Below are 57,671 nucleotides of genomic sequence, written 5' to 3' on the forward strand. Positions count from 1 at the left end.
TCGTGCTCTTGAATAGCCTTGACAATCTGTGTTTCGGTGAAGTTTGATTTTTTCATATTTACTCATTTAAAATTAAGCGCCTTTGCTAACTTTCAAATGAGCGAATTATAGGGAAGCCGACATACTCTTGCTTTGAAAATGTGATTTTGATGAATACAATTATCTATCTCATTATTCCAAATTGCATTGCGGCCTAACTTATCCCTATCACCACCTTCTGTAAATAGAATGTCACCTGCCTCTAATTTAAACTTTTCGAACTCATCTGGCAATATCTCAATCGATTTTACTTCATCTAAATCGAGAAATCCATCTTGAACATTGGCTACCCTTAGATATGGAACTCTGATTAAACGTTTGCCCTTCAAATTTCTTCCTTTGGTAACGCCACTTGAAATTTCAGCAATATCTAAGAGGCGGGTCCAATGCCATGTTTTTGGAATTTTTTCGTTTTGCTGGATTATCTCGTCTACCTCGAAGTTTAAAACACCATTGGCAGTTCTTCTTTTCTGAACTATGAGTTTAAACAATTGTAAACCAGTTCCGTTTTTGTTGTTCTTTCTCCAATCATTGGTTAAGGCTCCGCTCACAGCATCATCTATGACCTTTTGTTTTGCAGCTTTAAGCATTTCTGGTATCTTGTTTAAAACCGTTTGTGCTTGTTGAAGCTTTCCTAGCAGATCTTCGAGCTCATCTACTATCAAATGTTGTATCTCTGGTGATGGAAGAGGAATAGGATAATCATTTATTATACCTAGGCTGATATTTTGTTGGGCATCTCCCTTTCCAAGAGACATGAGCTTGTCTCTTTCACTTAATAGATAATAAAAAATATACTTGGAAGGTATTCCGCCGAAGATTTTTCTTGTAAAGGCAATTGCCTGATTTGTTGTACATGGCATTTTATTGATGCCTAATTTGCCGATACTGTTGCCATACATAGCAAGAAGAACAGAATTCGCTGGTACCCATTTCGCGCTGCTATTCTCCAAACCAAGTTGAGTAATAGTCTTCTGTGATCTGCTTATTTCACCGTCATTTAAGTCACCGATGACAACCCAAGGTATATCGCCATTATAATATCGTTTGACGGATGCGCTAGGAGTACCTCCAGAACTCCAAATAGCTATTTCACCCAAACTGCGTAATGCCCAACCATTAGGTATTTTTCTGCTTACCAGAAAATTTGAATCTTTTTTACTCTTCACTTTTATATTGATTTCCCAAGCAAGGAAAGTACATCCTTGAGATCATTTAATACTTCTTGAACTTCATCGATTGAGTCTTTGATAATATTATGTGCAGTTAGACCGTCGTAGTCATTCTCATTTGTTTCATCTTTTAGCCAACTTATATCCAGTTTGAAATTTCGGTTTTTAATAAAGTTTATATCGAATTCTCGGAATCGTCCTTGCATACCCTGGTCTATCCGACGACTTTTGCCATTTGGATCTTCCCCGAAACATAATTCGAATTCTTCAAAATGACTTTTGTGTAATGGCCTGTCTTTTTTGGTTATTGCTTGTACATTACTCCTTCCGTCGTAGATCCAAACAGAACTTGTTGGCAAACCTTTTTGAAGGAATACCACGTTTGCTTTAACACCTTGCGCATATGGTGTAAAAGTGCCTGACGGCAATTTAAGGATAGTATGAACATTACACAATTGCATCAAATACTTCCATAATTCGGCAGCTTTTTCTTCGAAAAGAACGCTATCAGGAAGTACTAAAGCTGCACGGCCATTATCTTCCAAGCAGCTAAAAACATGTTGTATAAAGTTTAATTGTTTATTGCTTGTTTTTATTTTAAAGTCCTTCCGATCTGGAACCTGGTTCGCTCCTTTGTTTCCAAATGGAGGATTGGTAAGTATGCAGGAAAATCTATCGCTACTCAAGGGATCATAGATCGTGTCACCCCAAACAATATTAGGTATGATGCCGTGAAGGTATAAGTTCATTTGTGCCATACGTCGCGGCCGGATAACAAGCTCTTGTCCGAAATATGTTCTTTCGAATATTTTTTTTCTTTGAGTAGGAGTTAATCTTTTTAGTTCAACCTTTGATTTCAGCCATTCGAAGCTCGAAATGATAAAACCCGCAGTACCACAAGCAACGTCTGAAATTTTAAAGTTTTTTGACTCCAATGGGTCTGGCTTCATGACTCTAACTATCGTCTCAATCAGAGGCCTGGGTGTAAAATATTGCCCTGCTCCTTTTTTACTCTCGTTTGCAGCTTTTTCTAACAATCCTTCGAACATTGCGCCAAGAACATCTTCATTGTACTCAGACCATTTCTCTTCGTCAATTAGAGTTAAAAGTTTTTTTAACGTTGAAGAGTTCCTTATTTTAGCAATAGGCTGCGTGAATATGTCTCCTAATATGTTTTTTTCTTTACTTAGTATATTTAGTACCTCATTGTATTTTTGTAATAGGTTTTGATTTTCAGGGTCGATTAAGTCACTCCATGCACAACCCGGAGGTGTTGAGATATTTCTTTCTTCGGCAATTTTCAAAAAAAGCAAATATGTAAGCTCCTCGATATAATCGGAGTAATCAACACCTTCATGCCTTAAAGTATGACAGAAATTCCAAAATTTAGCTACAAGATCCATTCTTAAGTGGTGGCTTTGGAATAAGAATAATGATTTTACACGAAATAGACAAAAAATCTAAATCTGGTGCAAACTTAGGGCGTTAAAAACGAAATGAGTAGAGATTAAGTATTTGCTACTTAAGATAATTTGAAAGACTTGGCTATTGAAAGCTTAAATGCAACATTGTTGATTTTAACCTCGCATCCTAGTGATGATTTTATTGACAGCTTGGTTTCTTATACAATAATCGTAATATTTCTAGTCAAGTAGGGATTCTTTTAGCTGATAATCTACTATGTTTTTCCAGGGAAATTTATGGCTTCCTATGTCAGAGATACCAACATAATATCATGCAAATGGTTTTTGACGAAAGATCAAAGATTAGTTTTAATCAAGAGCTTGATTTTTATTCTGGATTTTCTTTAGTTCTTGCTGTACGAGCTTTTTAATTTCAATTTTTATTTGATAGAATGTGTCTCCTACACTTTGGGCATCTGAGCTTGAAACAATTGGGATATTTATGTATGTACTATTTTCTTTTTTTGGTTTATGATAATTATTAAGCACCTCCGAGTGAAATATTTTTAAACTAATTTTTTCATACGGGTTATCCGCGACCATCCCCACAAATTCACCTGAAGAAAGTGAGGCAATTTTGGATGCCGGGAGAGCACTATCTAATTGCTTCGAGTGGCTAATAGAGGTGTCTGTTCTGTTGATCGAAACGCTCTGCCGATCCTGCATTATTTTCCCAAACCGTTCGGACAATACTTTGGCTGTTTCTCCCATCACCTGGCCACTGATAATGTTGCCTGCAATGTTAACAATCACATCCGCCTGTTCACGGCCATAATCTTTCTTTAACTGGCTGAAATCCTGCATGGCTAAGGTGGTCGCCACTTTGTTGCTCCGGGCGGTGGCAATCAGGCTATCAATGCCTCCAAAATAAATGGTCGGAAATTCATCAAACACCAGGCTGCATTTCAGCCGGTCTTTTTTGTTCACCTGCCGAACTAAACGGGAGATGTAAAGCGAGAGCACAGCCCCATAAATCTGCTGCTTTTCCGGGTTGTTAGCCATGCACACAATCTTAGGTGCTTCCGGGTTGTTGATGTCAAGGGTAAAATCATTGCCAGAGAGTACCCAGTAAAGCTGCGGCGAAGCCAGTCGGGCCATGCCAATTTTAGCAGAGGCAACCTGTCCTTCCAACTGCTCCATGGCATCGTTCTGATAAGCCGTAATAAACGGGTTCACCAGCACTTCAATTTCCGGCTCGGTATTGAGCACCGGAAAGAGTTCCTCGTAGTCCGTTTGCATAAGCTCAATCACGTGCGGCAGGGTGCAGTATTTTCCGTCTTCGTACTTGCGCAAAAACCAGATCACTGCTGTTAGAAAGTTTATAGGTGACTCCACAAAAAAATCACCCTGCTTGTTTACCCACTCCCGGTTTAGCCCCAATAGGATGGTTCGTGCAGACTCGGTGGCATCGGTAATATCGTTCATGCTTTGCGGGTCCAGAGGATTGCAGCGGTGCGATTGCGAAAGGTTGTCGAAATTGATAACATAGAAGGAGGGAGGCACGGCGTATTTGTCCTTGTGTCTTTGTAGCCAGTTGTAGGCAATCTTGGATAGGTCGTCGTACTTAAAGTCGTACACAAACATGGCAAAGCCTTTTTCTATGTGCTGCTTGATGACATGCTGAATCACAAACCAGCTTTTTCCGGCACCCGGAGAGCCAATCACCAGGAGCCCACGAAAGGGGTTGATGATGTTGATCCAGCTTTTACGCTGCTTTCCTTTGAGGTTGTAGCGTGCCGACAGGTTGATGGAGTATTCATTGCCCAAAAACCGCTCCTCCTGCGGAAAGGTTTCGTTCAGGTGATTAAAGACATCATTTTGCAGGCTATTCCGCACCAGCCGGCTTAAGAGACTACCTCCAGCAAGTATGAGTAAGAAACCGGTGACAGTGGTAACCATGTAGGCACTCGCAATTGTGGACATTGGAAGTGCAAGATGAAGCAGGACGTCACTGCCAACGAAAAGAACAAGACCGCTCAGCAAATAAACGGCAATCAAACGCCGCCTGATTTGCTCGTCTTTTCTGCCTTGCCAGCCAAGCAGGGAAACCACCAGCAAACCAACGGATAGCGCCTTTGAATTCAAGGCTGAAGAAAAGAGGCCCGTATTGGCAATGTTTTGTAACAGCCGGTCCGAAATTTCTGAGCGCAATCCCCACTGGACAAAAGCACCATAGCAGTAAAAGTAAATATGCAGCAGCAAAACAAAAATGCTGGCAAACCGTGTCAGGTCTATTATCTTCCGTAGCCCCTGTTCATTTTCTCCTGTAACAGACATACTTGATCATTTTAAAGTGATGAATTTGGATTTCTTCCTTTTTTCTTTTTGCGTTTTTTGGGTAGCAAGCTTCCGGAAACACTATCGTATTGTTCTTTTGAGGAAAGCAGTTGGTTGAGGGTTTTTTCGATGTCCCGGCTGAGTCCCTCATTTCTACCGGTTAGAAGTTGTTTCCTAACACCAGCGCCTTGCCATTGCGAAAAGTCTTTTTCATTTGCTGGTGTTTTTTTGGCAGGTATTGCTTCCGTTTTAGACAACCGGCTTTGCAACGCGGCGGCACTGTAGGCCGTGCCTATGTCACTGCCGTTGAAAACACATTTGGTTCGGTTATCAACGAAGGTGATGCCGTAGACTTTCCCATCACCGTTTTGCGGGGGAAGCAGGTACACGTTTTGCGCTGCCAATCGTTCACTGAATTGAGTTAAACTGCCGGCTGTTAGTAAGCTGTCATCTAGAAGGGTTTTTAGGCGGAGTTTTGCGCTCCATTTTAATGGCTCGTTTTGGCTAAATTTCTGCTCCAATGTCTTGAGTGTAGGAGAGCAGGGGATCGAGCTTGCTTTGATGGGAACACCCACTTTGTTTCCGCTTTCATCCAGAAGCCGGTAAACCAGCCCACCGTTGCGATAAATTCGTCCACCTTCTTTTCCCCGGTCAGCTACGACGTTAAACTGCCGGAGTGCCGCATTGTATTCTGCAAGGGAGTTAAACCTGTACGATTGAAAAACGGCCATCACAATGCCGGCAATTGCCCGTTTCGTTTCAGTATTTCCGTAAACTGCTTTTTCTACAGCAGCCGGCTTAAGCGTTGCTTCACTTTTTTGCTGAAGTGCTTCTGCTCTTTTCAAGCCAAACCGAAGTTCAATTTCCTTCCGGGCTTTTTCAGATGCATTGCGACCGATATTGTGCGTGTTAATGCGGCTGCCATCGTGTTTGATAGTGGTGCTGACAATGTGAATGTGCGGGTGGCCGGCGTCCTGGTGCCGGTAAACAAGGTAAGGCTGCTCACCAAATCCAATCTTTTCCATGTAACAACTGGCGATCTGGAGTAACCTTTCGTCAATCAGTTTTTCCGAGGTGTCGAAATTGAGCGATACATGTAGGGTCTTGGTGGTAGCTCTGTCGTTGAGTGAGTTGAAGCGTTCCAGCCCTTCCAATTTCTGATAGAAGGTCAGTTCACCTGGTTCTCTCAAGTAACCGCTGGCGGAAAGACAAGCTGCCTTTCCTTTGTCCACCTTGTTTTCGTTGTAGTTCAGTGCTGCTTCCACCCGTTTCGGGAATGTTATTTTAGCAACCATTGTTCGTAGAGTTGATTCATACGTAGGCGTATCTCTTCCACTTTGCTCACCAACGCCTTTTGAAGGCTGTCATTCTGCAGGATCCAGATTCTGAATTCTGGTATCTTGTCGAGGATGTGCAGCTTGTTTACAGCCTGATTGAAATTGCTGCCGATCACATTTAGCTCTTTTCGGAGTTGCAGCATTTCTTTCAGAAAATCATCGGCTGATTGGTTGCGGTAGGTGACTGTGACCGGCTTTTGAAGGGCGATTTTTCGCAAGTAACTGCTAACGTCTTTTTCGGTAGTTTGCCGCTGAAACCTGACCACTGTCTGGAGTTCAGCATCGTTCATGCGGGTCTTGACAAAATGCCGGCGTACTTCTTTCTCCTCTTTTTTCATTCTTCACAATTTTGGCTTTACCAATTCTAATGGCTGATAGCTCACCCCAAAGCGAGTTCCGAGCGTAGGGGCATTTTCCCAAACGTGGCACGTTTGTACATCTTGCCGTGGGCAAAATCCGGCACACTGATCTACCGGATGTCTGTTTGAAGCGTGTCTGTGAACGAATAGAAATTCGGATTAAATCTTAGTTTGGGAATGTTGACCATCAGCTTTTTCCATTATCTGAAATTAGCGTAAAGAATGTGCCTTTTCGTTGACTTACCTGACTAATCTTTGGTCAGGTAGTCTAATGCTGGCGTGATTTAGTTGGTGTCAGTGGCTGCACAAACCAGAATTGCATTTTATTAAGGGGAAGAATTTAGCTGCAAATTGGTTTGAATTCGCTGGCTTGTACGGCGGATTTGTTTGCTTAGTTGATATAGTTTTTCACACAATAACTGACAAAACTCTGTGGTTTTGTTTGCGAATTTTTAGTTGATTACGGCGAGGAAAAAATGATCAAAAACTTGCTCTTTTTTAGATGAAAAAGGATGGTGGCTTTTTGTTACAGATGAAAGTAAAAAGTCTTATGGTTGGAACAAAAAAAGGGCTCATAAGAGCCCTTCATCTGCAAAAGAGTAATACCCTTCCGAAGAAAGGATGACGTGGTCAAGAACTTTGATGTCAAGGAAAGCGCCGGCACTTTTGATTTTTTGTGTCAACTCCTCGTCTTGCCGTGACGGCTTCAGGGCACCAGAGGGATGATTGTGAGAGAGGACAAGCGAGACTGCGTTAACCTTCAGGGCTGCCGTGTATATAATGCGGGGATCGGCGACTGTTCCTGTGATGCCACCAGAAGAAACATTAAAGAGACATAGCACTCGGTTGGCCCTATTCAGGAACAAGACTTTGAATTGCTCTACCAGGTCAATTTTGCCTTCTTCCCAGAGTTCCTTTAGGACATTGTATGCGTCCAAAGAAGAAGAAATCAATGGGCGTTCGGATGCTTTTACTTTTGACTTGTAAATCAGTTCCACTTCGGCAACTTGAGACATCATTTCCAGAAGGGCTTTCTTTTCCATAATCTATCGTTTTTGAGGTTTAAAAAATTGATTATGGAACATGCTCCGGTGCTCCCTTTCAACAGGCGCAAGGAGGAACGGAATAAATCACATCTAACTCCTTATGTGAAAGCTTTTGTTTATGCCGTAGTTCCTTGCCAGCCTTTGAATGGGAGCGCCGAATTTTGTTGAATAATCAGTGAAAACCAACCGTCTTTATCATTCCTAAATCTGTAACAACAGGAGCCCGCCCGCAGGGCGGCAATTTTTTTGATTTGGACATTGCGGAATAAATGAAAGGAGGCTTTCGCCTCCCTTTTAATTGGTGGTTAATTAAGATGTAATGCGCTGCGTCCAAGTCGCATAAATTCCGTACAAAGCCGAAAAGCTTTTGTGCCTCTTTGCTGTGCGGTACCGCCCAATACAATCGACTTGAGCTTTGCTTCGCCGTCCTTGTAGTTCCTTACGTTTTGATAGTAGCCGGTAACAGCGTTGTAAGCACCGAAAAGAGTACCTCTCGTGGTTTCCATTTGCTGGGTGGAGTTGCTCAAAGCACAAGCGAAAGCCGCCTCGCAGGTGTTTTGAAACTGTTTGGATAAGGCTTCCCTTTTGTCTGCTGCCAAATGGTGCAACGACTCTTTCCCTGGGGCCAGCGCAAGTTGAATGAGTCTCTTTACCTCTGTATCTGTGATTGGTATTTTTACCCACTGGTTAAATAGTTCTTCCAGTTCGGTAGAAAGCTTGTTGGAAATTCCCATTAGCCTGTGTGCCTGCTGCAGCCTTTCTTTTGCATTGGCGGTGTGACGAATTTTGATACTGTTGGTGTGGTTGTGCATGGCTGCATTAAGGGTGTTTGCACAAACAATCCGGACCGGCGTAAAGGCAGCGGTAATGGCTCCAAAGCCATCGTGTGAGGTAGTCAGAAAGAGGTACTTTTCCACTAAATCTTCGCCACCTACACGAATGTAGTTTGGCAGTTTGGCCGTGATAAAAATACGTTCCCCTTTCCCCAACGCTCCTGCGGTTTCATACCGGATACCTTCGCCTTCCACAATGCTGTCAAAAAATGAAAATGCGTCCGTATTCTGCACGACCTGATAATCTTTGCCGACCACCCCTAAAATTGCGTCGTTGTCGGTTCTTACCGTAGCAAAGTAGGATGGGACTTCAATAGACGGTTGAATAGTATCTGCATTGCCAAAACTGTTGCGACTGTCGAAAGTGAAAAGCCGGCGTTTTTCTACCCGGTAGTCCAATCCTGCAAACTGGATTGCTTCGGTACTGGTGGGGTATTCTGAAACGATTTGACCAAGGCCGTGCCATGCTATTTGGTTAACGGAAAAGAAACTGTGTTTGCCTGTTTGCTCATTAAAATTAATGTTGTGTGCCATAATTGCTACCCAGCTTTAATCTTTATACTGCAGGCGGTACTTCTGCAGATTTGTTTAATAAATCGTAACGAAAAGCACTGGCAGGCAGTCTGCCAGTGCAGGAAAGATTTAGAACGGAACATCATCGCTTTCGGCTTCTGTTGCGGATGTGTTTTGGGCCGCACTACCTATCACCTCAACTTCCCTGGGCCATGCGTGGATTTTAATAGTAGAAACATGGCAGTTGAGAGACGCTTTTGCGGTTCCGTCCGTGCCTACATAGGCAGAAACATAAATGCGACCAATGACTTCCAAAAGGGTTCCTTTCTTTAGCTGTTCCGCTATCTTTTCGCTTAACCAATAAGAGCAGTTACAATAAGTTGTAACCTTTACCCGTTCGCCACCTTTGGGCTTGTAGCTTTCGTTGATAGCGATAGAAAAATTGACCACTTTGCGGTCGTCTTTCAGTGTGTTAACTGCGGCGTCTTTCGTGATCCTTCCAATGATTGTCATAACTGTTTATTTAAAGTGAAAAAATGCTTTGAAGTTTACAGGTGTCCGCCACAAAGAGGGCAGAAGCAACGGGCTTTCTTGTAGTTCTTGAGTTTCCGCTCAAATGACCTGTCGGCACCCCGCCAGATTCGCACCACATGCCAGTCAATTCCTACCTCGTTCACAGCGGCTAACAGCTTGGCTCCTCTGCTCATTTTGTGCAAGGCAATGCGCTGTCCCAAATCACCTTCCACAAAACCGATGTAGTGCTGTGCATGATGCAGTTTGCTTTCGAAGTGGATCAGATGAACCATAAAAAACTTTTAAAAGAAAAAGGACAAAAAGAAAGCTGTCCGGAAGCGGGCTGCCGTGGATTGGCCAAAAGGAAACGGAATAAATCGTGTCTAACGGAATAGTGGAGCCGCTTTGTTTTATGCCGTAGTCTTTTGGCACTTTGCAGCATTCTTCCCTTGGCAGCCCATAGCTTCGCTGCCCTTTTTGTCCTGATCTTTTAAAAGACTTTATAAAACCTGTTTTCTTCTTTTTGGTGGATCTATCTTCAATCGTTACGGAAGGATATTCTATATAGGACAATCTTTTCCAGACATCTTGCCGGAAACAAGATTTTCATTTGTTTCAAATTCTTGCGGGACTTACTTGTATAATTGAAGGGGAAGTCACTTCTTTGCAGCACTAACTGACTATGAAAGAGTACAAACTATCAAAAGGGTGGGCTTGGTTTATTTACATTATGGCGCCCTTGCTTGCCGCTGTTTTTATTTATCTGCTCGTGATGCCTTTTTTGCCGGATACAAAATCCTCCGGCACAGACCAACTGAAGTGGTTTTTAGTACCCATCTCACTTTTAATGATTGGCGTTTGTGTAGCTGGTGTCATTGATGCAGTAAAGGGCCGCTTTGTCATTACGCAGGACAGCGTGTATGCAAAAGGCGTGTTTACCAACCGGGAATTGCTCTTGCACGAAATTGAAGGCTATCGTACCGATGATCGGTACATCTACATTGTGCCTTTTGATAAAAGTTTGAAGCAAATAAAGGTTAGTACCTACTTCAGCGGCACCGGTGATATTCTGGCCTGGCTCTCGGAACGTTTTCCAGACCTTGATGAGCAGAAGGCTGCTGCGGAAGAAGCCGAAATTCTTTCGGATGAAACGCTTGGCATGGGTGTGGAGGAAAGGGAAGAACAGCTAAGAAAAGCCCGTTTAAAAGCAAAAGCCTTGAACTGGGCCGGCGGATTGGTTGCGGCTTGGACCTGGTTTTTACCGCAGCCTTACGAGGTAGTCATTTTTCTATGCATTTTGCTACCCATCATTTGTCTTCTTTTGGTGAAAAGCTCCAAAGGACTTATTCGCATGGAAGAAAAAAAGAAGAGCGCTTATCCCAGTGTTTTTTCCGGTGTGCTTTTCCCGAGCCTTGCACTTTGCATCAGGGCACTGATGGATTTTAACCTTCTTCAATACGGTAATGTTTGGAAAGGAACGCTGATGTTGGCAGGGCTGTTCATGACCGTTTTGCTGGTGCGAAGCAAAGAATTCACCTTTCGTTCGGCAAAGGACTATGGTTTGGCGTTCGGCATCACTATTCTGGTGCTCGCCTATAGCTTTGGTGCCGTTGTAACGGCCAACTGCACATGGGATAATTCCACCACGTCAGTTTACCATGCACAGGTTACCGGGAAACACATTAGCTCGGGCAAAACAACCACGTACTATGTGTCGCTTACGCCTTGGGGACCTCAAACGAAGGAGGATGACGTGTCGGTTTCAAAAGCATTGTACAACCGGCTTCAGGCGAAAGATGACGTTAGCGTTTATTTTCGACAGGGATGGTTTGGTATTTCCTGGTTCTTTATTACGCCTTGAAAGACCAACTAACTCTGGAAAGAGCGATGAAACGTTCCATTCTGTAAATTTACCCTCACGCATAACCTCCAAAACAACTGAACTTGTGAGTACAATCGCTGCCGCATCATCCCCAATTGAAAGCTTTATTTCCCGCTGGAAAGCCTCCGGAGCCTCAGAGCGGGCCAATTTTCAACCGTTCCTAACAGAACTCTGCGAATTACTTGGTGTAGAAAAGCCAAAGCCTGCAACTGATAAAGTGTATGAGGCATCCTACACCTTTGAGCGTCCCGTAATTTTTGACGATGGTGAGGGCAAAACAACGACCAATTTTATTGACCTCTATAAACAGCACTGCTTTGTTATGGAAGCCAAGCAAGGCGCCGATAAGGCAACTGTTAGCGAGGCAGAAATGCTTGGAGCGGCAAAAGTCAAAACCAAGGCTGGTACAGCTACCCGTGAAACCCGCCTTTGGGAACGAGAAATGAAAAAGGCAAAAGAGCAGGCCTTGCGCTATGCCCGATCTCTGCCAACAGAGGAAGGCTGGCCACCATTCCTAGTAGTCGTGGACGTAGGATACTGCATTGACCTTTACGCCGACTTTGCCCGCCAGGGCAAAACATATGTTCCGTTCCCGGACCCGCAGCGGTACCGCATCTTCCTCTCTGAATTGCACAACGATAAGGTTCAGGAACGGCTACGGCTCTTGTTCACGGCACCTCTGGAATTAGACCAAAGCAAAAGGGCCGCAAGGGTGACACGGGAGTTGGCCGAGCGGCTGGCAAAGCTAGCCGCCTTGTTCGAAACGGCAGGCCATGCGCCGGAGAAGGTAGCTGGTTTCCTGATGCGCTGCCTCTTTACCATGTTTGCTGAAGATGTGGGCCTTCTGCCTGAAGGTTCTTTTACCCAACTTCTGAAAGACTACCGCAACAACCTTCAATACTTGCCAAATGCCTTGCAAGCTCTTTGGACAACCATGGACAAGGGAGGCTTTGACCCAGCCTTGCGAATGGCAATACCGCAATTCAACGGCTTTCTTTTCAAAAACCAGGAAGCGTTGCCGTTAACCGAAGCTCAATTGGATTTGTTGATAGATGCCGCTTCTGCTACGTGGGCTGATGTGGAACCGGCAATTTTTGGTACACTACTCGAACGTGCCTTACAGCCAAAGGAGCGTCATAAGCTGGGAGCGCATTTTACCCCTCGTGCTTATGTTGAGCGACTAGTGATGCCTACCGTTATTGAACCGCTACGGGAAGAATGGGAGGCGGCTCGAACTGCATCGGCCATACTCGAGAATAGTGGGGATGAGACAGGAGCCTTAAAAGAAATTGAAAAGTTTCACCGGCGGCTCTGCTCTGTACGCATACTTGATCCGGCATGTGGCAGTGGAAATTTCTTGTATGTGACTTTGGAGCATCTTAAACGGCTTGAGGGGGAAGTAGCGGAATACCTGAAACATTTTCCCAGGCAGTTAGGCTTGGACATGACGGGCGGCTACACCGTGACCCCTGCGCAATTCCTTGGGCTGGAAGTAAACCCGAGAGCCGCCGCCATTGCGGATGTGGTGCTTTGGATTGGTTACCTGCAATGGCACTTCCGCACACATGGTAATGCAAAGCGCCTCGAAGACCCAATCTTGCGGCAGTACGGAAACATCAAGCAACAGGATGCAGTGCTTAGTTATAGTAGCCGAAAGCCAAGGCTTGACAGCAACGGAAATCCTATTACCCGTTGGGATGGGCACACCACCAAACAGCATCCGGTAACCGGTTTGGAAGTACCGGATGAAACAGCACGAACATCGTTGTATGATTATGTTGAACCGAAACCTGCGGAATGGCCAGAAGCGGACTTTGTTGTGGGTAACCCGCCTTTTGTTGGAAACAAAAGAATGCGGGAAGCTTTAGGCGATGGATATACAGAAGCATTGAGGTTAGCATACAAAGGTTCAGTTCCAGATAGCGCCGATTTTGTAATGTATTGGTGGTACAGGGCTGGACAACTACTTTCGTTGAAGAAGATTGAACGTTTTGGATTCATTACAACAAATAGCATTACACAATCTTTTAACCGGAGAGTTCTCCAAGACTTTTTAGAAGATGTAAATAAGATTGCAATAGTTTATGCTATACCTGACCATCCTTGGGTTGATAGCAACGATGGTGCAGACGTTCGAATTGCTATGACAGTTGTAAAACATGGATTTTCTAATGGCAGGCTGGATTTAGTTGTTGGAGAAAAAGAGTCAGGAGACTTTTATATTGAAGTCAAATTCGTTACAAAAACAGGTGTAATTCACTCCGATTTAAAGACAGGCGTCGATTTATCATCGGCAATACCACTAAAAGCTAATCAAGATGTAAGCGCTAGAGGTATAATTCCTCACGGAGAAGGTTTTATTGTTAGTGAAGAAGTCAAAGCAAAACTTTTAGATGCTAAGAATAATAAATCAATCATTAAGCCTTACCGGAATGGAAGAGATATAAACCAAAGTTCAAGGAACGTTTACGTAATCGATACTTACGGATTTTCTGACATCGGATTAAGAAATGAATACCCTGCAATATACCAATGGCTTTTTGAACGAGTTAAACCAGAACGTGACGAGAACAAGGACAAAGTTAGACGTGAGAACTGGTGGCTACATGCACGTTCTAACGAAAAGCTACGGAGTGCCATCAGTGGTTTGACACGATATATCGTAACGGTACAAACATCAAAGTTTAGAAATTTTCTTTTTCTCAATGGCGAAATCATGCCCGATGATAAGCTGATTGCTATTGGTTCTGGAGATGCATACATTTTAGGAATTTTGGCTTCAAATATTCACTCTAGCTGGTCCGCTGCAACTGGAAGTCGTTTGGGAGTAGGGAACGATTTAGTTTATGATAAAACTCGTTGCTTCGAGACTTTCCCTTTTCCTGACGCTACAGAATTTCAGAAGCAACAAATCCGGACCATTGCTGAACGCCTCGATGCTCATCGCAAGCAACGCCAGGCCTTGCATCCTACACTTACCATCACTGACATGTACAACGTGCTGGAAAAACTCCGAAACGGTGAAACATTGAATGCTAAAGAGCAAAAAATTAACGAACAGGGTCTCGTCAGCATTCTCCTGCAAATGCATAATGAACTTGATGTGGCAACGGCCGCTGCTTATAGTTGGCCAGCAAATCTTTCAGAAGAAGAAATCCTCGAAAAACTGATGGCGCTTAACGGGGAAAGGGCTGCGGAAGAAGCCCGTGGCTTGGTGCGCTGGATTCGCCCTGAACACCAGAACCCTGGCGGCGTACAGCAATCAGGCATCAACGTTGAAGCAATTGACACCAAAGCTGCAAAAGCAAGCGAGGAAGCAGCCGAATGGCCGAAAACATTGGCCGAGCAGGCACAAGTTGTTCAGCGTCTTCTACAACAATATCAGCAGCCTGTTTCTGCTGGTGATTTAAACAAGCAATTCAAACAAGCAAAGAAACCTGCTCGGGAAGCCCGGCAACAGCAAATTGAAAGTATATTAGAGATGTTCAGCACTTTGGGTTCGCTGCGTAAAACAGAGAAGGGCTTATATGTAAAATAAATAGTACTAGCTACCAGCGCCAAAGCTTTCATCTGCAACAAATTGCAATCACATGGCAAACATAATTGACCATACGTCAATGCTGCAATGGGGAGAACGGGAAGGCGTTCTTTACTTTGTTGATGATGTAGAAAATGGCGATGCCTGTAAATGTGTTTGTTGCCGCTGCGGCCGACCACTTATTGCTAAAAATAAAGGGTTGATTAAAACACACCATTTCGCCCATTGGTCCGATATGGCCTGTGAAGGTGCCGTTGAATCAGCCGTTCATAAATTAGCAAAGCAAGTGCTGGCAAATACACGTAAGCTGATGTTGCCACCCTGCGAAGGCAATGGACCGCATGGGCCGAAGGATTACGTTTTAGAAGCGCTGATCGAGTTCGAACGTGTGGAAACTGAAGTCAATATCGAAGTAGAAGGAGAAATCATACGTCCGGATGCCATCGGCTATGCCGGAGGAAAGAAGATATTCATTGAGTTTTGTTTCACACATCAGGTATCGGACCTAAAGGGAGAATTAATAAGGAAGTCAAATACATCGTGCATTGAGATCTTCTTGGATCTTACTCTCCAGGAGCCGGGGAAAATGGAAGCACTTTTGCATGATTCGCTTGACTCAAAACAGTGGATTTTTCACAGGGCACTTGAAAGAATGGTTTTGGCTGATTGGGAGCAGGAGAGGGAAAGGCTGAAAGCACGAGAGAAGAAACTTGCCGAGCAGGATAGGCTGCGCCGGATAAGAGAAGAACAAAGAAAGAAAGCAGAATTAGAAAGGCAACGGCGAGAACAAGACTTGCGGAATTGGCGGGAGGCGAAACGACAGGCGAAATTGGAGGAGGAGCGTCGAAAAAAAGAACATGAGCTTACAGAAGCTAAGAAGAAAGGTTATTTATATAAGCATTGTCCTATTGTGGGGCAGTTCTTAGAAAAGTTTTACCACACCTCGTGGGCCCGAAATGAGGTAATCAATGCATTACGAAGTGGCGTCTGGTTTCAACGGAAAATATTCTATAACTGGCCGGAGGGGCCAATTGATATTTTCGTGGACAATAAACAATACATCTTGGTTCCCAGGAAAGAAGAGTACGACCAATTACCTGAGGAGCAACAGCGATACCATTATTACCTCATGGAGTCGGTAGAGAAGTATGATAAACTTTACCATCGTTCAGTAAATCATTGTACATATTGCAACATGTTCGCCGGCAACGTTTACGACTTCATTATTTGTAAATTCAATCATAGCAATAACACTGAAAGTTGTTTTGACTATGATAAGTTGTGAATGTTGCACTAATCATTAAAGGCAAATCGGACGTGCAAGAGTGCGAGGTAACAGACATTGAATAGGAATTCTGTTGCTTGTTTAAGTAAATCAATCTTCCATTTCATGGGCTTAATTAACCGGTAAAATCTCAATGAAGGGATTTGATGCATTTAATAATACGAATACTGCCTTTGCTGCAAAAAAAACGTTGGCTAAAAGAGAATGCCGTAAGGAACGAAATGACTCTTGCTGCGGGAAGCCGAAGGCCGCTAATGTGTTGCTCTGTGCGTTGGCTTAGCGACTGCAGGCCAATGAAAAAACGTTTGCCACTAAGAGATAGGCATAAAGAGGTTTTATTATTTTCAATTACCTTACTGATTGAAATAGTTGAAGTTCCAATCTATCTTCAAATGATGGTTCTTTTTAAACTCTGGTATCTTATCCATTATTTTCCTCCTGTGCTCTACACCAACGAGAAACAAACCCTTTTCATACCTATTATTCTCAACATACTGATAAATATTCTTAATCATTTCATTCTCTCGAACGTCGAGTTCATTTGACCAGTCTTTAGCCCGTTGGTACAATTTCTCATTATTAGTCTTTTTTATTACCTCCTGTTCTAAGACATCCATACGTTCCGACAACATTGTCCACTCTTTGCTATTCAGGAAAGGGAAACCATTATTGTCCGCCAAAAGTTGCCGTTGATTGTATAAGGTTTTGTATTTAGGGCAATAATTCACAAATATGTAAGACATAGTATTGAAATCGCTCCTGGAAAAAAAACCATCCACTTCATCTATGTCTAAATCTACCGGAAAATGTGGAATGGGGTGGCTTTGCAAGTATCTTTTGATTGTGAGTACTTCTAAAGAAGGGTGACGCAATCCTTTATAAACTGCATCAAATTTACCCGGGGAATTTCCTCAAAAATTACATCCGGAGCAATTCGTTCGATAATTTGATACAACTCAATTGAATTGCATTGACCATTTTCTTTGTGCCTGGTAGCAATTAATGTTATACTACATCGTTGCATTGTCGTTCCGTTGGTTCAATCAAATATAAAAAGGAAGTCCTCGTGAAAACGAAGGCTGTAAGCAAGACTACTGCTTGTAAAGCACAATAGAATTGTATCTGTTTATAGTAAAACCCAGTGCGTTGGCAAAAAAGGTAAAAGCGCCTGCGGCAAAAAGAAGGGTCGGCCGTGCCGGGAAGTAACCGGCACTGGAGCCTGGCAGCATAGCGAGCCGTTAAAGACGCCGGAGAGGAACGCAGGCGGCTGCGAGTGCCTGCACCTGTGCTGACTGAAAAAGCAGCGAAGCGGCGTCAGACAGCAACAGTGAGACGCAAGGGTTTGGCGTGTGTTTTTGTTTTATCCGGTCGCTCTGTGTGGTCGAACAAAAACCATGACAAACCCGTAGCCGGGGCAGGCGGCAAGGCGAGCAAAATTATTGGCAGCGGGTGGACTGAATGCGACTGAAATGAATGTAGGATGTAGTGGAGCGGAATGGAACCCAGTGAGTATTGTAGCGTGGGTTTGCGAAAAGGTATGTGCATCACTTGTGCTTTGCTTTGTGTGTTTGATAGTGCGCCATGCCTTGCAGCAAATGGTCGGGCTACGAACGTGGTGTAATGGAGCGAAACGAAGGACGAAATGAACGAGGTGGCATGAAGGACACAGGAGCTGCCGTGACGAATGCCGTATGAGCTGCAAGCAGTGTGCTTAAACTGCGTAGCGCAGCGGAGCACCCGAAGGGCATTGTCAGCTTTGCCAATACCATACAAGTTTCATAAATCGCTTTATTGGCTATGCTGCAATGGTTTGGCGCATCTGCTTGCCGAATAGGCATGAGGAACACCGCTTTACCTTGCAGCGTGGGCTTCACCTTTATAACTTCAATCCCAAAGAGACGTAAAAGCTGCGGCCATCACCGGGCAGTATGCCGGGACCGGGATACATGTTGATGCGACGGGTAAAGTATTTTGCGTTGGCAATGTTGTTTATGCCACCGGAAAGGGAATAATTTTTCAGGAAACGCCAGTTCACGCTAAGGTCCCAAAGATGATAGGCCGGCACGATGCCAGTTGCACCATTGGGATTGAAAACCGTGTTGTTGGCATCGCTGTAGCTCTTTCCCACGTAGGTAAAGGTTAGCTGGGTAACAAAGGTTTTCTGCTGCCATGCAAGGCCGGTGCGGTTGGTCCACTCCGGTGTGCCTTCTACCCAGTTTCCTTTGAGTGGTGTGTTGATACCGCCTTTGTTGATAGAACCATTCAGGTATCTTGCATGCGTATAGGAAAGGGCATTAAATAAACGCAACCTGTACAAACGGCTGGCACTGTATTCCGGTAATATCAGACGTGCAAAAGAGAAGGAAATATAGGCTTCCACACCTTTGCTAACTGCATCGCCAATGTTGGTTGTGTAGAGATAAGTTTTGTCGTTTTGGCCTTTAAGCGTTAGCTGCCCGACACGATTGCCATAGAAAAGATAAAAACCGTTCACATCAAACTTCAGGATGTCCTTCACCTGTCCCCGATAGCCCAAATCAATGTCGTAGCCTTTGCTGTCCTTCAGGTTTGGGTCAACCACGTCAATACGGTCAGCCGGTGTAACATTAGCATACAGAAAAGGACGGTAGGCTTGTGAAGCGTTGCCGTATAGTTCTGTTGCTTTGGTGAGGCTGTATTGTAGCCCTGTTCCAAAAAGCGGAAAAGAACGATTGCTCTTGTAGCTTACAGGCACCGAAGCGTTGTTGATAACACCTTCCATTTTCGTGTCAATCATCTCGTAGCGGACGCCTGGTGTAATGGAAAAAACTTTCGTCAATTGGAAAATATTCTCTGCAAAAGCGGCATAGTTGGTCGAGTGTAGCCGAAGGTCTGTTCCGTAGGGCTTTACCAGGCTTAAATCAAAGTCGCTGCCCGTTGTACCCACTCCTTTCTGCCTGCGCTTGGTTGTCTGGTCGAAAAAGCGAACCCCCGTTGAAAGGGTGTTCGAGAGGCCTTTTAACCGGTACTGATGTAGCAGCCTTGCTTCGGTGGTAAAGCCACTGTAGTAATCCCTGTCCACCTGACGAGGGTTATAGGTGCCAAGCTGCGTATTCACCGTGTCGGGGATGTTGGGCGGGTTGAGAAACTGTACACTGTTTCGCTCTCCACCCAGGTAATGCGACGTTACTTGCAGTTTTGTAGCCGTCGAGAATTGGTGGTGAAACAGAAGTGCTGGAATGTTGATAAAGGGAGAAAAGAAGTTGCGGCTCCGCCCTGATGCTCTTGGGTCCTGATGGAACTGTTCATCGGTCAGGCCACCGGCTATTTGCTCCCGGTAGTCCATGCGGGAAAACTGAAGGGCCAGCGAACTTTTGTTGGAGAAAGCATAACGAACATTGACATAGTAAGCATGATAGCTGAAAGCGGCGTTTTTGCGCCAGCCATCGCCGTGTCTTTTGTCGTAATAGGCGTAGTAGCTCCATTTGCCGCTTCTGCCACCAATAGACGTAAAAGAGTTGAAGAAATTAAACGAGCCAGCAGTTTGCTCTGTCTCAAGCGAAAAAGGTTTTGTGCTGTCGCCTTCTTTCATCTGGTAATTGAGCATCCCACCAAACTGCGGCCCAAACTGAAGGGCGGCAGAACCACGCACCAGCTCGACCTTTTGTACGCCTTGCATGGGTGGCGTATAGTGAGCTTCCGGGTAGCCAAACACGTCGGAATTGATATTGTAACCGTTCTGCCGCATGTTCATTTCAATAGAACGATGTGCATCAGTGCCTCTTGTTCCAAGGTTGATTTGTGTTCCGCTGCCGCTCATGTCCCAAAGGGTAAGACCTGGAATTTGGGAGAACAACTGGCGGGAAACGTTGGCTGCAAGATTGGCTTTGGCCGGGTCTAAAATGACACTGTTGGTCTTTTTGCCGGCATAGACGTTCATACCCTCCACGGCTTTCAGGTAGGGTGTATGGTTTAACCGCATAGAAGAACTGACAATAATGCTGTCCAGGTCCCTTCCATTCACGGTATCGGCAGCAGATTGTCTATTTTGGGCATGGATAAAAGAAACGGTTAGCACAAAAGCAGCACAAAACAATCGTCTCATCAAGTCAACATTTTGCAACGAAAGTAAGAAGTTCAAAAAATTATCGTTGGTCTTGCATAATCAGCTTCCTAATAGGGTATTCCGCTGCAATTTGCGGGAAGCATTAGATTGCCAACGACGGACCTTGTGTTTTAGCTTCGTTATCGAAGGACAAAGCCAAATTGCTAAATAAAATTACCGAACGTACAAGTGAGTGACACAACGAATGTGCAAGCAGGGTACTGATGCTGGCCACATAAGAAAACAAAAGCTACCGAAGTAGCTTCTACTTTACTTTGTTCGATAAGGGTTTAAAAAAATAAGGTGAAACTTGCCCTTGCAAAAAATGGCGTGCCCGCCGTGAAATGAATTTCTGAAACAGGGGCAGGCTCGTTCTGCAACCTGCTTTCTGTGTCAAACTGTGTTTCTTTCCATTTGACGTTGAAAAGATTTTGAATAGCTATTCCAGCTTCCCAATTTCTTTTCGTATAGTTAATGGCCGCATCGGTAACAAAGTAACCTTTTGCGATGACTGAATTGTCTTCGTTGGCTGGCCTGTCTGCCATATACCGGTAACGCAAGCTACCGTTCCAGCCCAATTCTTTTCTGTACGTTAAGCCGCCAACACTTGTAAAGCGAGGAGCCAATGGCAGGTAACTATTTGCTTTGTCAACTTCTAATGCTCTCGGGTTAGCAAGGCTTATGTCAGCATCTGCATAAAGATTGTTTAGCACCTCATATCTCGCTGAAAAATCAAAGCCATATCTTCTTGTTTTTCCACCTGGTTCCACCACCCCTTCATCACCGACATAAATAAATTCCTGGTCAAGCCACAAGTACCAGAGTGCCGATTGCAATACTAAATTCCTGCCTACTTTGAAGATGCCGCCCAAATCAGTTCCATAAGCGGGTGGCAGCACTTTCTTTCCGTCTTGCCGTACAGCTACTCTTGTGTCGTTGCTGTGAAAGCCCCTGCCATTGTACAAGTATAATTGCACTTTATCATTCAGCTTGTAGTTTACGTTTAGCTTTGGGCTTACGATTGCAGAATTGGTTGATAAGACTTGTGCCGTTAATTTATCATTGTATTGATTGGTAAAATAATCAGCTCGTAATCCGCCGGTAACATCCAACTTTTTAGACAAGGAAAATCGTTGTGACCAATACGCACCTGCATTCAATTCGTGAATGTCGCCCCGCATAATTTCAGCCGTGTTGACAACCCTGTCTTTTGTCCTTGTGAGTTCTATGTTATTGATGTCACCATAGCGTAATTGAACACCGGCATTGGTTTCTGTTTTGATATTGCCGAAGAAATACTCCTTGCGATATGAGCCATTATACCCGTAAATGTTTCGATCCTCTTTCTGCCTTATCTGGTCACCGTTGACCGGGTCTTCCTTGTAGAATGTAAAGTTGGAATAGAGTTCAAATTTGTACCGGGTGTAATAGACTTGATTGCGGATTGCACCACCGTTGTGCAGGTTTGTCAGGAGCTCCACATTTGCATTGTACCGGGATGTTTTTCCGCCTTCGGTGCTGTCGATGGCACCATAAAAATCAATCATACCGCTTTCAACAGCCCTATCCGGTATTTGTCCTGATGCATTCCATTTGCTGGTAAAACCCGTTATACTTGCACTGATCGTGCTGGTGGGGCTGACGCTGCCATGATATTTTAGTATTCCATTAAAGCGACTAAAGTTCTGTGGATGGTCGAAATAGCCATCAGAGTAGGAGGCTTCACCGGCAAAGTACAAACTTTGGTTTCGTCTGTCACCTGTTGATTTTAGCAGGTTGATGCCTGTGATGCCTCTGAATGTGTTGAACTGACCCCCTTCCAGTTTTACGAAATTGTTCTCCAGGTAATCTTTTGTTTTGAACTCCACAAAACCTGCTGTTGTAAAATTGCCTTTGTCGGCAAAGTAGGGTCCTTTATTGAAATTTACTTTGTCTATCAGTTCAGGAATAACAAAATGCAAGTCGGCATATCCCTGGCCGTGTGCATGGCTTACCATGTTTACTGGTATGCCATCCACTGAAATGTTGATGTCCGTGCCGTGGTCCAGGTCAAAGCCCCGTAAAAAGATTTGCTCCGCTTTGCCGCCACCGGCATGTTGACCGATGAACAGGCCTGGAACCATCCGCAATACTTCCTGTGAATTGTTGATGGGCCGTAAATGAATGTCAAGGTCGCTGATGGTTTTAAAAATACCGCCATTGGCAGTTGCTTTGACCTGTACTTCCTGAAGGCTTGAAACTTTCGAATTGAGATAGATAATAGCCGTATTATTGGTGCCCGTAAGTGTGTCTACAGCCACTCTTTTGACTTCAAACCCGATGCGGCTAATCAACAATTGTAAAGAGGATACTGGCAGATTTCTGAAACTCACAAAGCCGTTTTCGTCTGCGGATGCATTGAAGCTGGCATCTTCATTTTGAACAAAGGCATCCTGGACAGGCACTTTGGTGTCGGCATTGACAATGTAAATGCCTTTAAGCTGTGACTGGCAAAAAACCCGGCCCGAAAGGCCAAGAAAAAGTAAAAAGAAGACTGCTCTCAGAAGTGATGCACAATGTCCCATACAGTGGGTTTTGAGTTGCGGTTTCTGTATCTACGAAAAAACCAATGCAGTGGATGTTCCGCCGCATGGCAGGACAATGTTTTCCGATAAATACATTTCAAAAATACAGAAACCGAAAAAATCTACCGTTTTACCGTAAATGGCTGCGAGTCGATTCAAAATCAGGGTAACAGCGCCCGTTTTACCAGCACATAATCCTTGCTATTGTTGTTTGCTGTATAAGCAATTAGAGCCTTTTTGGCGTCAACAGGATAAACGACTGGAAATGACGCATCGCCATCGTGGGTGATATATTCTTTCACGGTTCGCTTACCCGATAGATCCCGCTGCTCCAATCCAATCCGGCTACTGACATTACTGCCATTCACAAAATTTTCATTCCAAACAATCAAGATGTTGTCGTTTGGAAGCGTGGTGATCTGGCAGTGCTTGGATGCTTTACCACTTACACTGTCACGTGCTGTAAACGACTTGCCATTATCTAAAGAATGGTTGTAATAAATGCCTGAACCCTTGCCACCAGTGAACCAGGTAAACTGCAGGCCATTTTTGTTTTCTGTCATGGCAGGGCCGGTATGGGGGCAGCCGCTGATCACCCAATCATCCTGACTTATTCGCTGGGGTTGGGAGAAGGTGCTCCCACCATCTGTTGAAACGATGTGCACCATGTCCCGGATGCTGTGATCCAAAATTGCTCTGTACAGCACATGAATGTTTTTTGCTTTGTCAATAAACAAATCGGTACGGCAACACTGGCAGCAAGGACCACTAATCAGCTTTTCATTCTGAAAGCCATTCCTGCCGCTGGTGACAGCATAATACAACCCTGAACCTTCTTTTTTCCATGTCTTGCGATTGTCCAACCAGGTGATACCTGCTTCACCGTTTGGCAGCAGGGCCATGTCAAAATACCGCTGGTCGAAGCTGGTGGTATCGGTAGTCAGGCTTCTTGGTTTAGTCCACGTTTTTCCATTATCAAAGGACTGGCTGTAAAACACCAGGCCGGAGTATTTGTTTCTTGGGTCAGGGTTTGCCGCACCCCAGGCGGCGACGATTTCACCCGAAGGCTTGAAAAGGATTTTCGGCATGTTTTCACCATGCGGATGCACATTGGTGCTGCCGGGTATTGCAATGGGTTTATCAAAGGTCGCGCCTTCGTCAGTTGAAACAGCATAACAAACAATGGAACTGTCTGCACCTGATTGTTTAATCCAGCTTAGCACCACGTTGTTCTTGTTGTCTTTTGTCAGGTAGGGACAGGAGCCGGGGCTATTGTCTACCTGGATAGCATCGGTAGTCGAGACGAGTGGCTTTGGCTCTTGATTTTTACAAGCTATCAAACAAATAGAGAGAATTGCTATCGAAAGAAATCGTTTCATTGGTTCTTTTTAAAAAGGTTTGCAAAATCATAGGATACTCCCACATTGAAATTCCTGGGTTCGGCCAGTTGATAGCTCCAGCCGAAAGAGCTTTTCGTCGTGATGTAGGAGTAATAGTTGTTGGTGGCGTTGAGCACATTCACCCACACATCAAAGCCTTTGAACTGATAACCGGCTCTTAGATTAAAGGCATTGTATCCATCGTATGTAGCCGTGTTCTGCGGGTCCACAAAGTAGCTGCCAACATGCTGTAGCTCTGCCCCTATGCGAAAGCCTTTTACAAAAGAGGGCTTGTACCAAACCTCCGCGTTGTAAATCCAGTGTGGCGCATTGGCCATCTCGTTTCCGTTGTAGGAAACGCCTTTCTCTACATAATCCACAAACTCGTGCTTGCTGTAGGCACCGCTAAGGCGGAAAGAGACATCTTTTATCGGTGTAGCATTCAAGCCAGCCTCAATGCCCCTGTGCAAGGTGCGTCCGGCGTTTTGATTGGCAAAAGAGCCATCATCGAGTTTCACGGAAATAATTTCATTGGTTCCCTCCAGGCGGTAAGCACTGACATCAATAGAGAGTTTGTTTTTCACCAGTTCTACCCAGCCACCTACTTCGTAATTGTAAAAGATAGACGGATTTAAGTTCGGCACTTTAACACCCGTGTAAAGCTCTGTGACCTGTGGTGGCACAAAGCCCTCGGAATAGTTGGCATAGATGCCGGTCCGTGCAGAGAAGTTGTACGTAAAGCCCACTTTGGGACTGACCCGGTGAAAGTTGCTGACGGTGTCGGGTGAGCCACTAAAGGCCGAGGGGGTCAGGTGGTTATCGAACCCGTAATGGAAATAGTCATAACGCAATGATGCCACCACACGCAGCTTTTCAATCGGATTAAACTCAACGTTCAGGAACGCTGCATAGTTGTTCAGTTTTGTGGCATAATCGGTCAGTGTGCTGTCGGTATTCTGATAGCTGACATACTTTTTACTAATCGTATCTTTTTTAATGCGGATGTAATTCGCATTATACGTGGAGGGGCTTATGTCAACGTTCAACCCTCCGATGACAACGGCTTTTTTCCAATTTAGGTTTTGCCTGTGTTGCGCTATCAGGGAATAAGAATGGAAGCGGTTTTCGTTGATCTCGCCATGTGCCAGATCTTTTTTGCCCACATTCACACCGTTTACTTTGCGGTAATCATCTTTTACCCGGTAAGCAGGGTTTTGCCCGATGGTATTGTCACGGTACAAAGCGGCTACTGTTGTCTTGCTGTTATCATTCCATACATGCGTTAGCGTGGAATGATAACGGAGTGCATCCACTTTCCGGTAGGTAAAGGTTTGCGGATTGGAGAAGGCTTTGCTCGCAAACATGGTGCTGTCAATACCCCCGGCCATGTCGCTGTAATAGTTTAGGTACGTGAGGCTGTTTGATAAAGTGGTCTTATCTGAAAAATGATAGTCTGCTCTTGCGGTGAAGGTGCCCTTGTGAAAATCGCTGTACTCCAAATAGCCGTTACGCTTGTCGGCATAATAGCCGCTTAGCACAAAGCCCCATTTACCTGTCGAAACGCTACTCATGAGGTCGGCCCGTTTGTAACCCACGTTATTGCCCTGTGCCGATAGTTTCAGCACCGGAACGGCAGTTGGTGCAGCGGTGATAAAGTTCACCACACCGCCAATGGCTTCGCTGCCGTAAAGCGAGGAAGAAGGGCCTTTGATGACCTCAATGCTTTTGGTAGCCGCCAGGTTCATTTCCAGTAAAGCGTTGTGGTTGTAAAGTCCCGATGTGCGAATAGGAATGCCATCTTCCAGATACAGGAAGAGGCTACGGGTGGTCATGGGCTGGCGGATGCTCATCTCGTGTTGCTCGTTGCCGAGGTTTACCATATTCACACCGCTCACTTTGTTCAGCACCTGGTCGGCCATTGTGGGCTTGGCATCCTGAATGGTCTTGCTTGTGATGGTGGTGATGGCAATGGGTGCTTCGGAACGTTTGGCGCCTTCGCCCCGGTTGGCAGTGAGTACCACTTCCTGAAGCTGGGAAGCAGCAGGATTTAAGGAAACAATGTAGGCTTTGTTGGATACGGCAAATTGTTGGGGCGTGTACCCGATGTAGCTAACCGCAAGTGTCCGGCAATCGGTGCATCGCATTTCAAACTCCCCTGAGGCATTGGTGGTACAGCCGCAATGACAGTTTTCGTCTGTACAGTGAATGGTGGCGCCGGCTACCGGTTCTTTGGTGGTGGCATCAATGATTTTTCCTTTCACATTGGTTTGTGCATAGGTGGCCCTGGCAGCAAGGAATAAGACTGCCAACAGCACGGCTTTATAGAAACGTGACATGTGGTTGAAGTTGTGTGTAAACAATGGTGTGCAAACAGCATCCGTAGTTTCTCTTTTAAAAAAACAAAGAAGGATGAAGAGGCTGTTTTTCTAAAGGTTTGCTCACACCAGGGCCGGTGGATGGAAAATGTCGGCGTAGATGCCTTTGGGGAAAGAAGTGTCGGCGTAAAGAGAATAGGAAACGGGAAGGTTCAGTTGATGAAAGGCCAAGGTGGCAAAGGAGGATTTTGCGTAAACCACCTCGTTCCTGTTCCCGCCTTTCCGTTCAGGGTTTTGCTCCTCTTTCTTTTCCTGCTCTTTGAGCTTTTTCATCATCTGGCACTTGCCGTTGCAGTGCAGCATGGGCCGGGCCTTATTCTCACAATTTTTGGCAAAGGAAGCCGTGTTTGCATAGTAATCCAGCACAATAACAGCCTGGCTGAAGCTATAGGCTGCAAAGGCAAGAATAAGCAATATGGCTGCAATTTGCCGGTACATAAAGCGACACAAAGGTATTTTAAGATTGAGTGCCGCAACTGACTGAAATCAGCCGGGTTGCTGATTTATGCAAAATAACCATGCCCACCGAACGTTCTAATGGGTGAGTATGTCCCGGAATTTCCTTTGTAACTTTAAATGAATGAAAACTGCTTTTTTTCTGTTACTGACCTTTGTTTCGCTGCGGGGCCTCGGTCAGCTCAAAGCTGTCGAGGTGCAGGTCGGTGGATTATCCTGTGCCCTTTGTTCGAAAACCGTTCAAAAAAGCCTGGAGAAAATTTCCTTTATTGGGGCGGTAAAACCGGACTTAAACAGCCAAGAATTTCGTCTGGTCTTTCGGGAAAACAGCTTTGTGGATTTGGAACAAATCAAAAAACAGGTTGAGGATGCCGGCTTTTCGGTGGCCCGTTTGCAGGTAGTGGCTGATTTTGGGGATGTTCCTGTAGAAAGCAACAGTCCCGTAAAAATTGGCTCCCTTCAGTTTCAGTTAATGGACGCAGGAGCGAACGTTTTAAAAGGCGAACACACCCTGACACTGACGGAAAAGGATTTTCTCTCGGCAAAAGCCTTTAAAAAATACTGTGGTAACTCTTTGCAAAAATGCAGTGCCAAAACCCTTTCCCCGGATGGCAGTCGAATTTACAAGGTGGTAATATGATGGCTGTCTCTTTCCTTTACTGTCAGGCAGTCTTTGGTTGATTATGTACAAGTATTTTCTCTTGCTTTTCGTTGGCATCGTCCAGAAAACAGCGGCACAAGAACTATTTGTGTTTACAGATCCGGCTTCGGGACTGGCGGCCCGTTCGTTAAACCTAAAACTTTCTGACCATTATATGCCGTATGACAGGGTGTACAGCCGGCCGGCTCATCGCCTGATGCTGGATGCGGAGGTAGGCATTTCCAGAAAACTGACAGCAATGGCAGGGGTCAGCGTTTCCAACATGCACACTTATCAGGTAAAGCAGGAAGCCTTGTTTGTGGAAGCAAAATACCGTTGTCTTTCTCTTGATGAAGTGCACCGGCATTTTCGCATGGCGGCTTTCGTCCAGGCTTCACATACCAAGGCACCTTTTCACTACGATGAAACGAATTTGACGGGTGACAAAAGTGGCGTAAGGCTTGGAATGATTGCAACGAAACTTTGGAACCGGTTTGCACTTTCCGGCACCCTCAGCCACACACAAGTGCTGGATAGTTCACGCTTCAACGAAACGGTTTATATACCCAGGCGTATTTACCAGACGCTAAACTATTCGCTGTCCGGTGGCTACCTGGTGCTTCCCCGTCGCTATACCAGCTACCGGCAAGTGAATGTCAACCTTTATGGTGAACTGTTGGCGCAACAGGCCTTGGACCACAAAAGCTACTATGTTGATGCTGCCCCGGCGCTGCAATTCATTTTCTTCAGCAACACAAAACTAAACGTGGGTTACCGCTTCAAACTGGCAGGGAATGCGCAGCGGATGTCGAACGTAAGCTGGCTGTTTAGCATTGAAAGAAGTTTTTTGAACGTTTGGAAGTAGCAGCAACGGTTGCTTAGTTGGTTGACACATCCACTTGAGCTGTTGCCAGGTTTTGCGATGGGTCAAAGGCAATAATCTTAATGATATAAGAAAGGCCTGTTTGTGCAGTAAAGGCGTCCTGCACGGTTCCCGTTTTAGCATCGGGATAGGAATGAATGTCACGAAGCAAAGCGCCAGTTTCTTTGTTCAGTACATGGATGTGGAGTTCTGATACTTTGTTGTTATCAGTGGCGGATGCGGTTACCTGGATAGTTTGACCAGAAGAAAAGATTTGGTTGTTGGTAGGTGATGTGATAGTTATAGCCGGTGCGGTGGTGTCTTTTGTATTTTCTGTACCGATTGTACTGCCGTTTTTTGAACAGGCAAAAAAGAGGCAGGTGAATAAAAGCAATATGGTTGTACGGAAAAAAGTCAAATCGCTGAATTTTGTATAAAGTTATCAATCTGCAATCGTAAAAAGGCCAATGAAGGACTAAAAAGGCAGGCAATAGGAATAATAGTTACGCTGCCTTGACAGAATGCTGCAACCAGTGCAAGTGGCATGAGGCACGAATGGCTCTTGCTGTGGGAAGCAGAAGGTGGCTAATGTTTTGGCCTGTGTGTTTGCTTAGCTACCTTCAGAAACTGCAGTAATTGCTCAACATATCTGTTTCAAAAGCAATTAAATTCGGATAATTAATGGTTCGTAGGGAGAATTCTCCCTTGTTTCGGTTATCATGAACTCTTCACTTTGAAAAGTGAAGAAACATTCGCCCCGGAAATACTTTAAAGATCAAACTTTCATGAAGCAGGTTGGCGAAAGGATCCGAGAAATCAGGAACAAAAAGAATGTTTCGATAGAGGAGCTGGCAAATGATTGTGAAGTGGATTACAGCCAGGTGCTACGCATGGAACTCGGTAAAGTAAACTTCAGCATTTCCTACCTCAATAAAGTTGCTACAGCTTTGGGTGTAAACCCGAAAGAACTGCTACCCTAAAGAGACGTTGCCTTTCAATTTGTGTCTACAATTTGAAGACCCTTTAACCTTATTGAATTGCACCAAACTTGCGAAACCATGTTGGAGTTATTACGCTTCCTGGAGTCGATTCACCCGATGAGTGACGAACTTAAACGGTATCTGTCTGTTACGCTGAAGGAAAAGCACCTCGCAAAAAAAGACTATCTTCTTAAAGCTGGTCACGTCTCTCGTGCAATCTGTTTTATTGCAAAAGGGCTGCTTCGCTGCTTTTACATAAAGGAAAATCATGAAGTTTCTTCCTGGTTCATGAAAGAGGGAGATGTGATTGTTTCTGTTGAGTCCTTCTTTCAGCAGAAAGCGAGTTATGAGGCTATTCAGGCTTTAGAGGATTGCTTGGTCTACTACATTACCTACGATGAATTGCAATTCATCTACAAGCAATTTACTGAATTCAATTTTATTGGCAGAGTGCTGCTCGAGAGGTATTACATACTTAGTGAGCAACGACTTTATTCTTTGCGCATGCAACGTTCACAGGAACGTTATGAGTATTTGCTGGAACACCACCCGGACTTATTATTGAGAGTTCCGGCAAAGCATCTTGCATCTTATCTGGGAATTACGGAAGTCACCATGAGCAAAATTCGGGCACGCATCTAATTTCTTATCCATTTTTAATTCTAATCGCCTCTTAGCCAATCTATTTTTACATCAGAAACCAGAAAACACCCACACCATGAAACAAATCTTACTCATCGCACTTGTTGCACTATTTGTCGTAAGCTGTCAAAAGGATTTGCAGCCGAGTAACAATGATTATTTGGAAACCGCCAAAAAAGCTTTGCAAGATAGCTTGAGCGCTACAGACTTTGCGGCCTTGGACTTTTCGAAAGCTACTCGTTCAAGCGTGGACAGCACCAGCTTCTATGCTCTTAGAATACCATTCAAAGGAAAAGTTTCCCAAGAAGATTTTGTTTTTATCAAAACAAATGAAAAAGGGAAAATTGAGAAAGGAAAGATTATCCATCTGCAGGGCAAAGTGACCGAGGATGATAGTAACCCTTTAAAAAGAAAGCGTTGGGACGGAAGCGTTTCAATAACTTCTTTGGATAGGAAAGCTGCAATTGAATCTCCAATAGTTGATGGATACATCACCGGTTTCCATCGGCAGAATAGCTACAGAACCGCCTCACAGGAGCCACAGGGAGAAATGATGCCTGAAGTTATCATCACATATGTCCGAACAGCAGATTATGGCTACTCTTGGTCCAACATGTTTATGCTACAGGCACTCCTTGCAGATGGAGGTGGGGGCGGGGGTGGTTATTATGGCCCATTGTCCGGCGGAAGTGGTGGAGGCGATCCTTATAACGGAGGTGGCGGCTACGGTGGTGGAGGTGGCGGCTCAACTGGCGGTGGTAGTTCCAACGACCCGGTTGTACTAATTGATAAAGAGTCGCAGGATGTTAACCCGGCTATCGACGTTCAGAAATACGTTAAATGCTTTAGTAATATCCCTGATGCCGGTTCAACGTGTTATATTGAAATATCCAGTGATATTCCTGTAGACAACAACCCGAATGCATTCTTTGATTTCTCGACCATGTCACCTGGGCACACTTTTATCACGATTTCGAAGTCGAATGGAACGCAGCATGTGACGCAAAACATAGGCTTTTATCCGAAGTCCGGTTATAAGTCGATGACCTATGCGCCAACAGCAGGGAAACTTGTTGACAATGCAAAGCACGAGTTTAATGCCTCTCTGTACATGAGTTTGACACCTGCCCAACTGTCTACCGTGCTACTGCGCATTCAACAGCTTTCGAACCTGAACTATGATATTGACCAGTACAATTGTACGGATTGGGCACTGGACATCTTCAACAGCGTTCGGACAAACAAATTGGAAATACCGCTTTATGGCTTACCGGACAGCCCAATGACCCAAAGTACCCGAACGCCACAGGGGCTTTACAATAAACTGCAGCAGATGGTCAATAACAATGACCCGGAGAAGAAAAACATTACAATTGATATTATAAAAGGTTATGCCGGTGGCAGCAATGGTCCATGTAATTAAGTAAATTTATAGCTATGAAACTCTTTCGAATACTATCGCATCCATATACGTTGATATTCTGTTTCTCGTTTATGATTATCAGTGGAGAAAGCATTGGTGGGTTTTACATCATGTACATCCTTTTAGGCCTTCTGCATGGTGTGCTTCATTCGCTCCTAGGCTTCTACGGTATGCTGGCATTAATCATCAGCTATCATCTGCCACTGAAACGGAATATTTTTATAAGGCAGATATTAAACGTAATTGGAATTGCCTTACTGTTTGCTTCCGTTTTCTTCTTTTTCCAGAATGATAAAGCGCATTACAACTGGGGAACACTAGAACAAGGACTTCCCATGTTTACCCTCATGTTTACGGCTCTTATTGCAGTTTGTTGCTTGATAGGCACTTTCTGGAAACCCCAGCCAAAGAACGATGAAGAACAAGGCGTTCTAAGCAAAGTGTAGCGGGTCTCTTCGAGACGATATTGTTTGTGTAGTTTGAAAATCGTGTGTTATGTTCAACAATATTAGCTGGCAAGGCTACTGGATAACTATTGCCCTACTTACAGCAGGTTATTACCTGGTTATTTACCTGCTCTACTTCAGAAAGGATTTTTCAATTGAGTGGAGAAAAGACTCAAAGCGCAATGAGGAAAGTCCTTTCCTTTCAACATCCCCAGACAGCGCTGTTTCGTTTTCCGACGCTGTTCAGCAATCTTCTCTGTTCGACAATTTCGAAGAATTTCAACGTCCGTCGGCCGACACCATCGAACATGCTGTTTATACTTGCATGGACGAAATCAATGCCTACTTGGAAGAGGCAAAGCGAAGCAAATGCATCAAAGAAGAGATGCTATACGCTTTGTATTCTATCCTAAAAAAATTTCCTGCAATCTCGACTTCAGAATACAAAGAGTCAGTGACAAACGTAATTGTCAACCAGTGCGAATATCTGTGTTCCGTTCACTTGAATGCTGATGATGTGGTGCGTGTGTGGGTTGGATGGTGAACTTGGAGCTACTCCCTGGCCCTGCCCCGTAAGGTGGGGCCACTAAGGGAGTATTCTGGAAATTGAAATCTGTTATTTATCAAAAAGCATGAATATGAAAAATGTGAGAAAGATTTTTTTGAAGAAAAATAGTTGGAAACGCCCCGTATTGTTTGGTGCCATGTTCCTTTTGCAAGCTGCGGTTTACGCTCAAGATGGCAACGCCGGTATAAACGAAGCTAACACAAAAGTGCGTTCTTACTTTGCTTCAGGCACAAACCTGATGTATGCCGTTGGTGCCATCGTCGGCCTAATCGGTGCCGTAAAGGTTTATCAAAAATGGAACAGCGGTGACCATGATACGGGCAAAGTAGCGGCAGCCTGGTTTGGAAGCTGTGTGTTCCTCGTTGTTGTGGCTACTGTGATCAGAAGTTTCTTTGGTGTGTAAAGCTTTAGCCGGTGTCAGTTGTTTACAATATCAACAAGAACATCAACAAGCCGGTTGAATTCAAAGGCTTGAAAGCACAGTACATCTGGTATTTGGGTGGAGGTCTGTTAGTTCTGCTCGTTCTTTTCGCTTTCTTGTATATCTGTGGTGTTAATCCTTTTATTTGTTTGGGCCTGATTTTACTCTTGGGCGCAGGACTTTTTATCCACATTTATGGCCTTAGTCACAAATACGGCGAACATGGAATGATGAAAAAAATAGCCAAAAAAGGAGTGCCCACCATTTTAAAAGCCTACAGTCGGAAATACTTCCTTGTAAAGTGAAATAGTCAAAACTTAAAAGTGATGGAAAGGTTGTTATATGAGATGCTTCCTATCATGGAGGTCGAGCATAATGCTATCCTGTCAAAGCATGGGGACATTACAATTGGCTTCAAAGTAAGCCTACCGGAACTGTTTACTTTGTCCGATAGAGATTTCGAAGGGCTCCACCAGGCTTGGGTAAAGGCTATCAAGGTTCTTCCTAAGCATAGCATTTTTCACAAACAAGATTGGTTTATACAATCGAAGTACCGGCCTGACTTCTCCAAAGATGACAAAAGCTTCCTTTCTCTTAGTAGCGAACGTTTTTTCAACGAACGGCCATTCCTGGAACATACGTGTTACCTGTTTCTCACAAAGAAGGCATCGGGTAGAAAATCGGTGAATTCGCTTTTGTCAAATCTTCTTCGCAGAAGCATTGTGCCGGAGCAAGCGATTAAGCAGCATTTTCTTCAGGATTTTCAGGACGCCTGTGGCCAATTCAAGCAGATTGTGGAGGATAGCGGGTTTGTAAAGTTGCAACGCCTAACGAACAAAGAGCTTTTTAGTTTGGAGAACAAGGCCGGTGCGGTTGAGCGGTACTGCTTTTTGCTCCCCGATGAAAAGGAAGTTGCCATCAAAGACATTGTGCTAAAGGACGAGGTAAAAATAGGTGACCAACACGTACAGTACTATACGCTTTCGGATGCACAGGAGTTGCCGGCATTCTGTGGCTCTCGCATCAATTATGACCGTTATTCAACAGACCGGACGAAATTCTCCATTGGTTTTACGTCGCCGCTTGGACAGTTGCTGCCCTGTAACCACATTTTTCACCAATACATTTTTGTGGAGGATGCTGCAAAAACGATAAACAAGTTCGAAAGCAAACGGCTTCGGCTCCAGTCGCTGGCGGCTTATTCAAGGGAGAACGCCATTGTGAAGGATGCAATCAACGAATTTTTGAATGAAGCTTTATCCGGGCAGCGTTTACCAGTGAAGGCACACTTTAATGTAACGGTTTGGACAGATAAAAAAGAGGAGTTGAAGGACCTCAAGAACCTGGTGTCAAGTGCCATGGCCCAGATGGATGCAGTTCCGAAGCAGGAAGTGGATGGAGCTGCGCAAATCCACTGGGCTGGCATACCAGGGAATGAAGCGGAATTTCCGATGAACGACACCTTTGACACCTTTGTGGAGCAGGCTTGTTGCTTTCTGAACATGGAAACGGCTTACCAGTCTTCACTTTCACTCATTGGACTTCGCTTGGGAGACAGGCTGACCGGCAAACCCGTTCATGTTGATATATCGGATGAACCGATGCAAAAAGGCATTTGCACAAACCGGAACAAATTCATTTTAGGTCCCAGCGGCAGCGGTAAATCCTTCTTCACCAATCACATGGTCCGTTCTTATTACGAGCAAGGAACGCATATCGTTCTGGTGGATGTAGGCCATTCCTATAAAGGGCTGTGTGATTTGGTGGAAGGATACTATTTCACTTACGATGAAAAGAATCCCATCAGGTTCAATCCCTTTTATATCGAAGAAGGTGATTTGCTGGACACAGAGAAAAAGGAAAGCATCAAAACGCTGTTACTGGCTCTTTGGAAAAAAGACAACGAAAACTACAACCGGAGCGAGTACGTAGCACTTTCCAACGCTTTGCAGCTCTATTACAAGCATCTTGACAATAACGAGGGAGTTTTTCCCTGTTTCAATACTTTTTACGATTTCCTGCAAACCCAGTTCGTAGAAATCTTGAAAGAGGACAAGGTAAAGGAAAAGGATTTTGACATTTCGAACTTCCTCTACGTGTTGCGGCCTTACTACAAAGGTGGTGAGTTCGATTACCTGCTGAATGCCTCGGCAAATCTTGACCTGTTAAGGCAGCCATTTATTGTCTTCGAGCTGGACAACATCAAGGACCATCCCATACTTTTTCCGGTGGTGACCATTATAATCATGGAAGTGTTTATTTCTAAAATGCGGAACCTGAAAGGTGTTCGGAAAATGATATTGATTGAAGAAGCATGGAAGGCTATTGCGAGGGAAGGAATGGCGGAGTACATCAAATACCTGTTCAAAACGGTTCGAAAGTTCTTTGGTGAAGCCATCGTGGTGACACAGGAAGTAGAAGATATTATTTCATCACCGGTGGTGAAGCAAGCTATTATCAACAACGCCGATTGCAAAATCCTGTTGGACCAGTCGAAGTACCAGAACAAATTTGACCAAATTCAGGAATTACTGGGTTTGACAGATAAAGAAAAGGCATTGGTGCTCTCCGTCAATAAGGCAAACGACGTAACAAAACGGTACAAAGAAGTCTTTATTTCTCTTGGTGGAGTTCTTTCAAAAGTTTATCGTACGGAAGTGTCTTTGGAAGAATATTTGACGTACACTACCGAGGAAAAAGAGAAAATTAAAGTGGCTGCTTACGCTAAAAAATGGGGAAGTATGCGAAAGGGAATTGCAGTTCTTGCAGAGGAAATGAAAAACTCCAAATTCTAATTCAATCATATAAAATTCTGGTTTATGAAACTTGGTTTTTTGTCTTTGCTCGTCATCCCGGTTGTTCTCTCTTGTGGAAATACAAGCAGCCAACTGCCTGGAAGAACCGTTGAAGGAAACTATGTGGCGCAATCGAAGAGTGAGTTTAGCGTTGCCGATGATACGCTTTCCATCAACGCCATTGCAGGCCAGCAATCAATGTACTCTATTAAAAGGAGCGTTAGTTACCAAAGAGTAACAGAGAAAGGAACCAGGCCGAAGGAGTCAAAGCAGGAGTTTGCCACTGCGATTTGGGAGCCCCAGAGCAGCCAGCTGAAAGAGCAAAAACATGGGAGAGTGTATTCCCTATCGGCCGACGGCAGTCAACTGATGATTGGAACAATGATTTATACAAAAATCCTTCCTGGTAAGGGATAAGAAATTTATGAAAAAGGTGAGATTGATACTGTGCGTTGTGATTATTGCAATTTCATGTCCGCAGAGCCGGTTGCTAGCTCAAGACCCGATAACTGTCATTATTCAGCAAGGGATTAAAAAGGTGATTATTGCCGTTGACTTAAAAATTCAGCGACTGCAAAACCGGGTAATCTGGTTGCAAAATGCACAGAAAGCGGTGGAGAATACCATGTCGAAACTTCGCCTGGACGAAATTTCAGATTGGGTGGAAAAGCAGCGTAATCTGTACCGGGACTACTTCGAGGAGCTTTGGAAGGTGAAGGATCTCGTGAGCTATTATCATAAGGTGAGAGACGTCACAAGCCGGCAAATCCTGTTGGTAAAGGAATATAAACGTGCCTGGAATGGTATACAGCAGGACAAGCATTTTACGCCTGAAGAGGTAACATACATGGGAAAAGTCTATTCGGGCATTATGGCAGAGAGCTTGAAGAACTTAGAACAGGTGATTTTGGTTATTCAATCATTCTCACTTCAGGTGACAGATGCAAAACGCATGGAGTTAATTAATGCGGCTTCAGATGCCATGCAACAGAATTACACTGACTTGAAAGCTTTCAATTTTCAAAATGTTCTACTTTCCCTCCAGAGAGCGAAAGACGCAGAGGAAATAGCAGCAGTCAGAAGGCTATACGGAATGTAATTGTTTACTTACAAAACGTGAAAGACAATGAAAAAGGTCATGGCTGCCATGGCAGTGCTTTGTATTGCCCTAGGCGCAAGCGCTCAAACTTGGGACGAGTGGTTTCGCCAGAAGAAAACGCAAATCAAGTATTTGGTGGAACAGTTATCTGCTTTGCGAATCTATGGTAGCGCTGTAAAGAAGGGCTATGACTTGGCAAATAGTGGTTTGCAGACTATCGGCCACCTAAAAGAGAGTGATTTGGCCCTCCATCAGGAACATTTTACCTCTTTGCTCCAGGTAAAGGAAGGTGTAAAGGACAGCAAAGTATTGCAACGTATGAATTCGTTACAAACTGCAATCCAACGTATAAATACTGAATGTAGAAAGCGGTTATTAAATGACGGTGAGTTTACAACTGACGAGAAAGGATATTTCGCCAAGGTTTTGAATAATGTGATGAAAGAGAGTACGGCTATAGGACAGGAGGCGGTATTGCTCACGTCTGACGGTAACTATCAAATGGCGGATGACGAAAGGCTGAAGCGGCTCCAGGCTTTGCTGATAAGCACCGAGGATCTGTATGTTTTCCTAAGACAATTTAGAAACAACTTGGCAACAATGGCGCTGAACAGGATGAGGGAGCAAATCGATGCACAAAGACTAAGGTCGCTTTATTGAGCAATTCAAATGTGATGTATGAAAAAGTGTGTTGTTGGTTTATTTATGATGTTCACGATGTTTCTTTCAAGGGAAGCACACAGCCAGGCCCAAGAAGTGCAACAGCTGCTTTTAAACGTTGAGAAGCTGGCGCAGCTTAAGAATATTTTAGAAGACCTGAAAAAAGGTTATGAAATCGTTTCTCAAGGATACTCGACCATCAAGAACCTGTCACAAGGAAACTTCAACATCCATGAAGCCTTTCTTGACGGTTTATTAGAGGTAAGTTCCGCGGTACGAAACTACAGGCGCATCACGGATATCGTTAGCGCACAAATAAGCCTGGTGAAAGAGTACAAAGCAGCTTATCGTCGTTTCGCCAGCAGTGGTTTTTTCTCTGTCGAAGAGCTGACGTATATGAAAACTGTCTTTGAAAATCTTTTCAACCAAAGCGTCAAAAATATAGAAGCGCTGATTATGGTAATTACAGACGGAAAGCTCCGTATGTCTGATGATGAGCGGTTGACATCAATCGACGCCATCTGGAAAGAAGCTTCCGACCAGTTAACCTTTCTTCGGCATTTCAATCAAGATACAAAATTGCTGGCCCTCCAGCGGGCAAAGGCATCAGCAGATGCACAATTGCAAAAGAAACTTTTCTCCATCAACAAGTAAGTAGACAATATGAAAATATATGTAAAAGCTGTGCTTAGCATAGCTGCAGGGATGTTTTTGCCCCAACTAAGTCAGGCGCAAGGGATTGCCAATGAAATCGGTGGGCTTCAGAAGGTGTTGGAACAACTCTATGACGAGATGCTGCCGCTTTGCAGCCAGTTAATAGGGGTGGGGAGGGGCATAGCTGGGTTTGCTGCCACCTGGTACATTGCCTCCCGTGTTTGGGGCCATATTTCCAGAGCGGAACCAATAGACTTCTATCCTTTGTTTCGCCCCTTTGTGATTGGCTTTGCTGTTATCATCTTTCCTTCTGTCATATCTCTCATTAATGGCGTCATGAAGCCCACAGTCACAGCTACAGGTGCTATGGTCACCAACTCGGACAAATCGATTGCTGTTTTGCTGAAACAAAAAGAGGAGGCTATTAAGCAAACCACCGTTTGGCAGATGTACGTTGGTGAGACAGGTAGCGGGGACAGGGATAAATGGTACAAGTACACCCACCCAGATGACCCTACTGGTGACAATGAAGGTTGGATAGAGTCCATTGGCAATGACGTGAAATTTGCCATGGCAAAGGCATCTTACAATTTCCGCAACTCCATCAAAGAATGGCTAAGTGAAGTGTTGCACATTCTATACATGGCAGCAGCCCTCTGCATCAACACCATACGAACCTTTTACATGATTGTTCTCGCTATTCTTGGCCCTCTCGCTTTTGGAATGGCAGTATTTGATGGTTTTGGGCATACGCTGACCGTCTGGATAGCTCGCTATATCAATATTTTTCTATGGCTCCCTGTGGCCAACATCTTTGGTTCCATTATCGGCAAGGTGCAGGAAAAAATGATCGCCATGGACATTCAGGAAATCAGTTCCACCGGTGACACTTTTTTCTCCTCTGCCGACACTGCCTACCTCATTTTCATGATTATTGGCATCATCGGCTACTTCACTGTACCGTCAGTAGCCAACTATATAGTTCATGCAGGAGGTGGTAATGCTCTTTTGCAGAAGGTGAATTCTGTCTTCAGTTCTTCTGCTACCTCTTCGGCACAGACGGTTTTGCAAGGCGGAGCCTCAATGGTGAAAGATATTTATGGCAATGTGCCGGCCGTTATAAACTCCGGCATGGCTACAGGAAGTGCCGTTAGCAACTATTTCAAAGATAAAATCAGCGGAGGTAAAGAGTAATGTTTCAGAAAGCAAAGAATATAGATACCGCCTTTCGACAGGTTCGGCTCTTTTCTGTCACCATTATTGTTTGTGTGGTTGGACTGGCCGGTTTTGTAACGTACAAAAGCTACCACTTGGCAGATAACATTCAATCGCACATATATGTGCTGGCGAACGGAAAGGCCATTGAAGCTTTTGCAAGTGACCGTAAGGAAAACATTCCAGTTGAAGCAAGAGACCATGTGCGTACGTTTCACCAGTGGTTCTTTACACTGGCTCCGGACGAAAAAGCCATTCAAACGAATATCACGAGAGCATTGTATTTGGCCGATGGCTCTGCCAAGAGCATCTATGAGAGCCTGAAGGAAAACAACTACTACACCGGCATCATTACGGGTAATGTTAGCCAGGAAGTGACGGTGGATAGTGTTTCTCTCAACCTTGACGTAGCGCCTTATTCTTTCCGGTGCTGGGCAACGCAGCGGATTACCCGGCCAAGTGCAATCACCATGCGCTCCCTGGTAACAGAAGGGTTTCTGCGGTCGATTACGAGGTCTGACAACAATCCTCATGGCTTCCTGATTGAAAAATGGCGCATCCTCGACAATCATGACCTCAAAACAGAAAAACGATAGCCATGCTCTGGAAACCGAAAAAGAAGGAAGCTGTCGACCGGAAAGTGCCATCCTTTTTCCTGAAGGCCTTAATACAGTTAAATGATAAGCTGATTTGGTCGGCAGCGTACTTGCAGGGCAAATCAAGTTGCCTTCCTCCTCGAAGATTGAAGTTATTGTTAGGTCTCTTTTGTCTTCTTTTTCTTTCGTCAAGTGCTTATCTAATTATCAGCGCTCTTAAAGAAAAAGCATTGCCTTTCCGGATTACATCAATACAAGCCATACCATTGGCACCACAGCCTCTCCAACAGCCGACGATTACAGACAAGGATTTTTTACGTCTCCGAAGACTTAGACTGTCGCTTGACAGCTTAGCGAAGACGCCCTCTGGAAAGGTGCGCCTTGACAGTTTACTACAAAGACATCCAAAGCTCCTCGACACATTAGCACTCTTGGAAAACATCTATTACGAACAACATAAAAAAAGGCATATGAACGTTCAGCTAACAAATCTTCAGCGAAAACGCAAGGCACTACTTATACTGCCCTTGCTAGTCATTCCGTTCTTTACGATGGCCTTCTGGGCAACGGGAGGTGGTAAAGGAGAAAACTCCACCGCCAAAGCGAACAGTGATGGATTAAACCTACAACTCCCGAGCGCCCAATTAGGTGATGATAGAGACAAGACGAAGCTTAGCTTCTATGAGTCGCAGAAAAAGGAGGATACTCCTGTTTCCGACAGCACGGTAGATTTTTCTTTCCGCCAGGACAAAAACGTCCCAGACGCTTCACTCACAATTGCTGAAAAGGCCAGACATGTCTATGACCCGACACCTCCCAATTCAATTTCTGTAAAGGATCCGAATGAAGCCAAAGTTTATCAGAAGCTAGCGGAGTTGAACGGTGCACTTAAGGCCCAGGCTTCTACCACAAAAAAAGTAAATGGGATTGGTCTACAAAGCAGAAAAGAAATAGTGGCAACGGAGGATGTAGAACGACTTGCCGGCATGATGCAGAACGCACAGAGTAAAAATGAACCTGACCCGGAACTGGCACAATTAAACGGAATGATGGAACGTATCCTTGACATTCAGCATCCTGAACGGGTTAAGGAAAAGCTTAAGGAACAATCGGCGCAAAACAAGAAAGGCGTTTACCCGGTAAGTCCGTATAAAATGGAGGTCAAGGCGTCGCTACTTGGGTCTGTAGATAGAAATGGCGACACGAATCAGCACAACACGTTTCTGGACGAAAAGAGCCAACATACAGACGAAGCAAAGGATGCAAATGCTGTTATGGCCGCCATTGGTGAAGATGGTGCCGTTTCTTCCGGCTCTACGATAAAACTGCGCCTTTTGACGGATGTATATGTAGGGGGAGTGCTGATTTCCAAGGGAACCTTTGTTTTCGGTACAGCGGCTCTTTCAGAGAATAGACTGAAAGTCTCCATTCCGTCCATTCGGTACAAAGAAAACTTGTACCCGGTTTCGCTAAATGTTTACGATTTAGATGGCTTGGAAGGGATTGGTGTACCCGGTTTGATTTCCCGTGACGTGGCAAAAGGCACCGCCGAACAAAGTCTCCAATCTGTTGGCCTTCTAACACTTGACCCTTCGCTCAAAGCTCAGGCAACAGCAGCCGGTGTCCAAGCCGCAAAGGGGCTCCTTTCCAAAAACGTGAAGCTCGTAAAAGTGACGCTGAAAACCGGCTACCAGGTGCTTCTAAAAGACGAAAATCAGCAGCAGTAACAATCAATCAACAATTAAATCCAGTGTTATGAATCGATATCTGTGTGCTTTTGCCCTTTTACTCGTGTGCATGGCAATCAAATCAAATGCACAAACCATACGGCCGTTTGCTTCTTCGGCCATTCTTCAGCCCTATAGCCTGGAGGTGGGCTATAACAAAACAACCCATTTAATTTTCCCCTTTTCCATTGTCTCTATTGACAGGGGAAGTGCCGCTATCCTGGCGCAGAAAGCTGTTGGGGTTGAAAACATCTTGAGAGTAAAAGCGGACCAGAAGGCCTTTGAAGAAACCAACATGAGTGTTATCACCAGTGATGGAAAGCTCTATTCCTTTCTTGTTTGCTATAATCCTAATCCTGCTTATGTCAGTGTAGACCTGGGCAGTGTTTCGGAAAAGTCACAGACTTATGTGCATAAACATAATGGTTCAGGCACCCTGAACGATGGCAGCTTAGCTCACTATGCCAAACTCTCGCTGAGTGCTGATAAAAACCTTTACCTAAGCACAAAGTCAGCTGGCATATCAATGTCCGTTGTGGGTGTGTTTATCAAGGAGAATGTCATGTTTCTCCGTTTCTGCTTCCAAAACCGTTCGAATATCAACTACGACACAGACCAGTTTCGGCTTTATGTACGGGATAAAGCAAGGAGTAAGCGAACAGCGGTTCAAGAAAGAGAGATTGTACCCTTACTCACTGAAGGCGAGAAAACGTTTGTGAAGGCTGACAGTGTACAAAGAGTTGTAATCGCAATTCCCAAACTGACCATCCCCGAGGGAAAATACTTAATGATTGAAATGACGGAAGCGGCTGGCAGCCGAAACCTTCTGCTGAAGCTAAAAGGTAAGCATCTCCTTAAGGCAAAGCCACTGGATTAAAAACGTGAAGCGATGAGCGAGGAAAACATATGTGAGTTGCAAAAGACGCTGGAAAAGCTAGGCTTTTCCGGAAGAACAGCTTGGCAACTCGAAAATTATAGGCATACAGTGGCGCCTTCTTTTCATCTTTTTTATAGCCGCTCAGTTGGTGAAGACAACCTCTTGTACGGTTTGGAATTTCAAAGAGGTGAAACTGGAAACTACTCCCTTGCCGGGTTTGACCTTTCTCTGACTAGAGTTGAAATACCGAGGGTTAGCATCAGAGATATTGATGTCCTCGTGTTAGAACAAAATCTAAAGCAGGTAGACAAGTATTATGACTTCTTTCTGAGCGAAAACTGGACGGAAAAAATAACCAAGGAAGAATACGACCGCATTACGGGTTACATGGAGGCCACAAACGCTGCACTGGAGCGGCTTGCCTCCTGGAAAGAAGGCAAAGTAGTGGCCAAGCTGCTAATGTTTAAATACTGGCCGGAAGTGCGGTATAAGCAGCACTTTTCCGATTACACTTCGATAGAGAGCCAGCACAGGGTCATACAAACCTTTCCTATTTCCCCTGAAAACATCATTACACCTAATCAATCTTATCAACAATTAAAATCGAGTTTTATGAATGAGAAAAATTTTGAGTACCTGAAGGACAACTTGAAATACATGGGATTTGGAGAAGGACTTGGTGAGGCTTTGAAAGAGCAGATGAAAGCAGGTGCACCGGCTTTCCATTTGTCGTTCGATGCAGGAATCAACAAAAAGGCCTTTTCGGCCGTCCTTAGTTTCCGCAAGTCAGAAAAAGGAGACATGTACTTTTTCAACAGCTATCATGCGACGCTTCAGCGCTCCAATGGTGAAACCAAGGACCAGGCTTTTTACCTCAACAAAGGCAAAGGGGTTACGGTTAAGGAGGCGTATAACTTACTGGAAGGCCGTGCTGTGTACAAGGAGTTGGAAAACAAAGATGGCCAGAAGTATCATGCTTGGCTACAGATCGACTTTGAAAAGCGGGATAAGAACAACAACCACGAGATGAAACAGTTTCACGAGGCGTATGGATATGACCTGAAGCAAGCGTTGGGCAAGTTTCCCATCCGTGACATGAAGGAGCCTGATTTAGCTGACATTCTCTTGTCGTCGTTGCAGAAAGGAAACCTGCAGGCGGTCGCCTTCGAAAAAGATGGTGGCGCTATAAGAGTGTTTGTGGAGGCCAATCCACAGTACAAAACCATCAATCTGTACAACAGCGAATTGAAACGGGTGCCGAAAGAAGAACTTGCTATGTATGGCGTTGAGGGAAAAGGAAAGGTAAACGGCAAAGAGGTGAAAACGGATAAGGATGGTAATAAGGAGGTAAAACAGAAGTCAAAAACAGATAAACAAAAGCCAGAATACAACAGCTCACTGCTGCCGAAAAAAAGAGAGGGCAATAAAAAGGGGTTGGGAATGGCTTGAGGGCCATTCCTTTCATGCTGGTATATCAACTTAGATTATATGAACAGACAAAACATAAACGAATTAGCGGAGAAAATCCACCGAGTTGGGTTTGAGGGCGTGTTGCCATATCTGGTGCAGCGGATCTGTTTCCAGCCGCCGCAGTTTGTAGTCTCGAGAGTGTTACAGAAGGGGAGTGAAAAAGCTATTTTCCACTTTTGCATCACACGCCAGACTGGAACCGGCAATTATGTCTTAGACTTTTATGATGCGGTGCTACAAAAAGAGGCTGCCTTAGCAGAAGAGATAGACGGAATTAACCTTGCTTTACTGAACCATCGAATGGTGGAAGTCGACTGGCAAAAAGTATTGCGTTCGGGAAGTGCCGAAGCCAGTACTACTGAGGAGAGAAAAATATGGGCAGAAGCGGAAGCCATCGAAGGCATCGTTCGTGATTTAGCTAAGTTAGAAAAGACTGGTGGCGCTGAAGCTGCTCTACGGCTCAAACAAAAGTATTGGGCCGGAACCGAGTATCAGGAATTTACTGGCACCTCTCTTTCGGGAAAGGTAAAAGATGAAATAAGCCAGCGTTTCTTCCTTCAAGATGAGAGTATCATTTCCGCCGATGAGGCCTTTCGTTTTTTACAAAACCGTTGGCTGGAAAGGAAACTGCAGGTAAAACGCAGGAGTGAAAAGCACAGTGAACTAACTAGCCAGGAAGGAACAGGTAAACATCGTTACAGTGATGACGTTCGTAAAAAGCGGAAAAAACGGCGTCCTATTTCAAATCCTGGTGACTAAAGTATTTAAAATACCATGGAACTGTTTACGCCACTTTCTAGCTTCTACTTGGTTGCTGCTGATGACGCCCGTATAGGTGCCACTCATGTCTGTCTTTACATGGCTATATTAAACCAGTGGAGCATGGTCGGTGGTACCAATCCTATTATCATCAATAGACAAGCCATAATGCGGGATGCGAAAATCAGATCTAGGCAAACCTATAACAAGTGCATGAATGACCTTCAGGATTCTGGCTATATAAAATATCATCCATCCGTGAACTCTTTCCGCAGGAGCACGGTGCAACTAAATATTTTGTCGTGATGTATAAAAGCGTTACTTATTTATATCAAGGCAGACTTACAAGGTTTAAAAAGAAAAAGGGGGTATAGTTATAGGCTCTCTGCTTTCATGTGGAATTAATTAAAAGTCATTTCATATCCTACAATCACAAAAATTCTATTTATGGGTGTTGATATCGTGACAAGAGAGGATTTGCAAGTATTTCGAACACAACTGTTGGAGGATATAAAATCACTTCTTCAACAGAGCAAAGACACTTCTTCCGGTGGTGTCGAAGGTTATAAAACCGCAAACGTTAGAAAAATATTGGGTTGCTCGGTGAACAAGCTGGTTTCTTTAAGAATTGCCAAGAAAATCCGAACAAAGAAAATCGGCGGGACGGTTTATTATAACAAAGAGGATGTGAAGCGGCTTGTGGAAGAAGGATTTTGATAAAAGACTTCTGGTTGAGCCTTTTTATTGCCACGTTTCGAGTAAAAAGTTACTTTTTGCAAATTACATTAAAGATTGAAGTTGCTTTAAATCTGCAAGTAAATCTATTAGTTCGACTCCCGTCACCTCCACTTGACCGGAAGGGAGTGCAAAAATTTTTGCACTCCCTTTTTTATTTCCTCTGAAATCCTTGCCAGGCTTGATTAATTCCGAGATGGCACTATCAGGACAAGCGGTTCGAACTACTCCATCTTTAAAAATCAACTTTTCTGGAAAGGTCGAACCAAGAATCATAGATCTTTCCTCCAAAGTGGCTACAGCAAAGAGTTTCGGAAGATTCCTTAGAAAATGAAAACCATACTCCAGGATTTCTTCTACATTGTCTTCCTTACAGTTAAGTTCTGCTTGTTTCCGAAGCAATCGTTCTACTTCAGGTTCCAATTTAGCTTTGATATTCCTGTATTCAGTTGCGTCTAAAGCTCCGTCGAGGGTCATCATCTGTGCATTATCCAGGCGTTTTCTGAGCAGTTCCAGTTCCTTGGCCACTTTTTCTGATTCCCCCTTTTTTTCTTTGTTGTCTTTTAAGTAGTAATCCCTGAGAATCCTTTCCCAAGATGTTATTGCTTTTTCATTACCGCTGATTTCATCCAAGTATTCGTAGAAGGAATTATTGCCTTCTGTGGCTCTAAAGCGCTCTTTGCACCCATTTTTACAGTGGTAGTAATAATATTTGCCCCCATTGCCCTTTGATGCACTCCCGGTTAAATTCTTACCACAAGCGGTGCATTTGAAGTACCCTCTAAGCGGCAGATCTTCTTTCTGCGAGTAGTGTGCAGGCAAGTCTCTTCGCTTCTTTCCTTCCAATAAATCCTGTACCTCGTAGAATAACCGTTCAGAGATGATAGGTTCATGCTGCCCTGGTACAATCATCATCGGCTCGTCTTTGTAGGGAGGGACAATGACTTTTCCGATATACACGGGGCTGCGCATCATCCACCAAAAGGCAGCTCTTTGAGTGGTAAGCCCCTTTTTATTTACTTTTCGTCGCAGCTCATCTATGTGATAATTCCCCGTAGCCATTTGTTCAAAGGCCCATCGAATTAGCTCTGCTTCTTTGGATGGAATAATACAGGGCCTATTGTTTTCATCTCTACTCCGCCTGTAGCCTTTAGGAGCGCCTCCCATCCATCTGCCTTCTTTCATGGCTTTTCGCATGCCAGCAAGGATATTAAGCGCCCTTCGGTCATTTTCTACTTCTGGAGCAGCCAAATAGATGGCCAGCATAAACTTATGCTCTGGAATTTCCATATTTAGCGGCTGTTCCATTGCTTGTGGCTCTACACCCAATCTCATTAGCTGATTGATCATCGCATAAGCGTCTGCTGCATTGCGGGAGAAGCGGTCCCACTTCAGGAACAGTAGTGTATCAGCTAACTTTTTGTTGTTCTTGATAAACTCCAAAAGTCTTTTGAACTGTGGTCGCTCGAAACTTTTGGCTGAATGGTCTTCTTTGAAAAAGGCAACGACTTCAATATTGTTGTGCAAGCAGTAATTTCTCAGACGTTCTTCTTGGTGGGCAAGGCTATGTCCTTTTTCAGCTTGCTCGTCTGTGCTTACTCTTACATACAGAATGGCTTTGCGTGTTTTCATGTTCAGTAGTGGTTTGGATCAGTTTATAGTTTTGTTTTACTCTTGCGGTTACTTTTACAATCACCTCAGCCATTGAATAGAGCCAGTTTCTTATTCTCTCTAGTTCTTCCTCGGTATACTCCCGGTTCTTATCATTCCAAACTTTTCGCAACTCCTCAAGTGAGACTTTGTCTGGAAAGATTTCTTCTTTGGTTTTGATGTCTATTACTTTGGTTTTCAAGGACATGGCTAAAATACAAAATATTGATTATCAATTAGGTAAATAAAAAAAACAGTTGTTCGGGTTTTGCTTTAAGGTGGAAGGAGTGTGCAAAAATAATGGTTCACGGCAGTGGATTTTGTGCTAAAAATATTAGCATGCTTGGGGGGACGCCTGTAATTTTGTTCACACGCCACTTTGGAGCATTGGGCCAGTATAAGAGTGCAATAAGAAATGGATTCGATCAGGCTAAGAGTACAATGAGAGTCCAATAAGAGTCGGATAAGGGAAGAATTGCGGAATCATTCTGAATCCGGTTGTGGAAAACTTATCAAACTGATTATGCAAGAAGAAAAATCATCACTCAGAGAAAGAAAAAGACAGGAAGAAAAACTATTTACTCAAAAGCAGGTGGATGAGCTGCTGAAAGAAAAGGAAAAAACCCTGCAAGCACAGTATGTGGTGCTCAAAGAGATCTATGAAAAATATCAACTGTTGAAAAATGAACACGGACGGGTCATAGAAAAACTGTCCAGCTATGAAAACCCGGACGACGGATACCGAAAGGACTGGACCTGGGTGGCCAAAATTGTCTTTGTGCTTCAAAAAGCAAGTAGACCCATGCGCTCTGCTGAAATCATCGAAGTATTGGAAAAGCGGGAAGCGCATTTACGAGAACATACTTCGAAAAAACAGTACTTCTCAGCCTTTCTCAACATGGCACTGAAAAACGGGCGCATCACAAAAGAAAAACGAAAAGGGGAAAGAGGGTACTATTACTCCGTTCAGTTGTGAAGTTTCAGTTACGTTTGCTGCACGCATAAGAACCGACTTCATTGCAAGCAATTTCTATTGCAGTATTCAAGGGTAGGTGAGTAAGCCCCGTCCGCTGTTCATCACTCTCAACTAAATCAATTCATACATACTTGTGTTTTGTTGTACGAGAATGAGTTTTGTGGTCATTTGCTGAATAAGTGAATATACTTATTGGATTTGCCGAAAGGAATAATTTTATTTGTGAAGGCACCATTTGTAAAAAATATTTAATTCTTCTTTATGAAAAAACTTTACAACGTTTCATCTTTTCAAAGTCTGTCCGGTGACCTAACCTATGGCATTTTATTCAAGCGACAGATTTAAAAGCTATTTTTCATCTAAGCGGGTGTATTGCATGTAAACAAATGTTTTTTTGTCAGTTCTTATAGGCAAACAACAATTGCTTCGTTCTACTCTAAATTTTTTTAAAAAAAAGGCACAAGTTTAAAAATTCTGTCCGACACTATCACCTCTGTGCAAAAGATATTTTAGGTCATATCTATTAATCGAATAGATGGCATGTGCAATTCTCAAAAAATATTCGTACCCATGAAACAAATCCTGCCCTTCGTAATGCTAATGTGTTTTGCGCGGAATTTTTCTTTTTCACAAACGATGAATTCTTTCTTTCCAGATAGTCCGGCAGGTATTGTGGTAGCAAATCCGATTTATAAATTAGGTATTGTTGGCACTATTCACAATACAGGCAATATTCGTTCAGATGCTTTTTTAATTTATAAGGCCCCTTTTTCTCCAATAAGCAAAATGAGGGTTGTAGCGACTCGTGCTAATGATCAGCTTTCTTTTTCGAGCAAGATGGCAAAACTTATTTTAGATCAGTTGGGAGATGAAGGGATGGATCCTGGAGCGCTGTTGCATATTATAAGGAACTATGGGAACATTTCTGTTGATATTAAAAACTGTCTTTATCGTTCTGCCGTTACTGTTAGCCCGAGCACATATAACGGTAAGAGCTTTATAATATCTAAAGGATTAAATGGCAAGGTACTACAAGGTGTGGTTCCTGAATCCGCAACGGCTGTTAAGCCTTTCTTGAATTTTTTTGATGGTGATATTGGCGTTGGGACTTCCGATATTGACGGCTATCGGTTAGCCGTAAGTGACAATGCTATTTTCGCCAGAGTTAAAGTACCACCCTTTGACTCTTGGGCTAATATTGTCCTAGATAAATGCGATCAGTGGTGGAATCTGCGTGAAGCAGAGCAATACATACGCAGGGATAAACACTTACACGACGTGCTTTCCACAAGTGAGATAGAAAAAGAAAATTTGGATGTCGGAACGAATCAAGGCCATTTGCTTCAGAAGGTCGAAAAATTGATATGCTGTTTCAGCCAGCAAAATAAACGTATTGAAAAGCAAATGAAAATAGTCGCCAATCTGAGCCCAAAGGTTTCGGCACAACAGAAGGCAATTAAAAAGAATGCAAGACAAATAGCGCAACAACAGAAAACATTAGTATAGTACAATTAAGATCATCTATAAGTAATAGGTAATAAAGCCAACTAACTCTTAAAGAAATGAAAATTCTTGTTACGGGGATACTACTCGCCTTATGCTTTATAAGCCGAAGTCAAAACCTGTTAAAACTTGATTCGATTCCGATTAAGCCATCATCTGTAACTCTCTCCGCGTTTGCTCCAGAGGAATTATCCGATAAGATGTACAAAAGACTGCTAGATTCTTTTGCAAACTTCAAAAAACTTACAACTTTTATTTCTCCCGTTCCTCACTTCCCGTTACAGTTTAACAAAGGTGAGTCAAGCTATTCTGGTTTGTACGACAGTGCCTATTTCTTCGATCGATCGTATTATTTGAGTTATTTAAATATAAACACATCATGGACGATTGCAGGCGTGCCTCTTCAACTCAATTATAAATATAGTAATTGGGATCAAGGGGCTAATGGAATTTTCTTTGCCGATTTTGATAGAGAAGGTTATGTAAAGCAATTGCAAAAGAAATTATTGGATAAGATGGATCCGAAGAAGTTTTTGGCCTCTATTGCCGATCCACTTTCGGACGTAAAAAGAAGTGCTGAGAATGCCTTGCAACGTGAAATAAATCAGCTGAAACAAACGTATCAAAATTCAATAAGCCAAGCAATTGCTGACCTTGGTGATCTGCAAAAACTTTTTACCCAAGACGCAGCAAAGCTGAGGCAACAATTTTTATCCCAAGATAATTTAAATAAACTACATGAGCAGCAACTTTTAATCGAACAACTTCAAACCAGGATCAATGTCGGTGAGAAAATTGACACAGTTCACTTGAATAGTTTGAAGAAATCAATCCGACAATTAGAAGCTACCAAAAAGTTGATAGAAGTTGTTGAACGGCATAAAAAGTTTTGGGAATCTTCTGGATTGCTCGCTAAAATGCATGAATGGGACGCCCTCAAAATTTCATCATTCGAACAACTGCTTCACAATCCTTCAAAACTTGGTACACTGGTGCGGCAACATACTGATTTAAACAGTTTGCAGCGTCTTTTTCTCAAGATAAGTAAACTAAAGCTCGGTGCGTCATCACTTTCCTCCTCACCGCTAGCAGTTCAAAACTTTTTAAACAATGGGGGCTTCGGTGAGTTTTTGACAAAAGGTAAATCAGCTATGTTGTACATCGGTAAATCATTAGAGGGTTCATCCGTTCTTGATATGCCTTTTACCAACACAGTCTTTCCAAGCACAACAGCAAGAGGATTGCAGTTAAGTAAAAAAGCAATCTCTGGGGGTGGTTCAACTTTCTCAATAAGCGATTTCCAACAAGGTGTTAAAACACTTGGAGGTTTGCAAGACATTGCTGCTTTTCGACACATTGTGGTTGCGGGGTTCAGGAAAGAATTTTCAATTGGCTCTGGTGGAATTTTAACTGCGGAACTTTCAAGGTCACTTTCATCTTTTAAACAAAAAAGCAGTGGCAATGACGCATCTGGAGGTTTGCTTCAACTCTTTGCTACAAACAATCTTTCCTCGAATACGTCATTCCAGTTCAATTATCGTGATGACTTTCCAAAGTTTGGTCTTCAATATCAATTTCATGTCAAAAAAGTGGCGTTAGGCTATGACAATCCAGGTACGCCATTTTTAAATACTGGTAGCAAAGAGGCTGGGCTTTCTGTGAGGAAGTATTTCCTGAAGAAAATGCTTTTGTTTTCAGCTCGTGCTGATCTACGTGAATATAATTACAATACAGAGGCAAATAGCAAATGGCGAAACATGTATGCTGTTTTTGACCTAAAATGGAAAATGCGAAAGGGGCAATTTCTCTCATTTCGCTACATGCCGAATCAAATGTTGCGCATCAACGGTCTAGATCGGCAAAAAGTAATGTTATTTGATCAAGTATCCTTTGAGGGAAATTTGGTAAAGAAAGTTGGACATTCTTATTATAGCAACTATATGAGTGTATCATACCAGCGTAATAAATATAACTCTAATAATACTGTCACTGCAAATAACTCTTTGGGGTTAACTGTTAATCAATCCTTGGTTATTGGCAAGTTGCTAATTTCTTCCAATACACAGGCCAGTCATTCCATGCACAGTACGCAGCTTGTTTATTTTAATTCCAGTTTGAATTCTGACGTAGGAATCAGCTATGGACTGTTGGAAAAAATTACGGCATCTACTTCAATCTCTTACAATACCATACAAGAATGGTATCGGCAACTAGGCATCAGACAAAATCTTTCGGTTCGGGTCGCTGAACGATTTGACATGAATCTTTATATCGACGCTCGGAAAAATCTTAAAGTGTATCAACCGCTGATTTTCGGCCTGATTCGCGGGGAGCTTGGTGTTCATTACACCCTTAAATGAATTTCGTATTGATATGAATAAAAGTATAACCAAATGGATTTTCGCTTTGTTACTCCTGCTAAGTAGTAAGGCCTATACACAAATTTCAGTGCAATTCTCACCTATTGCTGCGGGGAGAAGCCTTCAAGGACTGGCAACAGTGCAAATCATGAGCACCTTCCAAACTGCTGTTCAAGTCGCTCTCACTATAAGAGTCAAAGAGGTTGGTGGTACCGAGCTACTATCAGTTAAAACACCTGAATTTTTACTCAACCATGGTGTCAACTTCATGGATAGAAATGCATTTTCAAATGCCCGTTTTTCTTTTTCGGCGGACTATGCCGCAACTGTGATCAAACAAACGGGCAACTTCCCTGAGGGAGATTATGAGTATTGCTTTGAAATTGCAGTCATTTCAGCAAAAGATCCTGCAGTTTTACCATTTTATGAACAGTGTTTCACTTTTTCTGTGCAGCCGATAACGCCATTACTTTTAATGAGTCCAATCGAAGGTGATGTTCTTTGTAATAAGCGTCCAACATTTATCTGGCAACCACCAATGCCTCTTGCGTCCGACGCTAGCTTTCGTCTTTTGTTAGCAGAGGTAAAGGAAAAACAGAATGCAGTGGAGGCAATCAGCTTTAATACGCCAGTTATCAATCAAGCACAAATAAGAATAAACAGCTTGGCATTTCCGGTAAACATTCCTGATTTAAAAGATGGTGCGACTTACGCATGGCAGGTGACTGTTTATGCTGGTAAAACCATTTTAAAAAAATCAGAAATATGGGAGTTTAAAGTTCAATGTCGTGAGGAAAAGAATGCAGTAGAAAATGATGGGTACCGTGAGGTAAAAGAAAGGCTCGACGGTCATGTCTATTATGCATACGGTAAACTCCGCTTCTTTTTCTCTAATCCTTACAACGAGGGTAAACTTGCTTATCGAATTTACCCATTGGCAGACAAACAGGAAGAGGTAAAGGGGTTGCCTACTATGAAAGTTATAAATGGTTACAATCAATTTGAAATTGATTTAAGTGAGTTGAAGCCATTTAAAGATGGCAAAGATTATTTATTGAAAGTTTGGCTTGCGGATAATAAGATACTTCAATTACGATTTGTTTACAAAGAAATATGATTATACCGTCACGTACCCTTTTGCTCCCTCTTTTGCTAGGGGTGTGGGCATCTTGCCAAAGTACAAGAAACGATTCAGCAAAAATAATTGTCCAACAAGAACACAGTGTGCAGGTGAGAGCCAAATTTATTCGCAGTAATGGCTTATCGAATCAACGGTCAAAGCAAAATGGTGTCTTCGGGTACAATGGGGCTCTTCAAAATAAATATTTGTATTTCAACCTTCAACTCGAGCGGTCTGATTTTGAACCTGATAAAAAAACAACTGACTACCTGGACTTTGGGATCGAGAAGGATTTTAGGATGGCTTCCGGTGCAGATACTTTAGCGCCGGTTCTAGTCCATCGACTGGCGAATGGCCGAAGAGACGTGTATGATTATATTGTTGCGTTCGAAAATAATAACGCAATGAATAATGAGGATGATAAAGTAGCCATCATTTATGACGACAAATTGTTTGGCCTAGGGCAACAAATATTTTCGTTTCAGAAGAAGGATATTCTTATGATAATAGAGAAAACCAATTAAGTTATCATGTTACAATTTTGTGATAAACACAGGAAGCGAATAGCAGCCTTTTTGTTGACGGTTCTTATGCTTGAACTTTTTACGCCCACAACAGCGTTGGCGCTAACGTCAGGACCCGTGCAGCCCGAGATGAAGTCTTTTGAGTCTATTGGGACTTCAAACATGGTTGATCTTTTCACCGGAGATTTTGCCTATAATATTCCTTTATTGGATGTTGGCGGATACCCAGTAAATCTTAGTTATCATTCGGGTTCCGGTCTGGATGACGAAGCTAGCTGGGTTGGACACGGATGGTCTTTAAACCCAGGGGCTGTAAACCGTCAAATGCGTGGCTTACCCGATGACTTCAACGGTAGTGATGAAGTCATGAAAGAAAAGAACATGAAAGATCACGTGACAAAGGGCATCAATCTTCGGGTGAAGCTGGATTTATTGGGCATACCGGCCTTGAGCAAGGCGTCACAGAAAATGAAGGGAAGCAAAAAAGCGAAAAAGCTAAAAGTTTCTCCATCAATTTCAATTGGAGTAAAACATGATAATTATCGTGGTATAGGAACACAACTGGGTCTAAATGTGGGCCTTAGCTTAGGTGAAGTTTTTGCAACTGATAAGACTAAAGGTAAAGGGGATGAAAAAAAAGGTGCAGATACTACGTACGATTTTGTTCCCGGTGCTGATGCGAAATTTGGGTTGGATCTAAGTTCACTCGATGGAGCCTCCGCAAATGTCAATTTTGATGTTATTAAAAAATTTACAGATAAGCAGAATTCAGAACTTTCGGGTGCAGTTGGTTTTCCTTACAATTCCCGTAGCGGATTGCAACAAATGACACTGGGCGCAAGTTTCAGCAACGATTTTTTCAAACAGAATAAGTTGCTTTCCACTCTCAGCCCTTCCGTTAGTTCATCCATTTCCTTTGTTGGCAATTCTTATACACCAACGGTTGATTTTCCTACAAATAATACTGCATTTACCCTAGATATCAGTGGTGGGGCACAAATCCAACCTTTTTACGTCGGCGGAGGCATAACCGGGTTCTATACTAAACAAAAGCTTGCTTTTAAATCAATTCGAAAGCCTGCATACGGCTTTTTGCACAGTGAATTGGGCAAAGAGGATCTCAACGCTTTGATGGATATCAACCGGGAAAAAGACATACCTTATAATCAGAAAATCAACTATCTACCTATTCCTGTTCCAACGAACGACTTATTCAGTGTGTCAAGCCAAGTGGGTGGCGGCCAGTACAGGATATACCGTGGAAGCAGTGGTGTTTTTTTCGACGCTCAATCGGAAGGGGTCAGCAATGATGCTTCCTTGGGCCTTGAATTGGGTTTTGGTTCGTACTTTGACGTGGGTGCGGACCTGCATTTTCAACATGCAAGAAGCGCCACAAAGAAATGGGCTGCTCAAAATCCTTTTCTGTCAGTTGGTGATTTTAAGAGTTCAAGTGAAGCCCTTTTTGAAAAAGCATATTTCAAGAGGGTCGGTGAACCAGTAATGGCGGATGAGAGCTATGCAACTAAACAAAATTTTCTCGACCCGGTAGCTGTAAAGCTTGAAGATCGGTTCTTCAAACGAGGACTGGACGGCGCAGCGACAACAACTGTTCTGCGCACTACGAAAAAGAAGATGTATTCACCTGGCGAGATGGTTCGTGAGCACCGGGATATTCGAAACAATAGCTTTACTTATCTCACCGCCGCTGAAGCTACACTGCATGGCCTTTCAAAAACCATTAATTCTTATCCTATTAATACACTTGTTCTTTCTGATTGTATCAATCCTGACTCAATAAGCAAGTTTCCCAGAGTTGAGTTTCCTGTTTCCCTTGGCAGACGGGGATCAAGCAAGACAAAAAATCGTCGGCCGCACCATATTTCCGAAATCAAGGTTATTGCAGAAGACGGTAAAAGAATGGTTTACGGAATACCCGTTTACAATAAATACCAAGAGGAGGTTTCGTTTAGTGTCGACGAAGACCTATCAAAAAGAAATGAAGGAATTATTGAGTATAATCATAATAATGTTACTGGAGATAATTCAACGAATAATAAAAAGGGACGCGACAATTATTACAGCAGAGAAATAATGCCGGGTTACGCTACGTCTTATTTGTTGACGGAAGTTCTTTCTCCAGATTATGTGGATAAAAAAGGGGATGGTGTTACCGATGATGACTTGGGAACAGCCGTCAAAATCAATTATACAAAACTCACGCAGGACTACAAATGGCGAACTCCATATGACAAAGCAAACTACAATGAAGGTTTTTTAAGTGATAAAAAAGATGACAAAGCCAACTATGTCTATGGAGAAAAGGAGATATGGTATATGCACTCTATAGAGTCAAAAACAATGCTGGCTTTGTTTGTGATGGATGACCGGGATGATGGATTGGGTGTGTTAAATAACGCCGGTGGCAAGAATATGGCCATGCGCCTCAAAAAACTGAAAGAAATTAGGCTGTATTCAAAATCGGATTTAATTGAGAACAAAAACGACCTGACCAAAGTTTCACCTATAAAGACTGTTCATTTCGAATACGATTATTCCATTCAAAATAACCTGCCCAACAACGCAAGTGGTGGCGGTAAGCTTACGTTGAAAAAACTGTACTTCACATTTGGCACGAATGGGAAAGGTGTCTTAAATCCATACGAATTTCAATACAATATTGACCGGCAGTATAATGACTATCAGGTACGTCAATATGATCGATGGGGAGGTTTTAAAAGTGCGGCGGCTAACCCCGGAGGGTTAAACAATTCTGAGTTTCCTTATACACTTGAGGACAAAGCGCTTTCCGATCAGTTTGCCGGACTTTGGCAGCTAAATAAAATCACTCTTCCTTCAGGAGGGCAGATAGACATTGCATATGAGGCAGATGATTATGCGTTTGTGCAAAATAAACGGGCTTCTGAGATGTGTTTTGTTAGCGGGATTGGGTCGGAAGGAATGTCATCGGGTTTAATTGATGCCAATGAAATTCTTGTTCACCTTCCAAAACCATTGAGCAGCTTTGGTAATTTTTCTGATTCTACTGAGCGCAAAAATGCATTGCGGTTCCGCTATTTCAATAATTTAAACTATTTGTACTTTAAATTATTTGTTGATCTTGACCATAGCGGCCACAAAGAGTTTGTTCCAGGCTATGCTAAGATTCTCGATTTCAAGTATGTCAACGACAACACTGTAGCCATAAAGCTTGAAAAATGGGGCGATGAAAGAGGGCGGGCAACAAATCCAGCGGCGTTTACAGCCTGGCAGTTTATGAAGGATAACCTTCCACAACTAGCCTACCCGGGTTACGAAAACCTGGACGATGACCGAAGTGATTTTGCAAAAGCGGTAAAGTCGTTGGCGACTGCCCTTGGAAATATCAAAGAACTCACACAGGGCTTTTCTGGAATAGCCCGTCGCAAAGGTTATTGCGATAATGTGGATCTGCAAAAATCGTGGGTGCGACTAACTTCTCCTGATCTAAAAAAGATCGGTGGGGGATCGCGGGTAAAGAAGGTTTCTGTTTCCGATGCGTGGGCCGACATGGTCAACAGCGACAACGGGAAAACGGCCAGTTATACCCAAGAGTATTCTTATACGACACAGATGGATGATGAAAAAGGGAAGCCGGTTGAAATTTCAAGTGGGGTAGCTTCTTACGAACCACTAATTGGCAGCGACGAAAATCCTTTTCACAAACCCATTTTCTACCAACAAAAAGTACCGCTTTTTCTCACCAGCCATTCCTATTTAGAAGAACCATTTGGTGAGTCTTTTTTCCCATCACCGGTCGTTGGATACAGCAAGGTAACAGTGAAGAATATTGGTTCTGGACAATCAGCATCTTCTAC

The 57,671-nt window shown here is 43.6% G+C and carries 47 protein-coding genes (1 of these 47 running past the window's edge); 30 read left to right on the top strand and 17 right to left on the bottom strand.

Annotated elements, in window-relative coordinates:
- Positions 1-92: 92 nt before the first annotated feature.
- The 9 genes from D6024_RS20775 to D6024_RS20815 form a co-directional block, all read right to left on the bottom strand.
- Complete coding sequence (locus tag D6024_RS20775; RefSeq protein ID WP_162944908.1) at positions 93-1,208, bottom strand: restriction endonuclease subunit S; 1,116 nt, start codon at positions 1,206-1,208, stop codon at positions 93-95.
- Between the two features lie 2 nt (positions 1,209-1,210).
- On the bottom strand, positions 1,211-2,614 hold the full coding sequence (locus D6024_RS20780) for a class I SAM-dependent DNA methyltransferase (protein ID WP_121356742.1): 1,404 nt from the start codon (positions 2,612-2,614) through the stop codon (positions 1,211-1,213).
- Positions 2,615-2,983: 369 nt separating this feature from the next.
- The gene (gene mobC / locus D6024_RS20785) at positions 2,984-4,951 is read right to left on the bottom strand and encodes a conjugal transfer protein MobC (RefSeq protein WP_121356743.1); all 1,968 of its coding nucleotides are present in this window, start codon (positions 4,949-4,951) and stop codon (positions 2,984-2,986) included.
- 11 nt (positions 4,952-4,962) lie between these two features.
- A complete protein-coding gene (locus D6024_RS20790) occupies positions 4,963-6,246 on the bottom strand; it encodes a relaxase/mobilization nuclease domain-containing protein (RefSeq protein WP_121356744.1) in 1,284 nt (427 codons plus the stop codon).
- Complete coding sequence (locus D6024_RS20795; RefSeq protein ID WP_240410110.1) at positions 6,231-6,626, bottom strand: plasmid mobilization protein; 396 nt, start codon at positions 6,624-6,626, stop codon at positions 6,231-6,233. The genes D6024_RS20790 and D6024_RS20795 overlap by 16 nt, the downstream gene beginning before the upstream one ends.
- A 593-nt stretch (positions 6,627-7,219) precedes the next feature.
- Positions 7,220-7,690, bottom strand: coding sequence for a JAB domain-containing protein (locus D6024_RS20800; protein WP_121356745.1), 471 nt, complete (start codon positions 7,688-7,690; stop codon positions 7,220-7,222).
- 308 nt (positions 7,691-7,998) lie between these two features.
- Positions 7,999-9,060, bottom strand: a complete 1,062-nt coding sequence (locus D6024_RS20805) for a DUF932 domain-containing protein (protein ID WP_121356746.1) — start codon at positions 9,058-9,060, stop codon at positions 7,999-8,001.
- Between the two features lie 108 nt (positions 9,061-9,168).
- Positions 9,169-9,552, bottom strand: coding sequence for a single-stranded DNA-binding protein (locus tag D6024_RS20810; protein ID WP_121356747.1), 384 nt, complete (start codon positions 9,550-9,552; stop codon positions 9,169-9,171).
- Between the two features lie 35 nt (positions 9,553-9,587).
- Positions 9,588-9,845, bottom strand: coding sequence for an endonuclease (locus tag D6024_RS20815; RefSeq protein WP_121356748.1), 258 nt, complete (start codon positions 9,843-9,845; stop codon positions 9,588-9,590).
- 389 nt (positions 9,846-10,234) lie between these two features.
- Between D6024_RS20815 and D6024_RS20820 the strand changes: the two genes are divergently transcribed.
- From D6024_RS20820 to D6024_RS20830, 3 genes are read left to right on the top strand one after another with little or no spacing between them, the layout of a single operon-like run.
- Positions 10,235-11,413, top strand: coding sequence for a hypothetical protein (locus D6024_RS20820; RefSeq protein ID WP_162944909.1), 1,179 nt, complete (start codon positions 10,235-10,237; stop codon positions 11,411-11,413).
- The gene (locus D6024_RS20825; protein ID WP_205573340.1) at positions 11,349-14,972 is read left to right on the top strand and encodes a class I SAM-dependent DNA methyltransferase; all 3,624 of its coding nucleotides are present in this window, start codon (positions 11,349-11,351) and stop codon (positions 14,970-14,972) included. The genes D6024_RS20820 and D6024_RS20825 overlap by 65 nt, the downstream gene beginning before the upstream one ends.
- A gap of 52 nt (positions 14,973-15,024) precedes the next feature.
- On the top strand, positions 15,025-16,257 hold the full coding sequence (locus D6024_RS20830) for a competence protein CoiA family protein (protein WP_162944910.1): 1,233 nt from the start codon (positions 15,025-15,027) through the stop codon (positions 16,255-16,257).
- Positions 16,258-16,610: 353 nt separating this feature from the next.
- Here D6024_RS20830 and D6024_RS20835 read toward each other — a convergent pair whose 3' ends face one another.
- The 6 genes from D6024_RS20835 to D6024_RS20860 form a co-directional block, all read right to left on the bottom strand.
- On the bottom strand, positions 16,611-17,087 hold the full coding sequence (locus D6024_RS20835) for a hypothetical protein (protein ID WP_121356751.1): 477 nt from the start codon (positions 17,085-17,087) through the stop codon (positions 16,611-16,613).
- Positions 17,088-18,133: 1,046 nt separating this feature from the next.
- Positions 18,134-20,341, bottom strand: a complete 2,208-nt coding sequence (locus tag D6024_RS20840; protein WP_121356752.1) for a TonB-dependent receptor family protein — start codon at positions 20,339-20,341, stop codon at positions 18,134-18,136.
- A gap of 290 nt (positions 20,342-20,631) precedes the next feature.
- Positions 20,632-22,905, bottom strand: a complete 2,274-nt coding sequence (locus D6024_RS20845) for a TonB-dependent receptor (RefSeq protein WP_121356753.1) — start codon at positions 22,903-22,905, stop codon at positions 20,632-20,634.
- 161 nt (positions 22,906-23,066) lie between these two features.
- Positions 23,067-24,284, bottom strand: a complete 1,218-nt coding sequence (locus D6024_RS20850) for a sialidase family protein (RefSeq protein WP_121356754.1) — start codon at positions 24,282-24,284, stop codon at positions 23,067-23,069.
- Positions 24,281-26,620 (bottom strand): TonB-dependent receptor, encoded by a 2,340-nt coding sequence (locus D6024_RS20855; protein WP_121356873.1) that lies wholly within the window; start codon positions 26,618-26,620, stop codon positions 24,281-24,283. Before D6024_RS20855 ends, D6024_RS20850 begins: the two co-directional genes overlap by 4 nt.
- 102 nt (positions 26,621-26,722) lie before the next feature.
- Positions 26,723-27,097, bottom strand: a complete 375-nt coding sequence (locus D6024_RS20860; RefSeq protein WP_121356755.1) for a hypothetical protein — start codon at positions 27,095-27,097, stop codon at positions 26,723-26,725.
- A 142-nt stretch (positions 27,098-27,239) separates the two neighbouring features.
- Between D6024_RS20860 and D6024_RS20865 the strand changes: the two genes are divergently transcribed.
- Together D6024_RS20865 and D6024_RS20870 are read left to right on the top strand one after the other, a co-directional pair.
- Entirely contained in the window at positions 27,240-27,755 is a 516-nt protein-coding gene (locus tag D6024_RS20865) for a heavy-metal-associated domain-containing protein (RefSeq protein ID WP_121356756.1), read from the top strand.
- Positions 27,756-27,798: 43 nt separating this feature from the next.
- A complete protein-coding gene (locus D6024_RS20870; protein WP_121356757.1) occupies positions 27,799-28,620 on the top strand; it encodes a hypothetical protein in 822 nt (273 codons plus the stop codon).
- A gap of 13 nt (positions 28,621-28,633) precedes the next feature.
- On the opposite strand, the gene D6024_RS20875 is transcribed toward D6024_RS20870, so the two are convergent.
- On the bottom strand, positions 28,634-29,035 hold the full coding sequence (locus tag D6024_RS20875; RefSeq protein WP_121356758.1) for an Ig-like domain-containing protein: 402 nt from the start codon (positions 29,033-29,035) through the stop codon (positions 28,634-28,636).
- Between the two features lie 367 nt (positions 29,036-29,402).
- On the opposite strand from D6024_RS20875, the gene D6024_RS20880 reads away from it, so the two are divergent.
- From D6024_RS20880 to D6024_RS20975, 19 genes are all read left to right on the top strand, one after another.
- On the top strand, positions 29,403-29,597 hold the full coding sequence (locus D6024_RS20880; protein WP_121356759.1) for a helix-turn-helix domain-containing protein: 195 nt from the start codon (positions 29,403-29,405) through the stop codon (positions 29,595-29,597).
- A gap of 78 nt (positions 29,598-29,675) precedes the next feature.
- The gene (locus D6024_RS20885; RefSeq protein WP_121356760.1) at positions 29,676-30,239 is read left to right on the top strand and encodes a Crp/Fnr family transcriptional regulator; all 564 of its coding nucleotides are present in this window, start codon (positions 29,676-29,678) and stop codon (positions 30,237-30,239) included.
- 76 nt (positions 30,240-30,315) lie between these two features.
- A complete protein-coding gene (locus D6024_RS27065) occupies positions 30,316-31,662 on the top strand; it encodes a hypothetical protein (protein ID WP_205573341.1) in 1,347 nt (448 codons plus the stop codon).
- Positions 31,663-31,676: 14 nt separating this feature from the next.
- The gene (locus D6024_RS20895) at positions 31,677-32,108 is read left to right on the top strand and encodes a hypothetical protein (RefSeq protein WP_121356761.1); all 432 of its coding nucleotides are present in this window, start codon (positions 31,677-31,679) and stop codon (positions 32,106-32,108) included.
- Between the two features lie 49 nt (positions 32,109-32,157).
- On the top strand, positions 32,158-32,652 hold the full coding sequence (locus D6024_RS20900) for a hypothetical protein (RefSeq protein ID WP_121356762.1): 495 nt from the start codon (positions 32,158-32,160) through the stop codon (positions 32,650-32,652).
- 94 nt (positions 32,653-32,746) lie between these two features.
- On the top strand, positions 32,747-33,079 hold the full coding sequence (locus tag D6024_RS20905; RefSeq protein WP_205573342.1) for a DUF4134 domain-containing protein: 333 nt from the start codon (positions 32,747-32,749) through the stop codon (positions 33,077-33,079).
- Between the two features lie 11 nt (positions 33,080-33,090).
- Positions 33,091-33,402 carry a DUF4133 domain-containing protein gene (locus D6024_RS20910; protein ID WP_121356764.1) on the top strand — a complete coding sequence of 104 codons (312 nt, stop codon included), beginning with the start codon at positions 33,091-33,093 and terminating at the stop codon, positions 33,400-33,402.
- A gap of 42 nt (positions 33,403-33,444) precedes the next feature.
- A complete protein-coding gene (locus D6024_RS20915; protein ID WP_262670737.1) occupies positions 33,445-35,892 on the top strand; it encodes a TraG family conjugative transposon ATPase in 2,448 nt (815 codons plus the stop codon).
- Between the two features lie 24 nt (positions 35,893-35,916).
- Positions 35,917-36,309, top strand: coding sequence for a hypothetical protein (locus D6024_RS20920; protein ID WP_121356766.1), 393 nt, complete (start codon positions 35,917-35,919; stop codon positions 36,307-36,309).
- A 7-nt stretch (positions 36,310-36,316) separates the two neighbouring features.
- Complete coding sequence (locus tag D6024_RS20925) at positions 36,317-36,991, top strand: conjugal transfer protein TraI (RefSeq protein ID WP_121356767.1); 675 nt, start codon at positions 36,317-36,319, stop codon at positions 36,989-36,991.
- 27 nt (positions 36,992-37,018) lie between these two features.
- Positions 37,019-37,651 (top strand): hypothetical protein, encoded by a 633-nt coding sequence (locus D6024_RS20930; RefSeq protein ID WP_121356768.1) that lies wholly within the window; start codon positions 37,019-37,021, stop codon positions 37,649-37,651.
- An 18-nt stretch (positions 37,652-37,669) separates the two neighbouring features.
- Positions 37,670-38,305: a TerB family tellurite resistance protein gene (locus D6024_RS20935; RefSeq protein ID WP_121356769.1), complete on the top strand. Its 636-nt coding sequence runs from the start codon at positions 37,670-37,672 to the stop codon at positions 38,303-38,305.
- Positions 38,306-38,314: 9 nt separating this feature from the next.
- Positions 38,315-39,499: a conjugative transposon protein TraJ gene (gene traJ, locus D6024_RS20940; protein ID WP_121356770.1), complete on the top strand. Its 1,185-nt coding sequence runs from the start codon at positions 38,315-38,317 to the stop codon at positions 39,497-39,499.
- Positions 39,499-40,116: a conjugative transposon protein TraK gene (gene traK / locus D6024_RS20945; protein ID WP_121356771.1), complete on the top strand. Its 618-nt coding sequence runs from the start codon at positions 39,499-39,501 to the stop codon at positions 40,114-40,116. Before traJ ends, traK begins: the two co-directional genes overlap by 1 nt.
- A 2-nt stretch (positions 40,117-40,118) precedes the next feature.
- Positions 40,119-41,843 (top strand): conjugative transposon protein TraM, encoded by a 1,725-nt coding sequence (gene traM, locus D6024_RS20950; RefSeq protein ID WP_121356772.1) that lies wholly within the window; start codon positions 40,119-40,121, stop codon positions 41,841-41,843.
- A gap of 28 nt (positions 41,844-41,871) precedes the next feature.
- On the top strand, positions 41,872-42,720 hold the full coding sequence (gene traN / locus D6024_RS20955) for a conjugative transposon protein TraN (protein WP_121356773.1): 849 nt from the start codon (positions 41,872-41,874) through the stop codon (positions 42,718-42,720).
- 279 nt (positions 42,721-42,999) lie between these two features.
- Positions 43,000-44,169, top strand: a complete 1,170-nt coding sequence (locus D6024_RS20960; protein ID WP_162944912.1) for a hypothetical protein — start codon at positions 43,000-43,002, stop codon at positions 44,167-44,169.
- Positions 44,170-44,208: 39 nt separating this feature from the next.
- A complete protein-coding gene (locus D6024_RS20965) occupies positions 44,209-44,949 on the top strand; it encodes a hypothetical protein (RefSeq protein WP_121356775.1) in 741 nt (246 codons plus the stop codon).
- Between the two features lie 447 nt (positions 44,950-45,396).
- Entirely contained in the window at positions 45,397-45,666 is a 270-nt protein-coding gene (locus D6024_RS20975) for a helix-turn-helix domain-containing protein (RefSeq protein ID WP_121356777.1), read from the top strand.
- Positions 45,667-45,729: 63 nt separating this feature from the next.
- Here the strand turns inward: D6024_RS20975 and D6024_RS20980 are convergent, their stop codons facing one another.
- Positions 45,730-47,316: a recombinase family protein gene (locus D6024_RS20980; RefSeq protein WP_121356778.1), complete on the bottom strand. Its 1,587-nt coding sequence runs from the start codon at positions 47,314-47,316 to the stop codon at positions 45,730-45,732.
- Between the two features lie 541 nt (positions 47,317-47,857).
- On the opposite strand from D6024_RS20980, the gene D6024_RS20985 reads away from it, so the two are divergent.
- The 6 genes from D6024_RS20985 to D6024_RS21010 all read left to right on the top strand — a co-directional run.
- Complete coding sequence (locus D6024_RS20985; RefSeq protein ID WP_121356779.1) at positions 47,858-48,310, top strand: hypothetical protein; 453 nt, start codon at positions 47,858-47,860, stop codon at positions 48,308-48,310.
- A gap of 570 nt (positions 48,311-48,880) precedes the next feature.
- Positions 48,881-49,816, top strand: coding sequence for a hypothetical protein (locus tag D6024_RS20990; protein WP_121356780.1), 936 nt, complete (start codon positions 48,881-48,883; stop codon positions 49,814-49,816).
- A gap of 56 nt (positions 49,817-49,872) precedes the next feature.
- Complete coding sequence (locus tag D6024_RS20995; RefSeq protein ID WP_121356781.1) at positions 49,873-52,173, top strand: coiled-coil domain-containing protein; 2,301 nt, start codon at positions 49,873-49,875, stop codon at positions 52,171-52,173.
- A gap of 13 nt (positions 52,174-52,186) precedes the next feature.
- Entirely contained in the window at positions 52,187-53,290 is a 1,104-nt protein-coding gene (locus tag D6024_RS21000) for a DUF928 domain-containing protein (RefSeq protein ID WP_121356782.1), read from the top strand.
- Entirely contained in the window at positions 53,287-53,817 is a 531-nt protein-coding gene (locus tag D6024_RS21005) for a hypothetical protein (RefSeq protein WP_121356783.1), read from the top strand. The genes D6024_RS21000 and D6024_RS21005 overlap by 4 nt, the downstream gene beginning before the upstream one ends.
- 6 nt (positions 53,818-53,823) lie before the next feature.
- Positions 53,824-57,671, top strand: the 5' portion of a protein-coding gene (locus tag D6024_RS21010; protein ID WP_121356784.1) for a hypothetical protein. 3,118 nt of this gene lie beyond the right edge of the window; the window shows 3,848 of its 6,966 coding nt (coding positions 1-3,848); its start codon is at positions 53,824-53,826; the stop codon falls past the right edge of the window.

The organism is Flavisolibacter nicotianae (genome assembly GCF_003628535.1).
Lineage (GTDB): Bacteria > Bacteroidota > Bacteroidia > Chitinophagales > Chitinophagaceae > Flavisolibacter > Flavisolibacter nicotianae.

Excerpts from the sequence above, each read along its gene's own strand:
- D6024_RS20780 (WP_121356742.1), bottom strand. The coding sequence starts at position 2,614 with ATGGATCTTGTAGCTAAATTTTGGAATTTCTGTCATACTTTAAGGCAT.
- mobC (WP_121356743.1), bottom strand. The coding sequence starts at position 4,951 with ATGTCTGTTACAGGAGAAAATGAACAGGGGCTACGGAAGATAATAGAC.
- D6024_RS20790 (WP_121356744.1), bottom strand. The coding sequence starts at position 6,246 with ATGGTTGCTAAAATAACATTCCCGAAACGGGTGGAAGCAGCACTGAAC.
- D6024_RS20795 (WP_240410110.1), bottom strand. The coding sequence starts at position 6,626 with ATGAAAAAAGAGGAGAAAGAAGTACGCCGGCATTTTGTCAAGACCCGC.
- D6024_RS20800 (WP_121356745.1), bottom strand. The coding sequence starts at position 7,690 with ATGGAAAAGAAAGCCCTTCTGGAAATGATGTCTCAAGTTGCCGAAGTG.
- D6024_RS20805 (WP_121356746.1), bottom strand. The coding sequence starts at position 9,060 with ATGGCACACAACATTAATTTTAATGAGCAAACAGGCAAACACAGTTTC.
- D6024_RS20810 (WP_121356747.1), bottom strand. The coding sequence starts at position 9,552 with ATGACAATCATTGGAAGGATCACGAAAGACGCCGCAGTTAACACACTG.
- D6024_RS20815 (WP_121356748.1), bottom strand. The coding sequence starts at position 9,845 with ATGGTTCATCTGATCCACTTCGAAAGCAAACTGCATCATGCACAGCAC.
- D6024_RS20820 (WP_162944909.1), top strand. The coding sequence starts at position 10,235 with ATGAAAGAGTACAAACTATCAAAAGGGTGGGCTTGGTTTATTTACATT.
- D6024_RS20825 (WP_205573340.1), top strand. The coding sequence starts at position 11,349 with ATGACGTTAGCGTTTATTTTCGACAGGGATGGTTTGGTATTTCCTGGT.
- D6024_RS20830 (WP_162944910.1), top strand. The coding sequence starts at position 15,025 with ATGGCAAACATAATTGACCATACGTCAATGCTGCAATGGGGAGAACGG.
- D6024_RS20840 (WP_121356752.1), bottom strand. The coding sequence starts at position 20,341 with ATGAGACGATTGTTTTGTGCTGCTTTTGTGCTAACCGTTTCTTTTATC.
- D6024_RS20845 (WP_121356753.1), bottom strand. The coding sequence starts at position 22,905 with ATGGGACATTGTGCATCACTTCTGAGAGCAGTCTTCTTTTTACTTTTT.
- D6024_RS20850 (WP_121356754.1), bottom strand. The coding sequence starts at position 24,284 with ATGAAACGATTTCTTTCGATAGCAATTCTCTCTATTTGTTTGATAGCT.
- D6024_RS20855 (WP_121356873.1), bottom strand. The coding sequence starts at position 26,620 with ATGTCACGTTTCTATAAAGCCGTGCTGTTGGCAGTCTTATTCCTTGCT.
- D6024_RS20860 (WP_121356755.1), bottom strand. The coding sequence starts at position 27,097 with ATGTACCGGCAAATTGCAGCCATATTGCTTATTCTTGCCTTTGCAGCC.
- D6024_RS20865 (WP_121356756.1), top strand. The coding sequence starts at position 27,240 with ATGAAAACTGCTTTTTTTCTGTTACTGACCTTTGTTTCGCTGCGGGGC.
- D6024_RS20870 (WP_121356757.1), top strand. The coding sequence starts at position 27,799 with ATGTACAAGTATTTTCTCTTGCTTTTCGTTGGCATCGTCCAGAAAACA.
- D6024_RS20880 (WP_121356759.1), top strand. The coding sequence starts at position 29,403 with ATGAAGCAGGTTGGCGAAAGGATCCGAGAAATCAGGAACAAAAAGAAT.
- D6024_RS20885 (WP_121356760.1), top strand. The coding sequence starts at position 29,676 with ATGTTGGAGTTATTACGCTTCCTGGAGTCGATTCACCCGATGAGTGAC.
- D6024_RS27065 (WP_205573341.1), top strand. The coding sequence starts at position 30,316 with ATGAAACAAATCTTACTCATCGCACTTGTTGCACTATTTGTCGTAAGC.
- D6024_RS20895 (WP_121356761.1), top strand. The coding sequence starts at position 31,677 with ATGAAACTCTTTCGAATACTATCGCATCCATATACGTTGATATTCTGT.
- D6024_RS20900 (WP_121356762.1), top strand. The coding sequence starts at position 32,158 with ATGTTCAACAATATTAGCTGGCAAGGCTACTGGATAACTATTGCCCTA.
- D6024_RS20905 (WP_205573342.1), top strand. The coding sequence starts at position 32,747 with ATGAAAAATGTGAGAAAGATTTTTTTGAAGAAAAATAGTTGGAAACGC.
- D6024_RS20915 (WP_262670737.1), top strand. The coding sequence starts at position 33,445 with ATGCTTCCTATCATGGAGGTCGAGCATAATGCTATCCTGTCAAAGCAT.
- D6024_RS20920 (WP_121356766.1), top strand. The coding sequence starts at position 35,917 with ATGAAACTTGGTTTTTTGTCTTTGCTCGTCATCCCGGTTGTTCTCTCT.
- D6024_RS20925 (WP_121356767.1), top strand. The coding sequence starts at position 36,317 with ATGAAAAAGGTGAGATTGATACTGTGCGTTGTGATTATTGCAATTTCA.
- D6024_RS20930 (WP_121356768.1), top strand. The coding sequence starts at position 37,019 with ATGAAAAAGGTCATGGCTGCCATGGCAGTGCTTTGTATTGCCCTAGGC.
- D6024_RS20935 (WP_121356769.1), top strand. The coding sequence starts at position 37,670 with ATGAAAAAGTGTGTTGTTGGTTTATTTATGATGTTCACGATGTTTCTT.
- traJ (WP_121356770.1), top strand. The coding sequence starts at position 38,315 with ATGAAAATATATGTAAAAGCTGTGCTTAGCATAGCTGCAGGGATGTTT.
- traK (WP_121356771.1), top strand. The coding sequence starts at position 39,499 with ATGTTTCAGAAAGCAAAGAATATAGATACCGCCTTTCGACAGGTTCGG.
- traM (WP_121356772.1), top strand. The coding sequence starts at position 40,119 with ATGCTCTGGAAACCGAAAAAGAAGGAAGCTGTCGACCGGAAAGTGCCA.
- traN (WP_121356773.1), top strand. The coding sequence starts at position 41,872 with ATGAATCGATATCTGTGTGCTTTTGCCCTTTTACTCGTGTGCATGGCA.
- D6024_RS20965 (WP_121356775.1), top strand. The coding sequence starts at position 44,209 with ATGAACAGACAAAACATAAACGAATTAGCGGAGAAAATCCACCGAGTT.
- D6024_RS20975 (WP_121356777.1), top strand. The coding sequence starts at position 45,397 with ATGGGTGTTGATATCGTGACAAGAGAGGATTTGCAAGTATTTCGAACA.
- D6024_RS20980 (WP_121356778.1), bottom strand. The coding sequence starts at position 47,316 with ATGAAAACACGCAAAGCCATTCTGTATGTAAGAGTAAGCACAGACGAG.
- D6024_RS20985 (WP_121356779.1), top strand. The coding sequence starts at position 47,858 with ATGCAAGAAGAAAAATCATCACTCAGAGAAAGAAAAAGACAGGAAGAA.
- D6024_RS20990 (WP_121356780.1), top strand. The coding sequence starts at position 48,881 with ATGAAACAAATCCTGCCCTTCGTAATGCTAATGTGTTTTGCGCGGAAT.
- D6024_RS20995 (WP_121356781.1), top strand. The coding sequence starts at position 49,873 with ATGAAAATTCTTGTTACGGGGATACTACTCGCCTTATGCTTTATAAGC.
- D6024_RS21000 (WP_121356782.1), top strand. The coding sequence starts at position 52,187 with ATGAATAAAAGTATAACCAAATGGATTTTCGCTTTGTTACTCCTGCTA.
- D6024_RS21005 (WP_121356783.1), top strand. The coding sequence starts at position 53,287 with ATGATTATACCGTCACGTACCCTTTTGCTCCCTCTTTTGCTAGGGGTG.